The organism is uncultured Sphingomonas sp. (genome assembly GCF_902806265.1).
In the GTDB taxonomy this organism is placed as follows: domain Bacteria; phylum Pseudomonadota; class Alphaproteobacteria; order Sphingomonadales; family Sphingomonadaceae; genus Sphingomicrobium.
Map to the genome: position 1 here is coordinate 1 of NZ_CADCVZ010000016.1, position 52,451 is coordinate 52,451.

Here is a 52,451-nt window from a genome sequence, read left to right on the forward strand (position 1 = left end):
AGGTCCGCGAGATCGGGCTCAGTCAAGGACGATTGAAGACGGGGACGCCGCCACGCCTCGACGGGCGAACCATCGACTGGGCTGCGCTGGACGAGCAGCCCAGTGACCCTGAACCCTGGTCCATGTCTGCGCTGCTGGTCGCCACGAACAATCCCCAGCTCCGGTGCGGGGTGACCCGCACCACCGCCCGCACGCATGACATCATTCGTGCCGGTTTCTCCCGCTCGCCCCTTTTCGCCGGTGCCATCGAGGGTCGCGGACCGCGTTATTGTCCGTCTATCGAGGACAAGGTGAAGCGGTTCGGAGATCGTGACGGGCACCAGATATTTCTTGAGCCCGAAGGCCTGCAGAGGGAACTGATCTATCCGGCGGGCATTTCGACGTCGCTTCCTGAGGACCTACAGCTCCAGTTCGTCCACAGCATCCCGGGACTGGAGCGTGCGGCCATCGCTCGTCCGGGATATGCGGTGGAGTATGAGTTCGTCGATCCGCGCAAGCTTCGGGCGAATTTGGCCACCATCGATGTAGCCAACCTGTTCCTGGCAGGACAGATCAATGGCACCACCGGGTATGAGGAAGCTGCGGCACAGGGGCTGGTGGCGGGTTTAGGAGCGGCAGCTGCCGCACTAGGTTTGGAGCCCGTGATCTTCGACCGCCGCAGCAGCTACATCGGGGTGATGATTGATGACTTAACAATCCAAGGTGTTACCGAGCCCTACCGAATGATGACTGCGCGTGCCGAACATCGGTTATCCTTGCGCGCCGACAATGCGACGTCCCGGCTTGGAGAGGCGGCGTTGGCTGCCGATTGTCTCGGAGTGGAGCGCCGACGCCATATCGAGCGTCACCTTGTCTGTCGCGGCGAGCAGGCGTTTGCTGAAACGGAGGAAGGTCGCGCAGACAAGCTGTATGCGCCCTATGTTGAGCGCCAGCAACGCGAATGGAACGTGGTCGCCAGCGATCGCCACGTCAGCCTTTGCGCTGACTTCGACTACTCCGCCGTAGCGGGGCTAAGCAACGAAATGCGCGAGCGGCTGAGGGCGGTGCGGCCCGAGACGCTTGATCAGGCCGCCCGGATCGCCGGGATCACCCCTGCAGCGTTGTCGGCGCTGTATCTGGCCGCGATGCGCAGAGCGGCATGATCAGCGATCTAGCTGAAGCTGCAGGACGCGATGTTCCACGTGAAACATTCGAGAGAGTAAAAGCATTCGCAGGATTGCTCAGGACGGAGAACGAGCGTCAGAACCTTGTAGGCCACTCAACACTCGCAACCCTCTGGGACAGGCATCTAATCGACAGCGCCCAGCTACTGCGCCACGCTCCTGGAAGGGTTAACCGCTGGGTGGATGTGGGTTCGGGGGCGGGTTTGCCGGGGATTGTTCTCGCGATCCTGTCAGGGGACCCGATCGCTCTGGTTGAGCCTCGGCGGCTTCGAGCAGACTTCCTTTGCAGGTGCGTAGACCAACTGCACCTCAGCAACGCGGAGGTGGTCTGCCGCAAAGTCGAGCAGGTAGCCGGCAGCTTCGAAGTGATCACCGCGCGCGCCGTCGCTCCCGTCGACCGTTTGCTCGCTATGACGTTGCACCTTTCGCACCCCGGTACGCGCTGGGTCCTGCCCAAAGGTCGAAGCGGCGCAAAGGAACTGGCGGATGCACGTCGTGCGTGGCAGGGTCGGTTTCGGGCTGAGGTCAGCATCACCGACCCTGAAGCGGTGGTTCTGGTCGCGGAGGGCGTAAAGCCGAGGGATGGGACCAGTAGATGATCCGCATTGCAGTCGCTAATCAGAAGGGCGGCGTGGGCAAAACCACCACGGCCATCAACCTTGCCACCGCGCTCGCCGCCACGGGCTGGCGCGTGTTGTTGGTCGACCTCGATCCGCAGGGCAACGCATCGACAGGGCTAGGGGTGACCCATGCTGCGCGTGAGCGTTCGAGTTACGACGTGCTGCTTGGCGAGGCGAGCCTGGAGCAAGCGGCGGTAAGCACGCGGGTCCCGCGACTTGAGGTCGTACCAGCCACCCAGGATCTATCCGGTGCCGAAGTGGAGCTCGTCGACTTCGAACGGCGAACCCACCGGCTGGCCGACAGCTTCGACCGGGCGGCGCCCGGGCGTTGGGACATCTGCCTCATCGACTGCCCACCGTCGCTTGGATTGTTGACGGTCAACGCGCTGATCGCGGCCAAGCAGTTGCTGGTGCCGCTGCAATGTGAGTTCTTTGCTCTGGAAGGTCTCAGCCAGCTACTGCAGACGGTCGAGCGCATCCGCACCCGCTTCAATCCCGAGTTGTCGATATTGGGTGTGGCGCTGACAATGTTCGACCGCCGCAACAGCCTGTCCCGGCAGGTCAGCGAGGATGTGCGCGCCTGCCTGGGTGCAGCAGTGTTTGAAACGGTGGTGCCCCGCAACGTGCGGCTGTCCGAAGCGCCGAGCCACGGCCTGCCGGCGCTGATATATGACCTGCGCTGCTCCGGGAGTGAAGCTTATGTTCGGCTTGCCAAGGAGCTGATGGGTCGCTTGCCGAGGCCGGCGCAAGCGGCATGAGCGAGCTTCGCACGAGAGGACTGGGGCGCGGCTTGTCGGCGTTGCTGGGCGACGCACCGACTGAGCCTGACGCGCAATCTGGCGGCGTGCGGGAGATCGACGTTGCCGCGATCAGGCCCAATCCGCACCAGCCGCGCCGGATCTTCGCCGAAGAGGCGATCTCCGAACTAGCCGATTCGATCCGCGCTCGCGGCGTGCTGCAGCCGATCCTGGTTCGCGAGACCGGCGCAGGCGCGTACGAACTCGTCGCCGGAGAGCGTCGCTGGCGGGCAGCACAGAAAGCGCAATTGCACCGCATTCCCGCGATCGTCCGGACTTTCGACGAGGCGGCGGTTGCCGAAGTTGCGCTGATCGAGAACATCCAGCGGGAAAACCTCAACGCGCTGGAAGAAGCCGACGCCTATGCGCAGCTCATCTCCAACTATGGCCACAGCCAGGACGATTTAAGTCGGTTGGTCGGCAAGTCCCGTAGCCACGTCGCCAACCTGTTGAGATTACGTGATCTTCCCGACTCTGTTAGGCTGGCGCTGCTGCGCGGCGACCTTAACATGGGGCATGCGCGAGCGATCGCAGCAGCTTCGGACCCGGAGCTGCTGGCGCGGAAGATCATCGACGGCGGTCTGTCGGTCCGTCAGGCCGAAGCCCTCGCCAGGCGTGAGAAACCCGGTGCCGCGGGCGGCGAGCGGAGCTCCGCACGCGGGGGCAGAAGTTCGGCGAGCGATGCGGACATCGCAGCACTCGAGCGGCAACTGGGAGATCTTCTAGGCTTGAAGGTCAAGGTCGCCTCGAACGGCTCGGCGGGCACGGTTAGCCTGCAATTCTCCAGCCTCGATCAACTCGATCTCATCTGTCAGCGGCTGTCCGGCGAGCCAATCTAGCGTCGCCAGATCGTGGCTAGCGTCCGGCGCGGGCGATCTGCAGCAGTTCGTGGCCGAGTGCCACCCGATCGGGCACCGAGCCCAGCAGCAGCTGTCGTTCCAGCCCGGCAATCCGGCCGACAAGTTGAGCGAGGCGCTGGCTCGACCAGCGGGCGAGCGCTCGTGCGACCAGCGGCCGGTCCTTCCAGAACACGGAAGCGCCAACCGCCTCGACGGACTGCCCCGCCTCGATCCGTGCGCGCAGCGGTGCGAGCATCAGCAATCTGCGCTGGATGGCCCTAAGCGCCGAGACCGTGTCGATGCCGCTGCTTTCGAGCCGCTCGAGTTCGCGGTTCAGGCCGAGCATGTCGCCGCTGAGTGCCAGATCGCCGAGTCGGCTGGCGTCGCCGTCGGCAGCGTTGGCACCCAGCAGGTCCAGCATCTCGCCCGTAAGGTCGCGCGGGCTGTCGATCGTCGCGCCGGCGTAGAGCGCGAACTTGCGCACTTCTTGGGCGATCACCGCCTGATCATTATAGGCCGCCGCTGCGATGCGGGTCGCGAGTTCAGGCGCGATCCGCAGTCCTTCGCCGCGGCCGAGCTCCTGCACGATCCGGTCCACCTGCCGACCCTCCGGCAGATAGGAGATCTGGGCAAGCGCCGCCGGGTCGCTCTCGGCCAGCTTCAACAAAGCCGAGGTCTTGCGCAGCGTTCCGGCGATCGCGACCACCGGGTGCTCGACGACCGGCAGCTCGAGCAAGGCCTGCACGGCAGCGGTGATCTCCTCCCCGGCGGGGTCGATCCATAGCAGCCGCTTGCCGCCGAACATCGCAATGGCGCCCGCTTCATCGGCCAGTTGCGCCGGGTCGCTCTTGAGCGCCCCACCTGCAAGCCTGTGCTTGTCGGCGGCCAGGCCAGCCAGCAGCCTGCCTGCCAGCGCTCGCGAACCGGCCTCGTCGGCACCGTGGAAAAGGTAGAAGCGGACGGACGAGTCCGGACGGTCGAGCGCACCGCCGATCGCTCCGCTGGCCGGCTTCACGGAGTAGTGCCTCCTCTGGCGGCATAGAGACCAAGCCGGGCCACGATCTGGTCTGCGACGATCTGGCTCAGTCGCTCCACCGCGGTCTGCTCTGCCGCTACCGTCGCATACTCCGATCCGACCACGTCGACGCCGGCGTCCGATCCAGCGGTTGCGTCAAGCAGAACACTGCCCGTCGCTGCGTCGACCAGGCGATAACGGGCGCGTAGCGTACGGCGTTCGCGGGTGACCGCGGAGTCGCCGCGGATGCCGAAGCCAGTGAGGTCGTCGTCCAATTCCACCTCTAAACGGTAGCGCGCGCTGCCCTCTGCCTGGCCGAGACGATCTACCAGAGCGGTCCGGACCAGCCAACCGGTCTGGCCGCCGCCGATCGGCTGAACCGCAACCGAGCGCAGTAGCTGCGCAACCGAGCTGCTCTCGCCACCCCCATAAAGCGGACGCAGGCCGCAGCCGCCGAGCACTGCCGCGATCAGCAGAAGAGGCGCAATGCGCGTCACAGGACGATGTTGACCAGCCGATCGGGCACGACGATCAGCTTGCGCGGGCTCGCATCGCCGATCAGGCGCGCGATCTTCTCGGCGCCAAGCGCCTGGCGTTCAAGCTCGTCCTTCGGTGCGCCGCGGGCAACGACCAGCGTGTCCCGGAGCTTGCCGTTGACCTGCACCGCAACGGTGACCTCCTCGTCCACCAGCAAGGTTGGATCGTGCTCGGGCCATGCTTCCTGCGCGACTATGGTTTCGCCACCGAGCTTCGCCCAGGCCTCTTCCGCCAGATGCGGCGCCATGGGCGCGATCAGCTTGACGAGCGTGTGGACGGCCTCGGTGCGGGTGGCGGAAGGTTTCGCCTTCTCGATGGCGCTGGTCAGCTCGTAGAGGGTCGCCACCGCCTTGTTGAACTGCAGCGCGTCGAGCGCCAACCCAACCGCGGCAACGGCCCTGTGCAGCTTGCGCCCGAGTTCCTTGTCCTCACCGGTACCTGGCGAAACCGCAGCGGCCAGCCGCCATACTCGCTGGACGAAACGGGCCGCCCCCTCGATCCCGGCTTCGGACCACTCAAGATCGCGCTCGGGCGGCGAGTCGGACAGCATGAACCAGCGCACCGCATCCGCGCCGTAGCGGTCGACAATCGGCTCGGGGTCGATCGTATTCTTCTTTGACTTGGACATCTTCTCGACCCGGCCGGCAGTAACCGGCTGGCCGCTGTCGATATGCACCCAGTCGTCGCCGTCGCGCCCCACCTCATCGGGGCTGAGCCAGCTGCCGTCGCCTGCCCGGTACGTCTCGTGCGTGACCATGCCCTGGGTAAACAGCCCCCGGAACGGCTCGGCCATGCCCAGGCGGCCCATGTGCTGCAGCGCGCGGGTCCAGAAGCGAGCGTAGAGGAGGTGCAGGATCGCATGCTCGACGCCGCCGATGTACTGCCCGACCGGCAGCCAAGTCTCGGCTTCGGCCCGGTCGAACGGCTTGTCCGAAGGCTGACTGGCAAAGCGGATGAAGTACCAGCTGGAGTCGACAAAGGTGTCGAGTGTGTCGGTCTCGCGGCGCGCGGCCTCGTTGCACTTGGGACAGTGGACGTTGCGCCAGTCCTCGTGCCGGTCGAGCGGGTTGCCGGGCACGTCGAAGGTCACGTCCTCGGGCAGGACCACCGGCAACTGCTCGCGCGGGACCGGCACGGCGCCGCACCCATTGCAGTGGATGATGGGGATCGGCGTGCCCCAATAGCGCTGTCGCGACACGCCCCAGTCACGCAGGCGGTACTGGGTAGTACCCCGGCCCCAGCGTTCGGCCTCTGCGCGGCGGATGATCTCGGCGGTGGCCTGCTCCGACGTCATGCCGTCGAGAAAGCGCGAGTTGACGGTAATGCCGGCGCCGCTCTCCGCTTTGGTCACGGGGAGACTGGCCTGCTCGGGACCAGGGGCGACGACACGGCGGATCGGAAGGTCGTACCGGCAAGCGAACTCGAAATCGCGGGCGTCGTGCGCCGGCACTCCGAACAGCGCTCCGGTGCCGTAGTCCATGAGTACGAAGTTCGCGATCCATACCGGCAACCGCCAGGCAGGATCGAGCGGATGGATGACCTCCGCCCCGGTGTCGAGTCCGAGCTTCTCCGCCGTCTCGATCTCCGCCGCGGTGGTTCCGCCCTGGCGGCAGCGGGCAACGAACTCGGCCACGTCCGGGCGCTCTGCCGCAAGCGCTTCCGCGAGCGGATGGCCGGGCGAGATGGCGACGAAGCTTGCGCCGAAGATGGTGTCGGGCCGAGTGGTGAAGACTTCGATCTCACCCGGGCCGTCCGCGCGTGGGAAGCGGAACTGCAGCCCGCGGCTCTTGCCGATCCAGTTCTCCTGCATCAGCCGGACCTTGTCGGGCCACTGGTCCAAGCCCTCGAGCCCCTTGAGCAGCTCGTCGGCGAAGTCGGTGATCTTGAGGAACCATTGGCTGAGCTTGCGCCGCTCCACCGGAGCGCCCGAACGCCATCCGCGGCCGTCGATGACCTGCTCGTTGGCGAGCACGGTCATGTCGACCGGGTCCCAATTAACCTCAGACTCCTTGCGGTAGACGAGCCCCGCTTCGAACAGGTCGAGGAATAGTGCCTGCTCGTGCCCGTAATAGTCGGGCTCACAGGTCGCGAGCTCCCGGCTCCAATCGAGCGCGAAGCCGAGCCGCTTCAACTGATCCCGCATGGTGACGATGTTGGCCCGGGTCCAGTCACCCGGATGCACCTTCTTCTCCATCGCGGCATTCTCGGCCGGCATGCCGAAGGCGTCCCAGCCCATCGGGTGCAGCACCTCGTGGCCCTGCATCCGGCGATAACGGGCGAGCACGTCGCCCATGGTGTAGTTGCGGACATGCCCCATGTGGATGCGCCCCGACGGATAGGGGAACATCTCGAGCACATACGCCTTGGGCTTGGGGCTGCTGCTGTCCGCGCGGAAGCAGCCCTCTTGGCTCCACCGCTTCTGCCACCGGGAGTCGCTCGCCGCCGGGTCGAAGCGATCAGTCATGTATGGTCCTTGTGGAGCTCAGCCTGCGATGGTGGCGCGGCGGATGTCGCGGGCGCGGGTGAGAATGATGTCCTCCAGCTTCTGCACGGTGGCGGCGCTGACGGGCGCATCGACCCAGCTTCCGGTTTGGCTGACCTGGCGCGAGGCCGCGACTCGCAACGCGTCGGCGCGCAGCTCCTGGTCGAGGATGGAGACGGTCAGCTTGACCCGCTCGCCCGGAGTGTTCGGGTTGGCGTACCAATCGGTGACGATCACCCCGCCGTTGCTGTCCGCCTGGACCAGTGGTGCGAAGCTCAACGTGTCGATGGCGGCGCGCCACAGATAGGTGTTCACGCCAATGGCCGTCATGCGCGAAGGCGCGAGGTTCGTGGGCACGTTGCGGTTGCGCGAACAGCCCGCGGCGAGGAGCGCCAGCGGGATCAGCGCGGCGGCAGTCAGACTGGTGCGGGACATCGGCGATCCTGTAAGTGGAGCGGGGGAATGCACGGCGTTATAGGAGCTCGCCGGAGCGCCGCAAGCGAGGAGTAACCACCCGCGGTTTGTGGATTCGATGTCACATGGCGGAACTTACAGTTTCGCGCCGTGGAACATTCGCTCTCGCGGAGCTATATCGAGTCGACAGGGAGTGCATGAAGCTTGTCGAGCAGGTGGAACATCAGCCGGGGTAAGTCGGCCGTGGCGATTGCTGCGATGAGCCTGCTGCTGCCTGCTTCGATCGTGATCGCTGCGCCGGCTCCCAAAAGCAAGCCGCGCCCGGTGTCGCTTAGCTTCGAGCGGAGCTTTACTCCGGCGCAGGCCGATCCGCGGCTCGCGGCGGCGCTGGCCAGTCGTCCGGCGTTTACCAACGACTTTCATTTCACCCCGCCGGCGAACAAGCGCCGACCTTCGCAGGTGCGGGTTGCAATTCGGGCGCAAGCGGCGAACCCCAAGCAGGCGGCGCTGCGGGCGCGTGAGCTGGCGGTCCAGTCCACCCCGTCAGCAGCCGGTGTCGACCTGACGCCTGCCAGCTACAATCTCGGCGTGGCCGTGGGCTGGAAGCGTTTTGCCGTCGCCGGCGACGTCGCCAAGGCCAAGACGGGCAATCCGGCGCTCGGCGGCCGCGAAGGCGCAGTGGTCGGGGTCAGCTACAACCTCAAGCGGTTTACCGGGCGCGTAGCGGCGAGCGCGGATCGCCCGACGGGCCGTCCCGCGCCGGCGCTGGGGGACAGCCCGAGCTACGCCCTGGACGTTGGCGGGGCCTACAATATCTCGAGCCGGGTCGCCGTGACCGGCGGCGTGCGGTACCGCATCGAGCGGGACAAGCTCGCCACGCTGAACGACCAGCGGCGCGACAGCCAAGCGGTCTACGTAGGGACAGCGATCAAGTTTTAAGCCAAACCGCCGAGCGCAGCGACGCCGACGCAAAAGCGTCGCCGGAGCAGCGCGGAGAGCCGGCGCAGGCCGGCCGACCACCAGCCGTAGGACAAGTGCATCGACGTCGCGGGATTTACTCCCGTGACGGCTTCTTCCAACCGCGGCCAGTCCAAGCGTCGATCCCGCCCCAACCTGCGAAGCCAAGCGAGCGCACCTGTCGGTAGCGGCGTGCACTCATCCCTCCAAGCGCCATTGCCGGGCGCTTAGCCATGCGCACCAGCGCCGCCGCCCGCATGTGCCCCAGCGGCTGCCAGTCCGGATGCGAACGCGTCGCGAACAGCGGTGACAGGAACAACAGCTCAGGTTTACGGAGCAAGGCGCGGCACAGTTCGCGGGCCGAGTGCACCCGAGCCACGCAGCCCCCTTGATCGTCGACGATCTTAACCCCGTGTCCGGTCGCGAGCCGACGCAGGCGGCGCAGAAGCGCCCGCCGTTCGGCAGGAGGAAGGTGATGGTGGCGGACGACCACGCCGGAGCCCCGCGGCAGCCGGCGCACGATCCCGGGCAAGTCGGAGCCGAGCCGGGAGTCGGTCAACAGCCAGCTGATGGGCGCAGGGTGGCGGGGCGGCATCGCGGTGCCTATAGCAGCCGCGCCGTGACCAGCGCTGCTGCCCGTTTGCACCACATTCGCGAGAACATCGCGGCCGCGGCCCGGCTTGCCCGCCGGGACCCGGGCGAGGTGACGTTGGTCGCGGTGTCGAAGACGCGCTCTGCCGACGAAATCGCCGCATTGATCGAGGCAGGGCAGCGCGACTTCGGCGAAAGCCGCGTGCAGGAGGCCGAAGCTAAATGGCCACCGTTGCTTCAGCAGCACTCAGGCATCCGCCTTCACTGCATCGGCCGGCTCCAGTCCAACAAGGCGGAGGCCGCCGCCAAACTGTTCGAGGTCGTCCACTCGCTCGACCGGGTATCCTTGCTCGACGCATTGGTTGGTGCAGCCCAGAAGACGGGGAGGCACCCGCAGGTCTTCGTGCAGGTGAACGTCGGCGAGGAAGAGCAGAAGGGTGGCGTCGCACTGACGGTACTCCCGAATCTCTTGGAGAGCATGCGACGCTCGCCGCTCCCGCTTGCCGGCCTGATGGCCATCCCGCCGCAGGGGCCCGAGCCTGCGCCCTTCTTCGCCCTGCTGGCCAAGCTCGCAAGGCGTCATGGCGTCAGCGGCCTGTCGATGGGGATGTCGGGTGACTACCGCGCAGCCGTAATGCTCGGTGCTACGGTTGTGAGGGTCGGGACGGCGTTGTTCGAGGACTGAGCACATCTTCCGAGTACGGCCGGCTCAGGGAAGATGCCCGCTCTTGACGCGCTTCGTCTCGAGGTAATCTGCGTTGTGCGGGTTGGCCGGCATATGATGCGCCATGCGCTCCACCACCGCGAATCCCGCCTCCTCCAGGCCCTGCACCTTGGCCGGATTGTTGGTGAGCAGGCGGACCTGGTCGTGGCCCAGAGCGCGCAGCATCGCCGCGGCCAGCCCGTAGTCGCGCGAGTCGTCGGCGAAACCAAGCCGGCGGTTGGCTTCCACTGTGTCGAGCCCCCGGTCCTGTAAGGCATAGGCCCGCAGCTTGTTGACCAGACCGATCCCGCGGCCTTCCTGGCGCAGGTAGAGGAGGATGCCGCCACCCGCGGCGCCGATCAGGCCCAACGCGGCCTGCAGCTGCGGCCCGCAATCGCACTTCAATGAGCCGAACACGTCGCCCGTCAGGCACTCGCTATGCAGCCGGACCAGCGGGGGCTTGCCCCCTGGAGCTCCGACCAGCAGCGCGACATGTTCGCCACCGTCGGCCGGGTTGCGGAAGGCGACCATCTGCGCGTCGTCCTGGCCAGCGAGCGGCAGGCGCGCGCGTGCTACGATCTCGGCCCGGCGGTTCCGCGTCGCGGCGAGAACGTCTTCGGGAGTTACCGCGGCGACGGTATCCGCTTGCACCAGCCATAATGCCGGAAGCACTCCGGCCAGCCGGGCCAACTCGATCGCGGCAGCCGCGGCTTCCCCGTCTCCTGGTGCCTGCAGCTGTAGTGGACCAGGAACAATGCGGTCCAAGTCGCGCGCCGGATCCGCCAAGGAGCGCACCAGCCTGCGGTCCAGCCAATCGTTGGGGGCGATCGCCACCGGGCCGCCCGCTGCCTCGCGCCGGTTGGCGAGGTTCAGCGCAGCCGCGCGGTCCCCGCTGATCAGCACCGCCGCACCGAAGCCGGGGTCCAGCAGCCGGAGCATGGCATCGGTGGCCGTCTCCACCGACAGAATCCCGAGCGTACCCACCTGCACTACCCGGCCCGCCCGCAGCGCGGCTAGCGCCATGGCAAGAGCGGCCGGCTCGTTCAAAGCGCCAGCTCGACGACCAACGGCACATGGTCGGACGGACGCTCCCACCCGCGGCAGGGTTCGAGGACGCGGTGGGCAGTGACCTGCGGCGCCAGGCTGGGCGAGGCCCACATATGGTCGAGCCGCCGGCCGCGATCGCTCGCCGCCCAGTCCTTGGCGCGATAGCTCCACCAGGTGAAGCAGCGCTCCGGCGCCGGAACGAAATGGCGGCCAAGGTCGACCCAATCATGGGCCGCCTGCAGCCGCCCAAGCGTTTCGACTTCGATCGGCGTATGGCTGACCACGTCGAGCAGCGCCTTGTGGTTCCACACGTCGGAGGGGAGCGGTGCGACGTTGAAGTCCCCGAGGATCAAGGTGGGCTCTCGCAGCCCTTCGGACCACCGGGTCATCCGTTCGAGGAAGTCCAGCTTCTGCCCGAATTTCGGATTTAGCGTGCGGTCGGGAATGTCTCCGCCGGCGGGCACGTAGACGTTCTCGACTCGGATGCCGCAATCGAGCCGCGCCCCGACGTGCCGCGCTTCGCCATTGTCCTGCCAGTCGTGACGTCCGGGATCGTGCAGCGGCACCCGGCTGAGGATCGCCACGCCATGGTGCATGCGCTGCCCATTGAGTTGGTGGTGCAGGTAGCCGAGCCGCTCAAATAGATCGGCGGGGAAGACGTCGTTGTGGGCCTTGGTCTCCTGCAGGCACAGGATGTCCGGCGATTCGTCGCGCAGGAAGCGTTCGACGATGCCGGCTCGCGCGCGGACGGAGTTGATGTTCCAGGAAGCGATCTTGAGCGTGTTCACAATGGCCGCTTAGCCCCCACTGCCCCCAACGCGCAAAGGCCCCCGCTCCGGGGGCATGGAGCGAGGGCCGACCAAGCGTTCGTCACGCGAGGTGATCGAGCCGGCCCAGGTAACAGGGGGAAACCCTAAGCGGCACCGATCACGCCTTAACTAGCGCATGGAGCCTGTCGGCCCGATTAACAGTTGCAATTTAGATACGCTTTTAAAAGAAGTCAGCCGCGGCGTTTCGGCTCAGCATAGCTGAAGGCGTTCTCCGGAATGGCGACGTTGTAGCGCTGCTTGTCGAGCTTCACCGTGGTGCGCTTGTTCTGCGCATCGAACGCCGTCCAGCCTTCCAGCAGCAGGCCGCCCGGTGCCGATGGAGAACGCACAAAGGCCATCACGATGGTGCCGAACTCCGGCCGGCGCGCGTCGCGGGCGCGAATCAGCACCACTCGTGGGTCCTTGCTCGGGAGCACCCGAGCGATCCGTCCCAGGTTGGGCTGCGGCGACAGCAGAACGCTCAGCGGCGAGTTGCCGATCTGCCAGCTGTTCTTCTGGCCGACATCATAATCGACGAAGGTCAGCGTCTTGCCATTGCCGACCAGCAACATGTTGGCGGCCGAGCCATAGTCGAAGCGAACCCGGCCTGGACGCTTTAGCTGAAGCGTGCCGCGGATCGAGCGATTGCGGCCATCGGTTTGCACGAAGTCGGCAGTGAGCGACTGGGTGGCGGACAGCGACCGCTCGACCTGCTGCAGGGGATTGGCGGTCTGTGCCACCGCCTGCCCGCCGCCGATTGCTGCCACGGCGGCCATGGGCACGAGCAATCGCGCGGAAAGGGAGAGCAGGGACATGGTCACTCCTGAGGACAAGCTTTGAGGCGATGGATGGCGGCCGGCCGTTGAATGCGTTCTGAACTGCCCGGTTCTCCGCCGTTCAGCTTGTCAGCGTCCAGCTCGTCACAGCGGATGGCCGTCCGTGTCCATCAGCACTTCGCGGCGGCCGACGTGGTCGGGCTGCCCGACCTTGCCGTCCTTTTCCATGCGCTCGATCAGCCGCGCCGCGCTGTTGTAGCCGACCCGCATCTGCCGCTGAAGGTAGGAGGTCGATGCCTTCTGGCTTTCCGCAACGATTTGCACCGCCTTGCGGTAGAGTTGCGACTCCGCATCCTCCTCACCGTCGGGCTGGCCGTCGAAGGCGTAGCCGCCGTCCTCGGGCTCCTCCGTCACGGCCTGAATGTATTCGGGCGAGCCCTGGCCGCGCCAATGTTCGGCCACCGCGCGGACCTCGTCGTCGCTGACGAACGGGCCATGGACGCGCAGGATCTGCTTGCCGCCAGGCATGTAGAGCATGTCGCCCTTGCCCAACAGCTGCTCCGCACCCTGCTCGCCCAGAATGGTGCGGCTGTCGATCTTGCTGGTCACCTGGAAGGAGATGCGGGTCGGCAGATTGGCCTTGATCACGCCGGTGATGACGTCGACCGACGGGCGCTGCGTCGCCATGATGAGGTGGATGCCGGCGGCGCGGGCCTTTTGCGCCAGCCGCTGGATCAGGAACTCGACTTCCTTGCCTGCCGTCATCATCAAATCGGCGAGCTCGTCCACCACCACCACGATCTGCGGCAGGACGTCGTAGTCGAGCTCCTCGGTCTCGTAGAGCGGCTGTCCGCTATCGGCATCGTAGCCGGTCTGCACCCTGCGCCCGAGCTTGGTGCCCTTGGCCTTGGCGTCACGGACCTTGGCGTTGTAGCTGGCCAGCGCCCGCACCCCGAGGCTGGCCATCATGCGATAGCGCTCCTCCATCTGCTCCACCGCCCACTTCAGCGCGCGGATCGCCTTGGCGGGCTCGGTCACCACGGGCGAGAGCAGGTGCGGGATGTCGTCGTAGGCGCTGAGCTCCAGCATCTTGGGATCGATCATGATCATCCGGCACTCGTCCGGCCCCATCCGGTAGAGCAGCGACAGGATCATGCAGTTGAGGCCGACCGACTTGCCGGAGCCGGTGGTGCCGGCGACCAACAGGTGCGGCATGGGCGCCAGGTCGGCGATGATCGGATCGCCGGCGATGTCCTTGCCCAGGATCAGCGGCAGGCTCATGCTTTGGTCCTCGAACGCCTGGCTCCCAACCAGTTCGCGCAGCGCCACCGACTCGCGTTTCGGGTTGGGCAGCTCGATGCCGATCACGCTGCGGCCGGGAATGGTGGCGACCCGGGCGGACAGCGCCGACATGTTGCGGGCAATGTCGTCGGCCAGCTGGATCACCCGGCTCGCCTTGATCCCGCTGGCGGGCTCCAGCTCGTACATGGTGACCACCGGCCCGGGGCGGACTTCGACGATGTCGCCGCGGACGTGGAAGTCCTCGAGCACCGACTCCAGCAACCTGGCGTTGCGCTCCAGTCCGGCGCGGTCGATCTGCTGTCGCCCACTATCGGGAGGGGCAGCGAGCAGGTCGATCGGCGGCAGCTGATAGCTGTCGCCCAGCGCCAGGCTCGGTTGCTGCGTTGCGCGGCCGCGGGTTTTTCCGTCCTTCTTCAGCGCGGCGGGCGCGATGGCCCCCGATGGCTCCGCCACTGCGACGTTCGGGCGCGGGCGCGGGGGCGCCGTACCCTGCGGCTCCCGTCCCGCCCTTGGCTCGGCGGTGCGCCGGGGCGCGATCGGGCGGGCGACCGGGTCGCGGCGGAACCGCTCGGCCACCCAGTTGCGCTCCTCGGGCCGCAGCGCCAGTGCGACAAAGCCCAGCGCCACACCGGCGAGCCCGAGCAGGAGGATCAACGCCAGCCGGGTCGGGCCGGCGATGGCGGGATCCCCGATGCGGTCGAGCCCGAAGTTCACGCCGTTCGCGCCGGCCAGCCCGAACACCCCGCCCCAGCCGGCAGGAAGCCCCGACACGGCAGCGCCCGCCGTCAACGCCAGCGACGCACCGAGCAGGATGGCTCCGCTACTGGAGAACAGCAGCGCTCGACCCAGCCGTCCGCTGCCCTGCCCGCGCAGCAGCCGGATGCCAGCGATGCCCAGCACGGGCAGCAGGAGCACGCAGCCAAGCCCCAGCAGCAGCAGCAGGAAGTCGCTTGCGTAGGCGCCCGGAGTCCCGAGCCAATTGGCAGGCGGTCCGCCGGCCGCGGTGCTCCAGCTGGGGTCGGTCGGCCGATGCGTGAGCAGTGCCACGGCAAGCCCCAGGGCGAGGGCCAACAGTAGGGCGCCCACGCCGCGCACGGCGAACTGTCGCGCCGAGTCGGCCAGCCTGCTGCGCCAATCCCCTTCGGCCTCGCGGCTTCGAACCCGCCCCGCTGCGGTTGCCATGTCCCTGTCCCCACCTTTTCAGCTACTCGGCACAATGCCTTGTGCCGGACTCCTCGGTCAAGGATGACGCCGCGGCGGCAAGATTGTAGGGAGGACCGATGGAGCAGACGCACGTCATCATCCTGGGCGGTGGGCTGATCGGCCTGACCCTCGCCGCGGCCCTCGACGGCAGCGGACTGCGCTCGGTGGTGATCGACCCGGCCGACCCCGACGCACGGCTCGGTGCGAGCTTCGACGCCCGCACCAGCGCGGTGTCCTCGTCCAGCATGCGGATGCTGCACACGATAGGCGTGGGCCATCATCTGTCCGGGCCCGGCTGCCCGATCCTGCAGATCCGCGTGGCGGATGGGTTGGCGCCCGGAGGGCTCAGCTTCGATCCCGAGGAGGACGGAGAGCCGCTCGGGTGGATGCACGAGAACCGTCACCTGCGCTCGGCTCTGCGCGCCCGGGTCGAAGCAGGCGAGCACATCCAAGTGTGCTGGCGGACCTCGGCTACGCACATCGAGCGCACCGAACTCGGTGTAACGGTCTTGCTCGAAAGTGGCGAGGAGTTGCGTGCTCCGCTGCTGGTCGCCGCGGAAGGCCGCAACTCTCCCACGCGCGAAGCTGCCGGCATCCGCATGGCACGGTGGCGCTACGATCATGCGGCAATCGTCTCCACGCTCTTCCACGAGCGGCTTCATGACAATGTCGCATACGAGATCTTTTACCCAACCGGTCCGTTTGCTCTGCTGCCGATGACGGACGCCAGTGACGGACAGCACCGCTCCGCCATCGTCTGGTCGGTCCCGAGCGAAGACGCGCATGGCTGGATGTCGCTGGCCGACGACGCCTTTGCGGCGGAAGCACAGGCAGCGATGGGCGGGTTCCTTGGTCGCGTCAGCATGGCGGCCCCGCGGTCCAGTTATCCGCTCGGCTTCCACCATGCCCATCGGATCACCGACCGTCGACTGGCCTTGGTCGGGGACGCGGCCCATGCCATTCACCCGATTGCCGGGCAGGGCCTCAACCTCGGCTTCCGCGACGTCGCGGCGCTGACCGAAGTGCTGGTGGACGGAGCGCGCCTGGGGCTGGACCTCGGCGACGCGCAGCTGCTCGGCCGCTACGGGCGGTGGCGGAGCCTGGACACGCTGATGGTGGCGATGTCGACCGACTCGCTGACCCGCCTCTACGGCATCGGCGGCCGAGCCGCATCGGCGGTTCGGCGGTTCGGCATGGGTCTTGTGGATCGCGTCGGCCCGCTCAAGGCCAGACTCAATGCGGAGGCCCGGGGCACGTCCGGCGACCTCCCGCTGCTGCTGCGGGGCCTGCCGATCTAGCCGGCCGCGTCAGTGCAGGCGCGGACTGGTCTCCCCGCCGCCTTGCGCCATCCGCAGGAACTGCATCAATTGGACGAGCAGGTCCGCACGGTCGGCAAGCGTCCCCTCCTCGAGCAGCGCCTGCTTGGCGCCGACGTCGAAGGGAGCGACTTGCGCGATGGCATTGACCAGCATCTCGTCATCCAGCCGGTTCACCGCTTCCCAGTCTACGGTCAGGCCCATGGCATCGCCCAGCCGGCGCGCCTCCTGCTCGACCTCCGAGCGCTGGGCAAGGCCGAGCGGCTCGGGCTCGACATCGTTGAACGCTTCCAGATCGACATCCGCCTGACGGTAGGGAGTGCCGACGTCGGCCTCCGCGATCAGGCGAAAGCGGGTCGAGCCCTGCAGCACCACGTTGAACCGCCCGTCCGCAAGTTCCTCGAGCCCGACGATCTCACCGATGCAGCCTACCCGGTAAAGCGGCGGATGCTCAACATTGTCGGCTTCGGAGACCTGAGGCTGGATCATCCCGATCCGCGCAGCCCCGGCCGCCGCGTCCTCGATCATCGCCCGGTAGCGCGGCTCGAAGATGTGGAGCGGCAGCTGGCTGCGGGGAAAGAGAATGGCACCCGGCAGTGGGAACAGCGGGATGCGGGCGGATGCGCTCATGTGAACAACAAGGCCGACAGCCGCCGCCGCTGGGCTCCGCTCCACGGATCCTCCAGCCCGGACGCTTCCAGCAGCTGGAGGAAGCGGGTGCGGGCTGCCCCCTCGTTCCAGCCGCGGTCCCGGCGGATGATCTCCAGAAGCGCGTCGGCCGCCCCGTCGCGGTCGCCCGTCGCCATCTTCGCTCCCGCGAGTTCAAAGCGGGCCTCATGGTCGTCCGGGTCCGCCGCGAGCCGCGCCTCCAGGTCGCCCGTCTCCGCCGCCGGCGCCGCTTCGGCCAGGTCGAGCGCTGCCCTAGCCCTGCTCACTGCGGGGCCCTTTTGGGCATCGGCTGGCAGCGCTGCGAGGATCGCTCGCGCTTCCTCGACCCGCCCTTCGGTAAGCAGTGCCCGCGCCAGGCCGCCGGCGACCTCCGGATGGTCAGGCGCCATGTCCAGGATCTGGCGGAAGATGTTCTCGGCCCGGGCCGCGTCGCCGCCGGCGAGCACTTCCTCGGCCATTGCGATCAGCGGCTCGATCTCGGCCCCGCGCGCTTGCGCTTCGCCCCCGACACCAAGCTGGGCGAGCAGCTGGTCGAGCGCCCGTTTGATCTGACCCTCGCTGCGATATGAGGTGAGGTCCGCAACTGGCTGACCGCCGAAAATGGCGTAAACGGTAGGGATCGAGCGGATCTGAAACTGGGCGGCGATCACCTTATCCGCATCGACATCGATCTTGACCAGCTTGACGCCTTTGTCGGCGTAGTCCGCCGCGACCTTTTCGAGCACCGGGCCGAGCTGCTTGCAGGGTCCGCACCACTCCGCCCAGAAGTCCAGAATGACGAGCTGGGTCATCGACGGCTGGAGGACGTTCGCCTGGAAGGTGGCGATCGCGTCGCGTTCTTCGGCGGTCAGTGGGAGAGTCGCCACGCTTACCTGTCTTGCTTGTTGAAACCTGCCGCGATCATATGAGCGGGCGCTTGCCCCGCCGCAAGGCTGGCGGAGCCGCCGCGGCAGAGGACTTGCGCGTGCGCTAAGCCCCATGCTAGGCGCGCCGCCTTACCCGACCGGCCTCCGGTCCAGGCGCCAGAGCGGGCGTAGCTCAGGGGTAGAGCACAACCTTGCCAAGGTTGGGGTCGAGGGTTCGAATCCCTTCGCCCGCTCCAGTCCACGATCGGTACGCACCCGCGCACCTTGAAACGGTTGGCCCCGACCGGCGGCTTAGCTAACCTTGCGCTCACGATCCTGGCGTTAGCGCTTCGCCAGGCGGACCATCTGCTCACCCGGGCTTCGCTCCTAGAAGCGGAAGTTGCTCGCGTAGACTGTCTCGTGCTGCGCGATCACCGCGCGCACCACATTGTTCATCAGGTTCATGCGGACGATCAGCGGCGTTGCGGTGCGCTTGATCATCACGACCACTGCATAGCTGCGGCCGTCCGGGGCAGTGATGATGCCGATGTCGTTGTAGCCGGCCTGAACGCCGCCGAGCACCTGGCCCGTGCCCGTCTTGTGGCACAGCGTCCAGCCGGGCTTCAGCCCGCCGCGCAGCCGGTTCTTGCCGGTCTGCGTATTGCCCATGATCGTCAGCAGCCGCGCGGTCGACGACGGGGACAGCAGTTCGGCCCGCTTCAGCCGGGCGAGCGTGTCGGCGATGGAGGAGGGCGCCGCGCCGTCGTAGGGATCTTCGATGTAGCGCTCGAACAGCGAGCGCCGAAGCGTCAACGGAAGCGCGTTGCGCGCCTTGTAGAAGGCGTCGCCGACCGAGTAGCCCTGGGTCCAGGTGAGGCCCGCGATGCGCGACTGCAGCGCCCGCTCGCCCTCGTAGAAGCGGATGCTGCCGAGCCGCTTTTCGGCAATCATCTGCCGCACGATGGCCGGACCGCCGACGACCCGCATCAGCTTGTCGTTGGCCGTGTTGTCGCTCTTGGTGATGGCCTCCACCAGCAACCGCTCCACCGTTGTTGTGAAGCTGCCGTTCCCGAGCACGCGCTGGGCGATCGGCTGATTGAACAGCGTCAGGTCGCTACGGGTGAGGGTCACCGGGTCGTGAAGCCGGATGCGGCCGCGGTCGACCGCGTCCATCGCTGCCAGCGCCACGAAGAACTTGCTGACGCTCTGCTGGGGATAGAACTCGTCGGCCCGCCAGCCTGTACGCCAACCGCCTTCGACCGACTGCACCGCAATCCCCACCCGGCCATTAAAGCTGCTGCCGAGCGCCTGCAGGCGGCTCGCGAGCGCGGCGGGAGCAGCCGGTCGGACGACGGCCGGCTGCCATGCGGGTGCGGTTTGCGCCGCGGCAAGGCCTGGCGCAGCGAGCACCGCGGCAGCCGCGGCCAAACGGACAAGCAATGCCGTCATGACGTCAGAACCCCCATCGGAAGCCCATGCTAAGGCTCGCCTTCTACCCCGCAGCGCTGAACAGAAGCTGTTCGCCGCCGCTTGGGCCAGATTCGCAAAAGCCGGAGTCGCTGGCAAGCCCATCAGCGTGGCGGCAGCAGCGCGGCGCTTTCAATCTCATCCAAGCCGCGATGCACCGCGACGTAGGTGCGGGCGTTGGCGATCCACGGCTCGGCGCGGCTGACGCCGGGCAGGCGCATGGCTTCAGCGAGCGCCAGGTCGACCTGGCCGCTCGCGAGCCGTGCCTTGGCCCGCTCGTAAGTGGCCGACGGACGCAGGTTCGGCCGGTCGGCACGACGGATGGAGACCAGCGAGCCAAATTCGCGCTGCACGCCCGTCCACAGGCTTTCGGCGGGGCCGCGCCCTTGCAGCGTCCGCTCCAACGCGTCGAACTCGGCGCTAAGCTGCTCCAGGCGAACCGGGGTGCGGGAACCGGTGATCACGGTGGCGACCGCTCGGCGGTGGGTCGTGCCGAAGCGATCAAGGAGCAATGGCTCCAGGTAGCCGAGCGGAACTCCCCGGTCGATCGCCCGCCGGGCGGCGAATGCGACCAGCAGGGCGTCCGCCCGCCCGGCCGATCCGGCAACTTGGGCCGTGGCATTCTCCAGCCGCGCGACACGCTCCTCCAGCTCTCCTGTCGGGGTGCCCGCAGCATGGGGACCAACGGGAGGAGCCTGCCGCAGCGGGATGGCCAATGCCTGTGGTGCGGCCGGTTGGACAACCGTTGGCGCGATGCCGAAGAAGCGGGCGGCGGCGTCATAGCGAGCCATGGCCCAGACCGCCGCTGCCGCACCCACCAGCAGCAACACCAGGCTGAGCAGGAGCCAACTGCTGAGGCTCAGCTTACTGCGGGACGAGGCGCCGGTCATTCCGGGTCGGCACGTTTGCACAAGGAAGCGGCGAGCGAAAGCACCGCATCGTCGGTCGGCTGTTCAGCAACGCCAATCTCCTGCCAGCCGCCGCCGCACGCTTCGCCCGCAACGGCGCTGATTGCCGCCACCGCGATCTGCTCCCGCCTCCGCACAAGCTGGGCCAGCCGGCGTCCGGCCCGGGGTGAGTGGACCAGGGCCACGGCATCCTCCAGCCGGTGGAGGTCCGGCGGGCTGGCGATTGCCGCCGAACGATATACCGGGACCGGCGTCACCCGGCCTCCCCATGCCTCTGCGCTCCGGCGGTGCTCGCCGCACAGGTGAAGCAGGTGCAGCCCTGGCGGCAGTCGCCCCAGCAACTTCTCGATCCCGCCGGTACCGACGGTGGCAACCGTTAGACCCGCTGCTGCCGCGGCTTCAGCCGTGGCCGCTCCAACGGCGTGGACCGGCAGGCCATGCAGCTTCCGCAGCTCAGGCCCGGCATGACGGATGGCATTGCCGCTGGTCAGCAGCAGCCCGTCGAACGCGCTCGGATCGGGCGCGGTCCAGGCCAGCGGCTCCACGGCGAACAGCGGCACCGCGAACGCTTCCAGCGCCAGCGCCCTGGCCCGGGCCAGCGTTGCGCTTGCTCCGGGCTCCGGTCTCAACACGGCGACCGGCCTCACGCGAACAAGCCGCGGATCGACGGTGGCGCCTGGTCGAGGAGCTCGCGGGCCAGCGCTTGCGGCGCTTCGTCGCCCGGAGTGAAGCGGACCTCGCCGGCGACCCGGTCGCTCCCGTCCGTGCTGAGGATCTCCGCGCGCAGCCACAGCCGCTCGTCGCCGCCCTGCACCGCCAGCGCCGCTACCGGCGAGTGGCAGGACCCGCCGACCGCGCGCGCAAACGTCCGTTCGGCCCCGATCGCCGCGCAGGTCGGCAAGTGGTTGATCGCCGCCAGCAGCCCCCGCGTCGCCTCGTCGTCCGCCCGGCACTCGGCCCCGATCGCCGCCTGCGCTGGTGCAGGCAGCATGACGTCAGGGGAGATCGGCACCCCTTCCTCGATGCCGAGACGGTCCAGCCCCGCGGCGGCGAGGAATGTGGCGTCAACCTCGCCTTGCGCCAGCTTGGTCAGCCTGGTCGCAACGTTGCCGCGAATGGGTACGATCTGCAGGTCGGTACGCAGGCGCAGCAATTGGGCGCTCCGGCGCGGAGACGAGGTCCCGACCACCGCACCCTGGCTGAGCTCATCGATCGTAGCGGCGCCAATCAGCCGGTCGCGCACGTCGGCCCGGGGCAGCATGGCCGCAACCACCAGCGTCTCCGGCCGCACGCTTTCCACATCCTTCATCGAATGCACGGATAGGTCGGTTTCGCCCTGCAGCAGCAGCAGGTCCAATTCCTTGGTCCACAGCCCCTTGCCCCCCACCTCCGCCAGCGGCCGGTCCTGGATTCGGTCTCCGCTGGTCTTAACCGGATGGATCCGAACGGTGCCCTGCGCCCAGCCATGCGCGGCTTCCAGCGCGGCGGCAACCATCTGCGCCTGGGCGAGAGCCAGCGGGGAAGCACGCGTTCCGAGGATGGGTGGTCTGTTCACCGGCCGGCCTCTAGCCGAGCAGGGCCGGGTCGGGCAAAGGCGCTCGCACTGATGATCTTGATCCTTGGCCTTGAGTCCTCCTGCGACGACAGCGCGGCTGCGCTGGTGACGGGCGACCGTCAAGTCCTGGCAGAGGCCGTGGTTGGCCAGAACAGCGCGCACCAGCCGTACGGCGGCGTGGTCCCGGAGATCGCCGCCCGGGCCCATGTGGAGGTGCTGCCCGGGCTTATCCGCCAGGTGCTCGACGAGGCAGGTGTCGCCATCGCCGACCTGGACGCAGTGGCGGCCACCGCAGGCCCGGGCCTGATCGGCGGCGTCATGGTTGGCCTGCTGGCGGGCAAGGGCGTGGCGCTTGCAGGCGGCAAGCCGCTGATCGCGGTCAATCACTTGGAGGGACATGCGCTGTCGCCCCGCTTGATCGATGGCGGGCTCGGCTTTCCTTACCTGCTGCTCCTGGCCAGCGGCGGCCATTGCCAATTGCTGGAGGTGCGTGGCATCGGTCGGTACCGGCGGCTGGCGACCACCATCGACGATGCGGCGGGCGAGGCGTTCGACAAGGCGGCCAAATTGCTCGGTCTGCCTTACCCGGGCGGACCCGCGATCGAGGCGATGGCCGCCGAGGGCTGTTCGTCCGCCGTTCCGCTGCCCCGCCCACTGGTGGGCTCGGGCGAACCGCATTTCTCCTTCGCCGGCCTCAAGAGCGCGGTGCAGCGGGCGGTGGCTTCGGGCGCCTACCGACCGGCCGACATCGCTGCCAGCTTCCAGCAGGCGGTGGTGGATTGTCTAATCGATCGAACCCGCCTTGCCTTGGAGCGAAGCGCAGCGCCGACGCTGGTCGTGGCGGGCGGCGTTGCAGCAAATGGGGCAATCCGGCGGGCTTTGCAGCGGCTGGCGGAGCAAGAGGGCCGCCGCTTTGCCGTTCCCCCCGGGTGGCTGTGTACGGACAATGCCGTCATGATCGCCTGGGCCGGGGCCGAGCGGCTGGCGTTGGGCCTGACCGATCCACTTGAGGCGCCAGCCCGTGCGCGCTGGCCGCTGGACGCCGCGGCGGAGACGGTTCGGGGCGCGGGGGTGAAGGCATGACCATCGAGCATATCGGCGTCCTCGGCGGCGGAGCCTGGGGAACGGCGCTCGCCCAGGTCGCGGCGAGCGGCGGGCAACGGACATTATTGTGGGCGCGCGAGCCCGAAGTGACCGAGGCCATCAACGGGGCGCACGAGAATTCAATATTCCTGCCCGGCTACCCGTTGAACCCAGCGGTGGTTGCGACGGCGGACCTCAGCGACATGGAAAGCTGCGATGCTCTGCTGGTGGTGACGCCCGCGCAGCACATGCGCAGCGTGCTGGGTGGACTGGCGAACTGCGGCCGACCGCTGATCCTCTGCTCTAAGGGCATCGAAGCGGACAGCGGGGCATTGCTCCACCGGGTGGCGCGCGAGGTCTGCCCGACGAGCGACGTCATGGTCCTGTCGGGCCCGACCTTCGCCCATGAAGTCGCGGCCGGCTTCCCCACCGCCCTGACGATCGCGGCCGAGAAGCTGGACGCCGCCGAACCGGTCCGTCGGCGGCTCGCGCTGCCGGAATTTCGGCTGTACCTGAGCGAGGATGTCGCCGGGGCCGAGGTCGGTGGCGCGGTCAAGAACGTCCTGGCGATCGCGTGCGGAGTGGTCGAAGGCAAGGGCCTGGGCCAGAACGCCCGTTCGGCGCTGATCGCTCGGGGCTTCGCCGAGATGACCCGCTTCGGCCTGGCGCTCGGCGCCAAACGCGAAACGCTGGCAGGGCTGAGCGGGCTCGGCGATCTGGTGCTGACCTGTTCCTCCACCAGCTCGCGCAACTTCTCGCTGGGCAAGGGCATCGGCGAGGGACGAAGCGCGGCCGAGCTGATGGCCGACCGCAAGACAGTGGCGGAAGGCGCCTTTACCGCGCCGGTGCTCCGCCGGATCGCACGGGAGCGCGGCATCGACATGCCGATCGTCGCGGCGGTGGACGACCTGCTGGCCGCCCGGAGCGGCGTGGACGAGGTGCTCGAAGGCTTGCTCAGCCGCCCGCCGCGGCCGGAAGCGCATTAGGTGACGTCAGAAATCCCAGGCGATGCCCTTTTTCTCCCAATCGCCATAACGCGTCGGATCGGGTTTGCCTTCCTCCCCCGCGGGCTGCTTGCGATCGTCGGCCAGCTCCGGCTCGGGCACCGGCGGCGACTTGCTGAGATAGGGCGGCGGATCCAGATGTTCGGGGCGTTTCATGCCGATGGAGATGGGCGCTCATGGGCGTGACGCCAAGGCCGGAGGGGCTGGGGTCCCGGCGCGCGGCGCTGCAGCTGCTGGATGCGGTGCTGCGGCGCGGACAGACGCTGGACGCCGCCGCCCAGAAGGTCGCCACGCCCGACCGTCCCTTGGCCCTGGCGATCGCCGGCGAAACATTGCGGCGCCTGCCCGACCTCGATGCCGCGATCGATGGGGCGACCAGGCAGCGGCTGCCCGATGACGCCAAGGCGCGCAACGTCCTGCGGCTCGCGCTGGGGCAGAAGGTCGCGCTGAACGTGCCTGACCATGCGCTGGTCGCGACCGCGCTGCCGCTGGTCGAGGGTGGTCCGCGGCGGCTGGTGCATGGCGTGCTTGGCACCCTGCTGCGCGGCAACTTCGACCTGGGCCAGGAAGCGCGCTTGCCGCCAGACGTGGAGGCGCGTTGGACCGAGCAGTGGGGCGAGGGAGTTGTGGCGGCCGGGCGCCGGGCGATCGTGCGCCGTCCGCCGCTCGATCTCAGCTTCGCCGACCCGCAGGAGGCCGCGCAGTTCGCGGCGGAGCAGGGGAGTGAGCAGCTCGCGCCCGCTCACTTGCGCCTGCGGGGCGGCAAGAGCGTTACCGAACTGCCCGGCTTCGGAGCGGGCAACTGGTGGGTTCAGGACCTCGCCGCGTCGCTGCCCGCTCGCCTGATCCCGACCGGAGCCCGCGAGGTGCTCGACCTCTGTGCGGCGCCCGGCGGCAAGACCATGCAGCTTGCTGCGGCTGGCCACCACGTAACGGCGCTCGACCGCTCGGAAAGTCGTCTGGGGCGACTTGCCGACAATCTCGCGCGAACTGGGGTCGCTGCAACGACCATAATTGCGGACGCGCTCGAGTGGACCGGTGGGCCGTTCGATGCCGTGCTGCTCGACGCGCCATGCTCCGCCACCGGCACCTTTCGCCGCCACCCGGAGGTTCTCCACCGCGCGCGGCCGCAGATCATCGCTGAAGCTGCGGCCTTACAGCATCGCCTGCTGGCCCATGCCGCGACGCTGCTCCGGCCCGGCGGCACGCTGATCTACGCCGTCTGCTCGCTCGAGCGGGAAGAAGGGGAAGCGGTGATCGAAGCAAGGAGCGAACTCCGGCTTGACCCGATCGAAGACGCGGAACTGCCCGCCGGGATCAAGCCCGCGCCGCAAGGCTGGGTGCGAATCCTGCCCGGCATGCTGGAAGAACATGGCAGTCTCGACGGCTTCTTCATCGCTCGCCTTGTCCGCCCGGACGCTTAGTGTGTAATCGGGCCCATGCCCCTGATCGCACCCTCCATCCTTTCCGCCGATTTCGCCAAGCTGGGCGAGGAGGTGCGAGCCATCGACGCGGCGGGCGCCGACTGGATCCACGTCGACGTGATGGACGGCCACTTCGTGCCGAACCTGACCATCGGCCCTGGCGTCGTAAAGGCGCTCCGCCAGCATTCGGCGAAGCCCTTCGACGTTCACCTGATGATCTCCCCGGTTGACCCGCTGCTCGACGCCTTTGCGGAGGCGGGCGCCGACATCATCACCGTTCATCCCGAAGCCGGGCCGCACCTCCATCGCACGATCCAGCGGATCAAGGCGCTGGGCAAAAAGGTCGGCGTGTCCTTGAACCCGGCGACGCCGGCCAAGATGCTCGACTATGTGTTGGAAGAGATCGACCTCGTGCTGGTGATGAGCGTCAACCCGGGTTTTGGCGGGCAAAGCTTCATCGGAAGTCAGCTCCGCAAGATCGAGGCGATCGCCAAGCGGATTGCGAAGGAGGGCTTGACCGTCGAGCTGGAGGTGGATGGCGGGGTTGATCCCGCGACCGCCCGGCAGTGCGTGGACGCGGGCGCCGCGGTGCTGGTCGCCGGCACGGCAGCTTTCCGCGGGGGTCCACAACGCTATGCCGAGAACATTGCCGCGTTGCGGGGAGCGCAGTGAACGAGCCGGCAATCGCGGGCAGGTTCGGCCGCCGGCCACTCCTGCCACGCTTGTTCCGCCAGAAACGGGCACCGCTGCGGCTCCTGGCAGTGCCGCGCGACCATGTTCAAGGCGACCGCGCCCGGGGCGAGCAGCTGCTGGCTGGCACCTTCGCTCGGGGCCGAAGCTTGCTTCCGCTGGCCGATCTCGACTTCGCGGTGGTGGGCACGTCCGGGCCGCTGGCCGGGGAGCTGCATGGCTTCTCCTGGCTGCGCGACCTCGCCGCCGCGTCCTCCTCGCGGGACCGCGGCGCCAAGGTCGCGGAAGCCGTCGCAGCCCGCTGGCTCCTGGCGCACGGGACCAAGCCGGATGCGGCGTGGCGTGCCGACCTGTGGGGCGAGCGGCTGCTGTTTTGGATCGCTTATGCGCCCTACCTGCTGTCGACCCATGACTCCGCCTATCGCGCAGCCCTCCTGAACACCGCGGCCCGCGGCGCCCGTCACCTCCTGTCTACCGCCGACCAGGCTCTACCGGGCCTGCCACGCATCACCGCCTGGGCGGGGCTAAACGCCGCCAGCCTGTTGCTGGAGGGTGGCTCGACGGGCATCGCTCGTGCGGAGTCGGGGCTTGCTCGGGCCTTGGCGTCGGCTCAATCCGCAGACGGCGGCCTGCTCAGCCGTTCGCCGTCCGAGCAGCTGCTTTTGGTCGACCGCCTGGCGCTCCTGCGGACCGCCTATCTGGCGGCCAAGCAGCAAGTGCCCGACGTGCTCGAGAATGCCGCGACGGCGGCGTTGAGCGCGCTTGGCGGCGTGGTCATGGGTGATGGCGGGCTTGGCAGTTGGCAATGGGGCAACTCTGGCAACCCTGCGCGGGTCACAGTCCTGGTTGACGGCTGCGGCCTGCGCGCCCGGGCCCTGCGGCAGGCCGGAAGTTGGGGCTACCACCGCTTGTCGGCACTTGGCACGACTGCCGTGATCGACGCCGCGGCTCCTCCCCCGTCCAAGATGGCGCCGCTAGGCTGCGCGTCCACCCTGGCGTTGGAGATGAGCGACGGACCCCAGCGCCTGCTCGTCAATTGCGGGGGACCCGGCATGTCCCCTGCGGACTTTCCGGCAGAACTGGGCGGTGCCTTGCGCACCACCGCCGCGCACAGCACGCTGACCCTGGGTGACACCAATTCCACGGCAGTCCTTGCCGATGGCTCGCTCGGCAAAGGTGTGACGGATGTCACGGTCGCTCGCAGCGATGGCGACGACTTCAGCCGGCTGGAAGCGGAGCATGACGGCTATCTCCGTCGGTTCGGCCTCCTTCACAACCGCGGTCTGGCGTTGGGGAACGACGGCAAGGAGCTGCGCGGGCTCGACCGGCTAGTGCCACGCGGGCGCAAGCGAATCCGCGGAACTGCTCCCTTTTCCGTCCGCTTCCATCTCGGGCCGAACGTCGAAGCCACCCGCACGGCCGACGGCCAGGGCGCGATCCTGCGCTCCCCCGCTGCCCCGCCGTGGAGCTTCCGCTGCCGCGGCGGGCAGCTCGAGGTCGAGGAAAGCCTGTGGGTGGACGGCGGAGCCCGGCTCCGCTCGACGCTTCAGCTTTCCGTGACCGGCGAGGTACCGCCCGAAGGAACTGAAGTCGGCTGGCAATTCCGCCGGTCAAGCTGAGCCGCAACGGGAGTTGTCATCGTGATCGATCTCGCGCCCATCCGCCGGGCCCTGCTTTCCTTGTCGGACAAGGATGGACTGGAACAGCTGGCGGCGGGGCTGAAACGCCACCAGGTGGAGCTGGTCTCGACCGGCGGCACCGCGGCCCGGCTGCGGGAGCTGGGGCATGAGGTCACGGACGTAGCCGACCTGACCGGCTGTCCCGAGATGATGGACGGCCGGGTGAAGACGCTCCACCCCAAGGTCCATGGCGGACTGCTCGCAGTGCGCGACAATCCGGAGCACCAGGCAGCTGCGGAAGCCCATGGGATCGCTCTGATCGACCTGGTGGTCGTCAACCTCTATCCGTTCGAGCAGACGGTGGCCCGGGGCGCGGCGCGCGACGAGATCATCGAGAACATCGACATCGGTGGGCCCTCCATGGTCCGCTCGGCCGCCAAGAACCATGCGCATGTCGCGATCCTCACCGACCCGCAGGATTATCCAGGGCTGCTGGAAGAGCTGGACGCCAAAGGTGGCATGACGTCGCTGGGCCTGCGCCGGAGCCTCGCGGCCAAGGCCTACGCGCTCACCGCGGCTTACGATGCGGCGATCGCCAGCTGGTTCGCGTTCGCCGATCAGCAGCAGCTGTTCCCCGCGGCGCTCCCGCTGGCCCTGCGCAAAGCGACGGAGCTGCGTTACGGCGAGAACCCGCATCAGTCCGCCGCCCTCTACCTGCCGCAGCAGCGGAGCGTCGCTGGCGTGGCGGGTGCCCGGCAGGTGCAAGGCAAGGAGCTCAGCTACAACAATCTGAACGATGCCGACGCGGCGCTGGAGCTGGTCAGTGAGTTCCGCGGCTCGGCGCCGGCCTGCGTGATCGTCAAGCATGCCAACCCGTGCGGGGTGGCGCAGGGTGGCGATTTCCTCCGCGCCTACACTGCTGCTCTCCAGTGCGATTCAGTGTCGGCTTTCGGCGGCATCGTTGCGGTGAACGGACGGCTGGACGGAGTTACCGCCCGCGCGATCACCGAAATCTTCACGGAAGTGGTGATCGCACCCGAGGCCGACGAGGAAGCGCTGGCCGCCTTCGCCGCAAAGAAGAACCTCCGGCTGCTGCTGACCGGCGACTTGCCCGATTCGCGCCGCCCGGGGCTCACGCTTAAGACCATCGCCGGCGGAGTGCTCGTGCAGAGCCGCGACAGCGGGGTAGTGGTCGAGAAGGAATTAAGGGTAGTGACCCGCCGGCAGCCGACGGAGCAGGAGGTGGCCGACTGCCGCTTCGCCTGGACGGTTGCCAAGCATGTGAAGTCGAACGCGATCGTCTACGCCAGGGACGGCGCCACAGCCGGGATCGGCGCTGGGCAGATGAACCGCCGGGACAGCGCGCGGATCGCCGCCGTCAAGGCGCGGGAAGCGGCGGAGACCTATGGCTGGCCGGAGCCGCGCACGGTCGGCTCGGCCGTGGCGAGCGATGCCTTTTTCCCGTTCGCCGATGGGCTGCTGGCGGCTGCCGAGGCTGGTGCCACGGCGGTGATCCAGCCCGGCGGTTCGATCCGGGACGAGGAAGTGGTCGCGGCCGCGGACGAGGCGGGCCTGGCGATGATCTTTACCGGCATGCGCCACTTCCGCCACTAGGTCAGCGGCGCTCCGGGGCTGGCACCCGGAGCGGGTTCCAGTGCTTCCGCGGCCTGGATGTCCGCCTTGCGCATCCGGAACAGTTCGCGGTCTTCGGGGCCGAAGCCTTTGATCCAGATCACCGCGCCGAACGCGGCCATGATCGCCGGGATGCCGAGCGCAAGTTCGAGCCATTCGGGCAGCAGCACCGCGATTTGGCCGACCACGATCGCTGCCGCCGCCGCCCACAGCAGCGGCCAGCGCCAGCCGCTGACCGCTTGCCCGAGCAGGCCGGACAGCAGCCGCGCCTTGGTGATGGCGGCGAAGGCGAGCGCAAGCATCAGCCCAATCGCGGGGGCGGTCGCCTGCCACGCCTCGGGCCAGCCTAGCCGGCGCATGAGCAGGATAAGAACGACGGTAAGGGCAGCCTGAAAGGCGATCATCAGGAGCGAGAGCACCATGTTGCGGTGGCGCGCGAGGTAGATCAGCGCGGCTTCGCTGGTGGTGGCGGTAGCGGCGACCACCTCCGCGGCCAGCAGAAAGGCCAAGGCGGCGGCCCCGGCCACGAACTCGGGCCCGACCAGACCCATGACGGCCTCCCCCGGGATGCCGAGCGCCAGGGCCACTCCGGCCTGCGCGGCGATCACCCAGAAGCCGACTTGGCGGACCTGGCTGGCGACCGCGCTCCGATTACCGGCTTCGACGTTGCGGCTGATGACTGGGCCGAGGATCGGGTCGAAGCTCGTCTTGAGCTTGGACGGCAGCGAGGCGACGTTCTGCGCAACGTAGTAGACGCCGACGATCGCCGGAGACGCGAACAGGCCCAGGATTGCGATGTCGAGCCGGCGGCTGCCCCATTCCACTGCGTCAGCCGCCGCCACAGGAAGATTGCGGCGCGCCATGTGCCACAAGGTGGCGGGGTCAGGCCGCCAGCCTGCCGGCACCCCATAGGCCTTGAGGAACGGAATGGCGGAGGCGATCAGCGCGCCGACCATGGACAGCGCGTAGGCGATGATCAGCCCGTCGCGCTTGGACAGGAAGGCGAGTACAAAGGCCGCGATGCTGATCGTCCATGGCTCGACGACCGCCCGCGCCCTAACGGTAGAGCCGACGTCATGCCGGTAGGCCAACGCCGCCAGCATGACGTCGGACCAGGCGAGCGCCAGCACGGCGATCGGCAGCAGCCGTTCGAGACCATGGATTTCGCTGTTGGGGAACATGGCTTGCGGGAACAGGAACAGCAGGGCCATGCCGACCGCGGCTCCAATTGCCGCTACCAGCAAGGCGTCCCAGGTCACGCTGACGTGCGGCTTGTCCGACGCGGCGAGCTGCTGGGCAAGCCCGCGCTTCAGCCCCAGAGTCGCGATCTGCGCCGCGAACTCGACGATCAGCACGGCGTAGGCGAAGCGGCCGAGCGCCTCCGCACCGTACATGCGCCCGGCAATGAACAGGAACGGCAGCCGAGCCAGCAGCCTCAGCAGGAAGCCGAAGAAGTTGAGGCGGCCGCCCCGCGCCAGCACCGCGAGATCGGCCGACCCGCCATCCGTTCCACGCCCGGCCACGCCAGCTTCCCGCTCGCTCAATGGGCAACGCCCCAGTGCTCGCCCCAGCCCACTTCAACGGCGAGCGGCACGCTCAGCTTCACGATCGGCTCGGCCGCTTCGGCCATGACCTGCCGGATAACGGCTGCGGCGCGCTCTTCCTGCCCGTGCGGCACTTCGAAGACGAGTTCGTCGTGCACCTGCAGCAAGGGTCGCACAGCGGAGAAGCCCGCGGCAGCGAGCGCGGGTTCGACCTGCGCCATCGCGCGTTTGATGATGTCCGCGCTGGTGCCCTGGATGGGCGCGTTGACCGCCGCGCGCTCGGCGGCTTGGCGGAGGTTCATCACGCGCGACCGGATGTTGGGGAAGTGCGTCTTGCGGCCGAACAGCGTTTCACTGAACCCGCACTCGCGCACCTGCTGGAGCGCCGTCGAAATATAGTTCTTGATGCCGGGGAAACGCTCGAAATAGCGGGTGATCATCGCCTGGCCTTCTTCCCGGCTGATGCCGAGGCGCGAGGCGAGCCCGAATGCGGAGATGCCGTAGAGGATGGCGAAGTTGATCGTCTTGGCCTTGTTGCGGCTGTCCTTGCCGGTGTCCCCGAATAGCTCGAGCGCGGTGATGTTGTGGACGTCCTCCCCCGCGGCGAACGCTTCCTTGAGCTGCGGCACGTCGGCCATGTGCGCCGCCAGGCGAAGCTCGATTTGACCGTAGTCGGCGCTGAGCAAGCTATGGCCTTCCTCGGCGATGAAGGCGTTGCGGATGCGGGCGCCGATTTCGGTGCGGATAGGGATATTCTGGAGGTTCGGGTCGGTGGACGACAATCGCCCGGTCTGTGCGGCGGCAAGGCTGTAGCGTGTGTGGACGCGGCCGCTGGAGGGGTCGATCTGGGCCTGGAGGGCGTCCGTGTAGGTGATCTTGAGCTTGGTCAGCTGCCGCCAGTCGAGCACCAGCCGCGCGACCTCCACGCCCTCGCCTTCGAGCCGTTCGAGTTCGGCTTGATCGGTCGAATAGGCGCCGCTCTTGCCCTTGCGCCCGCCTTTCAGGCCCAGACGCTCGAACAGCACGGAGCCGAGCTGCTGCGGCGAGCCGATGGTGAACGGTCCGCCTGCGGCCGCGAACACTTGCTCCTGGCGCGCGGCGATCTCGGCCGCAAAGGTCTCGCTGAGTTCGGCCAGATAGCTGCGGTCGACCTTGATGCCGTGCCGCTCCATCCGCCCTACGACGCCGATCAGGGGCATGTCCACCAGCCGGTAGACGCGGTTGCCGCCTTCCGCCGCAAGCCGGTGCTGCAGCCGCTGCCATAGCCGCAGCACCAGGTCGGCCCGCTCGGCTGCATACTCGGCGGCAGCCGCGACGGGCGCGTCGGCGAAGCGGATCGTCTTCTGGCCCGTCCCGCACACCGCCTTGAGGCTCATCGGCTGATGGTCGAAGTGCGCCTTGGCGAGGTCCTCGAGGTTCTGGCCGAAGCGCCCTGCGTCAAGCGCGAAACTCACCAGCTGCACGTCCTCGTGCGGCGCCACAGCGACGCCGCGGTCGCACAAGAGGCGCAGCTGGTCCTTCAGGTTGAAGCCGATCTTGAGGACGCTGTCGTCTTCCAGCAGCGGCTCGAGCAGAGCCAGCGCTTCGTCGCGCCCGAGCTGTTGCGGTCCGCCGCCGAGCAGGTCGCCGCCGCGGTGGCCGAACGGCAGGTAGGCCGAACGGCCAGGAGCGAGCGCCAGCGCAACGCCCGCCAGCCCGGCCGCGAGTCCGGCAGTGCCATCCCACTGCAAGTCGAGTGCTAGCCAGCCTTGTGCGCGTGCTTCGTCCAACCAGCTGCGCACGGCGTCGGCTTCGGTGAGCAATTGGTAAGCCGAGCGGTCGAGCTCGGTCGGCTCCGCTTCACCCGGTCCATGCACTCGCGGTGGTGCTGGCGTCACGCCGTCGGCCGGACCGGTCGGCTTGGACGAGCCCGCGCCGACCATGCGGTTCATCAGCGTCTTGAAGCCCTGGTCCTCCAGAAAGGCGCGCAGCGGGTCCTTGGGGATGCCGGTTAGCGTCAGCGCGTCGAGGGGCTCGGGCAGCTTGCTGTCGCACACCAGCCGGACGAGCTCGCGGCTGAGCCGAGCGCTGTCGGCATGGTCAATCAGCGACTGGCGGAGCTTGGGCTTGGCGATCTGGTCGGCCGAAGCGAGCACGGTCTGAAGGTCGCCGAACTGCTGGATCAGCTGGGTCGCGGTCTTCGGGCCGATGCCCGGGACGCCCGGCACGTTATCGACGCTGTCGCCCATCAGCGCCAGCACGTCGCCGACCTTTTCCGGACCCACGCCGAACTTCTCGACTACCTGCTCCGGCCCGATCCGTCGGTCGTTCATGGTGTCGAGCATGTCGACGTCCCCGTCGACCAGCTGCATCAAGTCCTTGTCCGAGCTGACGATGGTGACCTTCCACCCGGCCTGCTTGGCGGCAGTGACGTAGCAGGCGATGATGTCATCCGCTTCCAGCCCCTGTTCTTCGATGCACGGAATCGAAAAGGCGCGGGTCGCCACGCGGATTAGCGGAAATTGCGAGACCAGGTCGTCGGGTGGCGCCGGCCGGTTGGCCTTGTACTCGCCGTACATCTCGTTGCGGTGCGTGGACTCCGACTTGTCGAGGATGACCGCCATGTGGGTCGGCCCGTCCGCCCGGTTGAGCCCGTCCGCCAGCTTCCACAGCATGGCTGTATAGCCGTAGACCGCGCCAGCCGGTGCACCATGCCGATTAGTTAAGGGCGGCAGCCGATGGTAGGCGCGGAAGATGTAGCTCGACCCATCGACAAGATAGAGGTGGTTCTGCTCGGACATGCGCCGGCGGGTTTAGCAGAGAGGGCGCGGCGCGCTAGCGGGCTTCGGCAGGTCAGCCGCGTTCGTAGTCGAAGCGGCCGCGAATATGCTCGTGGAAGTAGCGGCCGTGAGACTCAGCGGCGATCAAGGCCTCATGAACTTGCGCCGGCACATCAAAGTAGCGCCACCAGCGGCCGTCGGCGAAGCGGATGCGGAGGATGCGTGAACCCGGGGCGTACTCGACCTCCCGGATGGCTTCGGAGTCCACCAGCATGGCGGAGCAACGAACAGTGGGCGGCTAGGGCACCAGCACCGTGTCGCGAGCTTCGGCGAGCTGCCCGGGGTAGTCCAGCGTGTAGTGCAGCCCGCGACTCTCCTGCCGGGCCAAGGCCGAGCGGATGATCAGGTCGGCGACCTCCACCAAGTTACGCAATTCGATGAGGTCCGGCGTCACCCGGAAGTGCTGATAATATTCGGCGACCTCCTGCCGCAGCGTGTCAACGCGGCGCTTGGCCCGCTCCAGCCGCTTGGTCGTGCGGACGATCCCGACGTAGTTCCACATAAAGCGGCGAATCTCGCCCCAGGTCTGGGCAATCACCACCTCTTCGTCGGAGTTGGTCACTCGGCTCTCGTCCCATTCCCGGACCGCCGGGACGGCCGGCAGTTCGTCCGACCGTGCCAGGATGTCCTTTGCGGCCGCTTCGCCGAAAACCAGACATTCCAGCAGCGAGTTGGAGGCGAGGCGGTTGGCGCCATGGAGGCCGCTCTCCGTGACCTCGCCCGCGGCGTAAAGGCCGGGCGCGTCGGTGCGCCCCTGAAGGTCCACGCACACGCCGCCGCAGGTATAATGCTGCGCCGGTACCACCGGAATCGGCTCGCGGGTGATGTCGATGCCGAGCCCGAGCAGCTTGTCGTAGATGTTCGGGAAATGCGTCCGGACGAAGTCGGGATCGCGGTGGCTGATGTCGAGGTGGACATAGTCGAGGCCGAGCCGCTTGATTTCATGGTCGATCGCCCGGGCGACGATGTCCCGCGAGGCCAGTTCTCCCCGCTCGTCGAAGCGGGCCATGAACCGTTCGCCCCCGTCTCGCACGCCACCCGGCAGCTTGAGCTGCCCGCCCTCGCCGCGCACCGCTTCGGTAATCAGGAAGTTCTTGACCTGGAGGTTGTGGAGGCAGGTCGGGTGGAACTGCATCATCTCCATGTTAGAGACGCGGCAGCCGGCCCGCCAAGCCATGGCAATGCCGTCCCCGGTCGCGCCTCGTGGGGCAGTGGAGTAAAGGTAGGTGCGGCCTGCCCCGCCCGTTGCCAGCACGGTCGCGCGGGCCGTCAGCGTCTCCACGCGCCTGGACCGGCGGTTGTAGGCGTACAGCCCATGCACCGCGCCGCCGGTGGAGAAGCGTTCGGCGTGGCGCCCGGTCACGAGGTCGATCGCGACCATGTCCGGCACCAGCTCGATGTTCGGGTGGGCTGCTGCGGCCCCCTCCAGGGCCTGCTGCACCGCCCAGCCGGTAGCGTCGGCGACATGGACGATCCGCCGGTGGCTGTGCCCACCCTCGCGTGTCAGGTGCAGTGCTCCGCCCTCTTCGGCGAAGGGTACGCCGAGCTCCTTCAAGCGGGCGATCGCGGCGGGCGCGGCGCCGACCACATGCTCGACCACCGCCCGGTCGTTGAGTCCGGCGCCGGCGGTCATCGTGTCTTCGACATGGCTTTCGAAGCTGTCGCCTTCCTCCAGCACCGCCGCGATCCCGCCCTGCGCCCAGCCGGTCGCGCCCTCGCCAAGTGCGCCCTTGGCGATCACCGCTACCTGACGCTGACCGGCAAGGTTCAGCGCGGCGGTGAGCCCAGCGGCGCCCGAGCCGACCACCAGCACGTCGAACCTGCGGCTCATGCGGTCGCTTCGGTCCGCCGGGTGAGCTGCAGGAACACGTCCTCAAGGTCGGGATCACGCGTCGTGACGTCGACGATACCGAGCCCCGCCCGGCCGAGTGCCGCCAGCACCTCGCCCGCGTTCACCCGGTCCTTGCGGTAGGTGATGGTGAGCTGCCGCTCGCCGCTGACCTCGATCTTGTCGAAGCAGGCGTTCTCCGGCGCAACGGGGACCACGCGGTCCACCGTCACGACGACCTTTTTCTCCTGCGCCCGGCCGACCAGCTGCCGGGTCGGCTCGTTGGCGATGACGGTGCCGCGGTCGATGATGGCGATGCGGTCGCACAGCTGTTCGGCTTCTTCGAGGTAGTGGGTGGTCAGCACCACCGTGACCCCCCGACGATTGAGGTCGCGAACGTAGGACCACAGCTGCTGGCGAAGCTCGATGTCCACCCCCGCGGTGGGCTCGTCCAGCACCAGGATCGGTGGTGAATGCACCATTGCCTTGGCGACCAGCAGCCGCCGCTTCATGCCGCCGGACAGGGTGCGCGAATAAGCGTTGGCCTTGTCCGTAAGGTGCATGGCGGCGAGCAGGGCGTCGCTGCGCCGCTCCGCCTTGGGCACGCCGTACAGCCCGGCGGTGATCTCCAGCGTTTCGCGCGGGGTGAAAAAGGGGTCGAAGATGATTTCCTGCGGCACCACCCCGATCGACAGGCGGGCGTTGCGTGGGTGCTGGTCGACGTCGAAGCCCCAGATGACGGCCCGGCCCTCGCTCTTGGTGACCAGGCCAGCGAGGATATTGATCAGGGTCGACTTGCCCGCGCCGTTTGGACCGAGCAGGCCGAAGATCTGACCGCGCGGGACGTCGAAAGTCACGTCCTCGAGCGCCCGCTTGCCCCCGGCGTAGGTCTTGCCCAGCCCCTCGATCCGGATCGCCGCCTCGTCCATCCCGAAGCGAATAGCGGCTTATTGAAGGGAGACAAGCAAGGGGCTACCTCGCAAACCATGGCATCCATTCCTCCGCCCGAAGTCTTCCGCGTCCGCACCAACTCCGTGTCATGCGACGGGGGCGGCCAGATCGACCCTTCGCTTGGCCATCCGCGAGTTTACCTCCGGATCGACGAAAAGGGCTTCGTCGAATGCGGCTATTGCGACCGCCGTTTCGTGCTGGAGGGCGGGCCGGCGGACACGCCGGGGCAGGTGCCGTCATGACGCTGCACGATCCCCGCCGTTTTCTCTACCGCGAAGCGCTCGACCCTGACGAAGCGAAGCGGCTTGCGGCGCGGCACCTGAGCGGCTGCGACGACGGCGAGCTCTACCTGCAGTATCGCTCGTCCGAAGCATTTGGGTTCGACGATGGGCGGTTGAAGACGGCCGACTACAACACCGCCACCGGATTCGGGCTGCGTGGCGTCGTGGGCGAGACCACCGCTTTCGCCCATGCCAACGAGATCAGCCCGGCCGCGATCGAGCGGGCGGCGCAAACGCTGCAGCTGCTCGATCCCGCCACGGGCCCACGCGCCGCGCCGCCATCGCGGACCAATCAGGCGATGTACGGCGCGGCGGATCCGCTCAGCCTGCTGCCGTTCGCGGAAAAGGTGGCGCTATGCCAGCAGATCGACGCTGCCGCCCGCGCCCGCGACTCGCGGGTGGCGCAGGTCAGCGTCGGCCTGCAGGGCAGCTGGAGCGTGGTGGAGATCGTCCGCGCCGATGGCTTCGTGGCGACCGACGTGCGCCCGCTGGTCCGGCTCAACGTCAGCATCGTCGCCAAGTCGGGCGAGCGGCGGGAAAGCGGCTTTCATGGCATTGGCGGCCGCTACCTGTACGACCGGTTGTTCGATCCCGCGGCCTGGAACCGCGCGATCGACATCTCGCTGGCGCAAGCGCTGGTGAACCTGGAGGCGGTGGACGCACCAGCGGGCGAGATGACGGTGGTCTGCGGACCCGGCTGGCCGGGCGTGCTGCTGCACGAAGCCGTCGGCCACACGCTGGAAGGCGATTTTAATCGCAAGGGCACCAGCACCTTCTCCGGCCGGATCGGCGAGCGCATCGCCGCGCCCGGTGTAACGGTGGTGGACGATGGCGCCATGGCCGAGCGCCGCGGCTCGCTCACCATTGACGACGAGGGCACGCCGACCGGCCGCACCACGCTGATCGAGGATGGCATTCTGACGGGCTACCTCCAGGACCGGCTGAACGCCCGGCTGATGGGCGTCGAGCCGACCGGCAGCGGCCGCCGCGAAAGCTTCGCCCATGCGCCCATGCCGCGCATGACCAACACGTTCATGCTGGGCGGGCAGGACGACCCGGCCGAACTGCTGAGCCGCGTCAAGAACGGCATCTACGCCAAGAGCTTCGGCGGCGGGCAGGTGGACATCACCAGTGGCAAGTTCGTCTTCTCCTGCACGGAAGCCTACAAGATCGAGGGCGGGAAGCTCGGTGCGCCGATCAAGGGCGCGACGCTGATCGGCGATGGGCCGACGGTGCTGACCCGGGTCAAGGGTATCGGCAACGACCTGGCGCTCGATGAGGGCGTCGGCATCTGCGGCAAAGGCGGTCAATCGGTGCCGGCCGGCGTGGGGCAACCGACGCTGCTGATCGATGGGCTGACGGTCGGCGGAACGGCTGCTTGAGCCTTGTCGAGCTGGCGCGCTTCGGCAGTCGCGTCGAGGCCGATCTCGCCAGACTCGCGTTGGAAGCCAACGGCATCGACGCCGTCATGCTCGACACGGAGGTGAACAGCTTCTTCGGCGGCGGCGGGCTCGTGCCCGTACGCTTAATGGTTCTGGACCAAGATCACGCCGAGGCGCTGACGATCCTCAGAGAAGATGGCCGATCGGCGTCAGGCTGAAGCCGGCACCTTCGGCGCAGCGCTCCACTTGTTCGCGCGGCACGCCTCCTTCGCGGCAGGCGACGGCCCAGCATAGAGTCGAGCGGTAGCCCGAGCGGCAAAAGGCGAGCAGCTTGCCGTCTCCGACCGAAGCCAAAGCCTCGCCCATCGCTTCGACATCGGCTGGTCCGATGCCGCGGACGATCGGGATGTGGCGGTACTCGAGGCCAGCCTCGGCCGCGGCCCGTTCGAGTTCGGCACTGAGCGGCTGGCCCGGCTCCTCGCCGTCCGGCCGGTTGTTGACCAGCAGCGTCACCCCTTGCCGTTTCAGCTCGGGCAAATCGGCGGCTGCGATCTGACCCGCCACCAGCGTCTTGGCGTCAAGCTGCCGAAGCATGATCGGTCTCCTCGTGCCGGCGGATTGCCTCCAGCATCTGCTCCCCATAGCGCTTGAGCTTGGCCTCGCCCACGCCTTGTATGCGGCTGAGTTCGTGTAGCGAGCGCGGGCGGGCGGCAGCGATCTCACGCAGGGTGCTGTCGTGGAACACGACATAGGGCGGCACGCCGGTCTCGGCCGCGATCTCGCGGCGGGCCGCACGCAGCGCCGCGAACAACGGGTCTGCCGTCTCCTCTCCAGCGACGCGCTCCTTGCGAGTCCTGCGGCGCGGCGGCGGAACTGCGATCACCACCGGCTCGCCGCCGTTCAGGATCGGGCGCGCACCCGGGCCGAAGCTCAAGCCGCCGTAGGCATCGGCCCGCAAGGCATCGCGCGCGATCAGGGCCCGAGCAACCGGGCGGAGCAGGGCGGCCTCCTCCGCCGAGCAGATCCCGAACACCGACAGCCGGTCGTGCCCGAACGAGCGCACTTTCTCGTTGTCGTTGCCGGCAAGCACCGCGGCGAGATGGGCGACGCCGAACCGCATCTCGGTCCGGAACGCCGCCGACAACAGCTTGCGCGCCACTTCCGTCGCATCGATCGTCGCCGCCGGCTCCAGGCAGTTGTCGCAATTGCCGCAACTTGCCGAGGGCTCCTCGCCGAAGTGGCGCAGCAGGATGGCCCGGCGGCAGGTCGCGGTCTCGACAAAGGCAGCCAGTGCGTTGAGCCGTTCCCGCTCGCCTGCCTGCCGTTCGGGCTCCACCTCCGACTCGATCCGGCGGCGGGCGCGGGCAAAGTCTTCCTGGCCCCAGAACAGCCAGGCCTCGGCCGGCTCCCCGTCGCGGCCGGCGCGGCCGGTTTCCTGGTAATAGGCCTCGATGCTCTTGGGGATGCCGGCATGGGCGACGAAGCGCACGTCCGGCTTGTCGATACCCATGCCGAAGGCGACGGTGGCGGCCATCACCATCTCTTCGGAGGCCACAAACGCGCTCTGGTTGCGCGCGCGGATTTGCGGTTCCAGGCCGGCGTGATAGGCCAAGGCGCTGCGGCCGGTTGCCGCCATCTGCTCGGCCAGCCGTTCGGTTCCGTCGCGGCTTGGCGCGTAGACGATCCCCGGTCCGGGCTGCGCGTCGAGCAGGGTCTTGAGCTGCTTGCCGAGGGTGTCGCGGGGACGGACGTGGTAGCGGATGTTCGGCCGGTCGAAGCCGGACACGATCAGCCCGTCCTTAGGGATGCCGAGCTGCTGGAGGATGTCTTCGCGCGTGCGCCGGTCCGCGGTGGCGGTCAGGGCGAGCCGGGGAACCTCCGCATGTTCATCCAGCAGCGACCGCAGCTGGCGATAGTCGGGGCGGAAATCATGGCCCCAGTCGCTGACGCAATGCGCTTCGTCGATGGCGATCAGCGCGAGGTTCACGCGGTCGACCAGTTGGCGGAAGCTGTCGGTGGTGGCCCGCTCGGGCGCGACGTAGAGCAGGTCTAGCTCGCCGGCGAGCGCCCGCTGCGCCACCGCTTGCCGGTCGTCCGCCGACGTCATGGCGGCAGCCCGAATGCCGAGTGCATCAGCGGAGCGGATCTGGTCGTGCATCAGCGCAATGAGCGGCGATACCACCAGCGCAGTGCCGCTCCGGGCCAGCGCCGGCAGCTGGTAGCAGAGCGACTTGCCCGCGCCTGTGGGCATCACCGCCAACGTGTGCTGCCCCCCAAGCACGCGCCCGACCACCTCTTCCTGGACGCCGCGAAAGGATTGGAAGCCCCAGACGGAATGCAGCAGCTGATGCGGGTCGGTCATCGCTCGCCTCATGCGGGTTGAGCCTGCCACGCGCAACTACTCCGCCGCTTCCGCCAGCTCCCGTTCCGCCGCCTGGCGGTTCCACAGTTCCGCGTAGAGGCCACCCCGCCGCAGCAGCTCGGCATGCGTGCCGCGCTCCGCCACCCGGCCGTCCTCCAGCACCACGATCTGGTCCGCGCCCACGACCGTCGATAGCCGGTGCGCGATGGTGATGGTGGTGCGGTTGCGGGCAACCTCGTTGAGCGTCGCCTGGATCGCCTCCTCCGTCCGGCTGTCGAGCGCGCTGGTGGCCTCGTCCAGGATCAGGATCGGCGGGTTCTTGAGCAGGGTGCGGGCAATCGCCACCCGCTGCTTCTCGCCGCCCGACAGCTTGAGCCCGCGCTCGCCGACCATCGCTTCGTAGCCGTCGGGCAGCGCCTCGATGAAGCCGTCGATCGCAGCTCCCCGCGCCGCCGCCTGGACGTCGAGCTCGGTCGCCCCATCGCGGCCGTAGGCGATGTTATAGCCGACAGTGTCGTTGAACAGCACCGTGTCCTGCGGAACGATGCCGATTTGCGCGCGCAGGCTGTCCTGGGTCACCGCCGCGACCTCCTGCCCGTCGATCAGGATGCGGCCGCCTTGCGGGTCGTAGAAGCGGTAGAGCAGCCGCGCGAGCGTCGACTTGCCCGCGCCCGATGGGCCGACCACGGCGCAGGTGGTGCCCGGGGGCACGTCCAGGCTGACGCCCTTGAGGATCACGCGCTCGGGATCATAGCCGAAGTGCACGTCCTCCAGCCGCACATGCCCGTCGGTCACGCGAAGCGGCTGCGCACCGGGGCGATCGACCACCTCCGCGGGGGTGTCGAGCAGCCCGAACATGGCTTCCATGTCGACCAGCCCCTGGCGGATCGAGCGATACACCCAGCCCAGCATGTCCAGTGGCCGGAACAGCTGCATCAGCAGGCTGTTGACCAGCACCACGTCACCCGGCGTGAACCGGCCTTGTGCCCACCCCCAGACGGTAAAGCCCATCGCGCCGGCCATCATCAGGTTGGTGATCAGGCTCTGGCCGATGTTGAGCCAGGCAAGCGAGGTTTCATTGCGGACCGCGGCCCTGGTGTAGGCGCCGATCGCATCGTCGTAACGCTTGGCCTCACGCTCCTCCGCGCCGAAATATTTGACGGTCTCGTAATTGAGGAGGCTGTCGACCGCGCGGCCGATGGCCTTGTTGTCGACATCGTTCATCTCGCGCTGCAGCTTGGCGCGCCAGTCGGTCACCCAGCGGGTGAAGCCGATGTACACGGCGACCATCACCAGCGTTGCGACGACCAGGCCGGTGCCGAACTTAATCTTGAAGATCACGCAGATGGCGATGAGTTCGAGAGTGGTCGGCGCGATGTTGAACAGGAGGAAATAGAGCATCATGTCGATGCTCTTGGTCCCGCGCTCAACGATCTTGGTGAGGCTGCCGGTCCGCCGTTCGAGGTGGAAGCGCAGCGACAGGTTGTGGATGTGGCGGAACACCCGGGCGGACAAGCGCCGTGCCGCGCCCTGCCCAACCTTTTCGAATAGAGCGTTGCGTAGGTTGTCGGCCAGCACGCCGCCGAAACGCGCGGTGGCGTAGGCCGCGACCAGCGCCAGCACGGCGCCCATCGCCTGGGCGCTGCCGCTCATTCCGTCGATCACCGCCTTGTAGGCGAACGGCATGGCGAGAGTCGCCGCCCGCGCGAGCAGCACCAGGACGACCGCGCCGACCACCCGCGCCTTGAGCTCGGTCTCGCCCCGCGGCCACAGCATCGGCAGGAAGCGCAGGAGAGTCTGAAAGGACTTGCCGCTTTCCTCCTTCTGCTCCGCTGCTGCTGCCATCGGCTTGAGGTAGGATGGGCGACCCGAACCGGCAACTCAGCGATGAAATGATTGGAACGCGAGACGAACTGCTCGGTTGTACCGGCAAGTTCTGATCGGGGATTTCCTCATGGGTCCAGTTGCTTACGTGATCGCCATCCTGGGTTGCGCCGATGGTTCGGCGACCTGCCAGCCGGTGGCGACCATCCCAACCCAATATGAGAACAAGGCCGCCTGCTCGGCTGCAACCGGCGCCACCCTCGCTGCCAACAGCGACTTCGACTTCCCGACGTTGGTCGCGGAATGCCGGACGACCCGTGCCCGTCCTGCGGCTGAGGGCAAGGAGCCGCGCCCATCGGCGAACGTTATGACGCTAGAAGGCTGAGCTTTTTCTCTGCTCGGTCGAGGAGTGCACCATCGTGAAGCAAAGCGGACATAACCCTAACTCGCAGCAGCAAACGCAGAACCAGAAGAACGAAATGTCGGACGATCCGGGCGACGGCGCGCGCAAGGCGTTTAAGCCCGGCCCGGTCGGCTCGACGCCGGTTGAAAAAGCGCCGGAGAACGATAGCCAGAACCAGTCGACCATTGAGGCATTCGGCGAAGCTGGCGCGGGCGTAGCCGCCAAGGAGTAGCGTCCAGTGGCCGAGACGATCGATCCGCCGACGGTGGAAGAGCCCGCACTGCCGGGACACGAAAGCCAGCTTGAGCCCAAGCCCGAGTGGCAGCCGCGATATCCGGGCTCCGGCCGTCTGCAGGACAAGGTGGCTATCGTCACCGGCGGCGACAGCGGCATCGGCCGCGCGGTCGCCGCGTTGTTCGCCCGCGAAGGCGCGGACGTCGCGATCTTCTACCTCGACGAGCATGACGACGCCGCGGAAACCAAGCGGATCGTCGAGTCCGAAGGACGCCGGGCGATCGCGGTGCCCGGTGACCTTGGCTCCAAGGAGTTCTGTTGGCGGGCCGTGCAACAGGTGGTCGAGACGTTCGGCAGGCTCGACCTCCTGATCAACAATGCCGGCGAGCAGCATCCCGACGAGAACATCGAAGATATTACCGAGGAGCAGCTGCGCCGCACCTTCCAGACCAACATCTACTCGATGTTCTTCCTGACCCAGGCGGCCATGCCCCACCTCAAGCAAGGCGCTGCGATCGTGAATTGCACATCAGAGACGATGTACAAAGGCGCGCCGATGCTGCTCGACTACAGCGCAACAAAGGGGGCGATCACTGCCTTCACGCGCTCCCTTGCCAAGAACCTGGTCGAGAAAGGCATCCGAGTGAACGCTGTTGCGCCCGGCCCGATTTGGACTCCGCTGAACCCGTTCGGCGGCCAGCCCACCGACAAGGTCTCGAAGTTCGGCAAGAGCACGCCGATGAAGCGACCCGGTCAGCCCAACGAGGTTGCACCGTCCTTCCTGTTCCTGGCGTGCGAGGACGCGAGCTACATGACCGGTCAGGTGCTGCACCCGGATGGCGGGGATACCACCGCAAGCTAAGGTGGGACAATCTCCCAACCGCTGGCGTGAAATTCGCTAAGTATGTCGCTTCACCTGCGCGGCACACTGATAACAAACACATTTTTCGGTTGGCACGCTCTCTGCATTAGGTTTGGTGTGGGTTCGACAGGCGGACCCACCCAGACAAGACAGGGAGTTCCACCATGTTCGTTTCCACCGTCTCCGCCCGCCAGCTCGCCGTCAGCTTCGCCGGCGCGTTCGTATCGGCCCTGCTGTTCGTCAGCGCCGCCGTTGGCCCGCTGCCGCTCGCTTGAAAGGGACAAGCACAATGGACAAGCCGTTCGTCCTCAATCGCCGCCGGGCCAAGATCATGGGCGTCGGTGCCGGCCTGGCCGATTACACCGGCGTTGATGCCCTAATCGTCCGGCTTGGGCTGGTCCTTGCCGTCCTGGCTACCGGTCCGATCGCCATTCTCCTCTACCTGGTTGCTGGCTGGCTCGCTTCAGATCGTTGAAGCGGGCCACCGGCCCGCCGCTGCCTCGCGCGCTTGCCTTCACCCCGAACCTATCGCAGCCTGCCGGCTTGAGGCGGGAGATATGTCGCGTGTGGCTGCTATCAGTTTTGGCGTTGGCGCTTGCGCCGGGTGCCGCATCGGTGGGGATCACATCTTCGTTGCCATCAGAAACAACAACACCGAGTGAACCCGCTCCCGGCCAAGCGCTGCTACCCGAGATCGAGAGCCTGCCCCCAGCTCAGCGTGCCCAGTTGCAACAATTGATGCTGGACCTGGCCAACGCGCCGACGCCTGCAGCCGCCATGGCCGCAGCCGACAAAATGCTGGCACGATTGTCGGAGCCGAGCCGCCTGCGCGGCATGGTTCAGTTCTTCCGCGCCGCCGCCTTGGCAGCTGCGGAGCGCGAACCCGCGGCCCTTACTGCCATCGAGGAAAGCATTCGGCTTCTCCCGGAGCACAGCGCGCCGCTGATCGCCGCGGCCGGCATTTACGCTTACAGCCATACACCCGGCCGCGGCGCAGACCATCTGCTGCGGGCGGCGGAGATCGACCCGGCTGCAATCCGGTCGCTCGACGAATGGACCGTCATGTCGCTGCTTCATCGGCTCAAGGCCGAGAACGACAAGCGCCGCGTCCAGGCCGTCAGCGAGCGGCTGCTCGCAATCGACTGGCGGGGCCAGCGGCTTCGTGCCCAGTCCGAACTCGCGCTGGCCACTATCAGAGCGAGGCTCGCCCGCAAGGACATCCCCGGTGCCCGGGCCCTGGTTCCGCGGCTGCTCGATCCGGCTGACAGCTACAACCTGCTGGCACTCAGGGAGGCCGAGCCGATCTGGCCCGATATCGAGCGCTGGGCCGGACCGAAGCTAGAGCGGCAATGGGCGATTTACTTGAGGGAAGCGCGGTCGAGATGGGAGGCTAGCAAGAGCCCGGAAACGCTGGCCGACTACTCGACCGCGCTGGTCCAGGCTAATCACGACCGAACGCTGATCAGCACGGTGCTGCCGCTGTTTGACGCACCGGACCCGAACTCGGACGTTGAGCTGATCTTCGAGGCGGCGCGAGTGGCGGGAGCGCTTGCGCGGCAGGGCCGGTGGGCTGACGTAGACGCGCTGTTCCTCAAGGCATTGAAGGTTTGGCCGATCGACGCACAAGCCAACTCGCTCAACCTTGCCGGAAACCGTGCCGTTTATCTCTTTCGAGCCGGGCGCACGCGGGATGGCCTGAAGCAAATGGACGAGGCCCTCGCGGTCGCGCCCAAGTGGGGCGAGCAAGTCAACGTGGACGCGGTCCGTGCGATGCACTGGCACAAGGCTTGCGGGTTGACCATGGCAGGAAGGAAGGAGGAGGCTGCGTTCTCGATCGCGGCCGTGCTTGCGCATGAACGGGCAACTTCCCGAGCTCAGCTGAGGCTATGCATGGATGATAGGGAAGGCGCCAGGCGCGAACTGCTGGAAGCTCTCCAGGATGTAGATCGCCGTGACCAGGTCATCGGCTTCTTGCAGCTGCCTGATCAGCCGAGCTTCAAAAGCCCGCATAGCGAGCTTCTCCATGCGCGCACCGAAGCGTTGCGGGTTGAGCCCGAGCTGGTGAAAGCCGCCGCGGCTCACGGCAGGGTTCTGACCTTCCGCGTCTCCGATGGCGCCCCGGCGGAAGCGCCTTGACGGCTGCGCCCGCCGTCTCGAAGATCCTAGTCGAATAGTTCCTCAAGGAACGATTTGCGGCGCTTGTGGGGCTTGCCGCCGTAGCCATGACCATAGGGCTGGTGCTGCGGGTAGGGCGGCGAGGCGCTCCACGGCGATCCGCCTTGCGGCGGCGGTGGCGCCTGCTGCGCTCCAGCTGCGGGCCCGAGATCGGCCTGGCTGCGCTCGATGATCTTGTCGAGCTCGCCGCGGTCGAGCCAGACGCCGCGGCAGGTCGGGCAATAGTCGATCTCGATCCCCGACCGCTCGCTCATCACCAACGTAGCGCCGTCGTTGGGACAGCTCATCGGGCCCGGATGGTTCGGCATGAAAGCACTCCTATTTCGATCAATCGGAGATCGGGGGGCAGGCCCCGCTCCGCAAGAGTTCCGGTTAGCCTGAACGGCCTTGCGGCTTTCAGTGGCAAGCGGCGGCGTTTGGGGTTAAGATGACGAGCCTTGTGAGGAGTTGGCCATGGACCCTCCCGAACCGCACTATACGGACGAACAAGTCACTGGCGCGCGCCAGGAGCATGTGGTCCGCTGGGTGCTCGCGATTTCGCTGCTGCTGATCGTTGTGGCCATGTCGGCGGTGTGGATCATCCCCTCCCTCTTCGACTAGGGACCGACTGCGCCTAAGCGGAAGCAAGGGGTCGTGTGGCGCCTTGGAGTCGTTGGCGCAGGAGAACGACAATGCCCGGCGAACTGGCGGTGGTGTTGAGCGGGGGTGGCGCAAAAGGCGCATTCCAAGTCGGCGTGCTGGACGAGCTAATCGTAAATCGCGGGGTCAAGATCGACATCGCCGTCGGCACCTCTACCGGTGCGATCCAGGCGCTGGCGGTGGCGCAGGACGATGTTCCCAAGCTGGTTGAGTTCTGGTCCGCGCTGCGCCGCAACAGCGACATCTTCGTGCGCAAGCCGCTCGGCCCGGCCGGAGCGATCTTCGGCGCGGACTCGCTCTATGAGGCGAAGGGGCTGCGGCGGCTGCTCAAGCGGGCGGCGGACGAGCCGCGGCTGCGTGCCACCGGCAAGAAGCTGCGGCTGGGCGTCGTTAATCTCGGTACCGGTGCCTTCCGGACGATCGATGAGAGCGTGCCGGGGATCCATAATTGGGTCTATGCCAGCTGCGCGATGCCGGTCTTCTTCGAACCGCTCCTGACCCGCGCCGCGGACGGCACTGAGGAGCAGTGGGTCGATGGCGGTGTGCGCGACGTGACGCCGCTCGACGCCGCGCTCGAGTTCAACCCGCGCGGCGTGATCGTCATCCGCACGGGACCGCCGCCGCGGCCGGGACAGGCTCGGACCTACCCGGACCTCGTGCAGATCGGCCTGCGGGCGGTAGAAATCCTGCAGTCGGAAGTATCGGCCAACGACCTGGCCAACGCCACGCTGATCAACGACCTGATCGCGGCGCGGGAGGCGCAGTTCCGGGAGCTGCAGCGGATCGGGGTGGCCGGACCTGGCGCGCTGGCCGTGCTCCGTCCGCTTGACCTGCAGATCGCCCGCTATCGCTTCGCGCCCATCCGGGTGATTGAACCGGAGACGGAGGTCTCGGGCACGCTGGAGTTCGATCCCGCCAAGATCCAGGCCGGGATCGCTGCGGGCCGGCGCGCGGTCGAGCAGCATTGGGAGAGCATCGAGCCGCTATTGAGCTAGGTCCCGCTGCGGCGGAACAGGCGGGCGAACAGGCTCCGCCGAGGCTGAGCGGTCGGGGGTGGGGCTTCGGGCGAGGAAGTGGCCTGGAGCCGCTGACGCAGGCTTGTGGCCACGGCGGGGCTGACCTCAGCGGGCTCTGCGCGCGGCGCCCATGGCTTCACCGTCAACGGTGCGAAGCTCGGCTCGGCCTTGACTGGCGGACGGCGGCGAGCGGATCGCCCGGCCGATCCAAGCACGGTGACCAGGTCGGCGTTCACCTCCACTGCGCCGACGATCAGGCGGCAGCCCGGCGGAAGGCCGTGGGTCGCCACCGCCGCTTCGGCCGCCTGGAGGAAGCGGGTGGTGCGCAGCCAGCAGCCGAGCAGATATTCGACGTAGCCGCCCGGCGCGCGGCCCTCAACCCCGTCGCGGCCGTCGCGGAGGAAGTAGCGGTGCTTGCACCCGATCAGCGCGGTGTTGAGCTCCGCAAGGCCGGTGACCTCGCAGTAGAATTCCACATCCTCCTCATGCCCGATCCACGCCGGCGCCGCTGCCGCGCACTCGGTCAGCAGCGCGTCGGTATCCGCCGTGCTGAACGGGTGGGCATCGTCCGAGTAGAGCCCCAGCAGCAGCTCGGGCGGATGCGGGCGTCCTGCCTCGAACACCAGGTCGGGCGGATTGGTGAGGCCCAAGGTGATCGCGGTGATCGGTGGCCCTTCCCACTCGGCCAGCACGGGCAGGAGGTCCTCCCAGCCGGACAGCGCCACCGCATCGGCCGGCGTGCTGCGGCAGATCTCGGCAAGGCTGCCGCCCAGCCCGTCGAGCTCGGCCGACAACCGAGCGTCGGCTTGGGCCGTGCGCCCGGCGGCAAGCAGTTCGCGCAGCTCCTCCACCCACGCCCGCTCGCCGTCCGCCTCTAGAAGCTGCAGCTGCAGCGGATGCGGCTGCTCCGGCTCGCGGTAGGCGCGCACGCCCGCTACCCGAGCGGGGTCGGGGATATCGACGAAATGCGGGTGAGCGCCTCCGCCGCCGCCGCCATATGAGTCCATCGCCGCGCCTCCCCCCGAGCGGCGTCGTGCCGCAAAGCGGGGCGGAAGGTAGCGCCGGTCGGTTAAGAGATGGTGGAGGCTAGTCATGGCCAACGGTCGCAGCCGCTGCCGAGGTCCGGAACGCCCCCGCTTAGTTGACTCGGTTGCCAGTGGATCGCGGTTCCGCAGCGGCGTGACCATTGTGACCTTTCCCAGAGTGAAAGGCCGGCGCAGCGCCCGCGGCGGTGTGACCTTCGTGACCGCGGCCGTGACCTTCGTGACCTGGGCGGAGGGCTGCGGGCGGCGCCGCGAGGATGCGGTCCCAGGCGGCGGCAAAGGCCTTGGCGGTTGGCCGGCGCTTCAGCCGGTAGGCGCCCTCCCGGCTCATCCCGGCCGCCTCGGCCGCTCGGGTGACCGAACGCGTGTAGTGCAGCTCGCCCAGGAAGCGGACTTGCCGGTCGGTCGTCCAGCTATCATGGCGCGGTGGTGTTCGTTGGTCCATGGAACAAAGGAAGCACAAGCACCCGCATGTAGGACAGGGTTTTTTGAAACCGCAGGCAGCGGAGGGGACGATGGTCGAGGACGAAGGACAGGGCGGCCGCACGCCGCAGGGCGAGCCGTTCGACCTGGAACGCTTCGCCCGGGCGCAGGGCGGCGGGGTGTACGAGGGCGCGCTGGCCGAGCTGCGCGCCGGAGCCAAGCGCGGGCATTGGATGTGGTTCGTGTTTCCGCAGCTGCGCGGGCTCGGGCGGAGCGCGACGGCGGTGCACTACGGGATCAGCGGAATCGAGGAGGCGCGCGCGTACCTGGCGCATCCGCTGCTTGGGGACAGGCTGCGGGAGTGCGTGGCGGCGGTGATGCGTCATGCGGGCGAGCGTTCGGCGGAGCAGATGCTGGGCGCGGTGGACACGGCCAAGCTGCGCTCCTGCCTGACATTGTTCGAGGCGGCGGGTGGTGGCGAGTCCTTCGCCCAAGCGCTGGCGGCCTTGTTCCGCGGGGAACGGGACTCCGCTACGCTCGTAATGGTGCGATAACCAGCCAAGGAGGGTGTCATGGCCAAGGGACAGCAGAAGTCGAACAAGGAAGCGCGCAAGCCCAAGAAGGAGAAGCCGAAGACCATCGCCGCCAACCCGTCGAGCAAGGGCAGCACGAAACGGGACGATTGACGCGTGACTGAGGCGAGACCGGGAAGGGCACGCGCGCACCTGTTGGTGCTCGGCGTGCTGGAACTGGTCATGGGCGTGTCGCTGGTCCTGCTGGCTGTGCGCGGCGACTGGGCGCAGGCGGCGTTCGTGGGCGGCATCATGGCGGTGTGCCTGGTGCCCACCCTGTCGCGGCGGCTGTCCGTCGAGATCCCGACGGAGGTCGAACTGGTGGCGGTGCTGTTCGTCTTCGCCACCCTATTCCTGGGCGAGGTTCACCATTGGTACGAGCGTTACTGGTGGTGGGACGCCGGGCTGCACACTACGTCCGGGCTGCTGCTGGGCATGCTGGGCTTCATGATCGTCTATGTGCTGAACGCGGACAGGGCGGTGGACCTCCACATGCGGCCGGCGTTCGTGGCGTTGTTCGCCTTCTTCTTCGCAGTCGCATTGGGCGCGATCTGGGAAGTGTTCGAGTTCGCCATGGACGCATGGTTCGGTACCAACATGCAGCCGGCGACCTTGACCGATCCCTCCGGGCTGACCGACACGATGCAGGACCTGATCGTCGACACGGTCGGCGCGGCGGTAGTGAGCCTGTGGGGATGGCGATACCTCAGGCGCCCGCACGATCAACGGATCGACGGCTGGGTGGCGCGGTTCATCGCCAAACACCCACGGGTGTTCGGGAACTGAGCGCCGGTGAGGTGGAGCTTTCCGGTCTTAGCCGCGGCAGGCACGGTCCGCGGATGAGCGAGGAGCGCGAGCGGGGCGGGCTGCCCATCCTGCACTTCGAGGACGGGCAAGCGCTGGAAGGGTGGTTGGAGCAGCAGCCGGAAGCTCATGGGGGCATCTGGCTGAAGATCGCCAAGCAGGGGCAGGGCGTGACTTCGGTCAGCGTGAAGGAGGCGATCGACGCGGGGCTCTGCTTCGGCTGGATCGACGGGCTGATCAACCGCTTCGACGAGCGTTTCTACCTCGTCCGCTACACGCCGCGGCGGCCGAAATCCAAATGGTCGGAGATCAATGCGCGGCGGGCCGAGGCGCTGATGACGGAGGGCAGGGTAAGCCGCGGCGGGCTCCGGCAGATCGAGGCGGCCAGAGCCGATGGGCGGTGGGAAGCGACCTATCCTCCCGCGAGCCGGATGGAAGTGCCGGAGGATTTGGCGGCTGCGCTGGAGGCGAGCCCGAAGGCGGCGGCATTCTTTGCGGGGCTAAGCGGAGCGAACCGTTATGCCTTGCTGTACCGGCTGCACGATGTGCGAGACCAAGCCAGACGGGCGGCGGCGGTGGCGAAGTGGGTGGCCAAGCTGGAACGCGGCGAAAAGGTGCACGGGTGAGCGCGCCGCGTATCCTGGTCGACGCCGACGCCTGCCCGGTCAAGGATGAGGTCTACCGAGTGGCGTTCCGGCGCGAGGTGCCGGTCGTCGTGGTCAGCAACATGCGGCTACGCGTGCCGGAGCATCCGCTGGTCGAGCGGGTGGTGGTCAGCGACGCGTTCGACGCCGCCGACGACTGGATCGCGGGCGAGGCCGACGCGCGGACGGTGGTGATCACCGGCGACATCCTGCTGGCCGACCGCTGCCTCAAGGCGGGCGCGACGGTGATCGGCCACAACGGCAAGCCGTTCACGGCGGCGAGCATCGGCGGCGCGCTGGCCACCCGGGCGATCATGGCCGACCTGCGGGCGGGCGGGGATGTGGTGGGCGGGCCGGCACCGTTCGGGAAGGCGGACCGGTCGCGGTTTCTGCAGGCGTTGGATGAGGCGTTGGTGCGGGTGGGGAACTGAGCGAACGGGGGAAGAGATGCTGAGCGCGTCGGAGGCAACCACGCTGCCGGCGTGCCTTGAAGTGATCGCTCAGACGGGCGCAGATCAGGCTCCTGAAGGGGCGAGTAGAGGCTACCCCCTTACCTCTTAAGAATACCCTTTCGTCTTCAGCCTTGCGCAAGCGGCTCCTTAGCGCCATTCGAAACTTGGGGAAGACAAAGCGCCAAGCTTCTTGAGCTGGCGTCCGCCTGATTACCGGATTAGCAGCTGAGGCAAATCCCGAAAGAATCTGTGACACATTGAGCATCGCATCTTTCACGGTAAAATTCCCGCGCACTAGAGACTAAATATCGCTTGTCCGATAGTCTTCTTGCTCACACTGACCAAGCGCGTAGAGAACTTGGTTCTTTCTGCCGATCTTGGTATCTCGTGCGTTCATGAGCCTTTCGATTACCCCGGCGTCGGTCGATAAGGAGTCATCTGACCAGCTTCTGATCGCATCGTCGACGATATCTCTGCTTATAGAACCTGCTGCATCAACCGATCCGTTCGCGATGGCAAGACAGAGTTCGTGCACATGTTGAGCTATCCTGTCCGTAAGCCAGCCAATCTCATCATAGAGCTCGCTTTCTACAACGTCAGAACCAAACGAAAAACCAAGTTCGTCGATAAAGCCGCGTTGCATGAGGCTGCGGGCCTCATCACGGCTCATCCGAGCTACATCGGGGATCTCAGTCAATCTGTTCGCGATTGGTGCCGCACCGGAGA

At 67.7% G+C, this 52,451-nt stretch carries 55 protein-coding genes and 1 tRNA gene; 28 read left to right on the plus strand and 28 right to left on the minus strand.

Translation table 11 applies throughout. From position 1 onward, the window contains the following. The 4 genes from QZX62_RS04295 to QZX62_RS04310 all read left to right on the plus strand — a co-directional run. A partial coding sequence (locus tag QZX62_RS04295) for an FAD-dependent oxidoreductase (protein ID WP_294172413.1) occupies positions 1 to 1,142 on the plus strand: 1,142 nt, incomplete at its 5' end. After that, positions 1,139 to 1,762 carry a 16S rRNA (guanine(527)-N(7))-methyltransferase RsmG gene (rsmG, locus tag QZX62_RS04300; protein WP_294172414.1) on the plus strand — a complete coding sequence of 208 codons (624 nt, stop codon included), beginning with the start codon at positions 1,139 to 1,141 and terminating at the stop codon, positions 1,760 to 1,762. The genes QZX62_RS04295 and rsmG, both read left to right, overlap by 4 nt. Then, entirely contained in the window at positions 1,759 to 2,541 is a 783-nt protein-coding gene (locus tag QZX62_RS04305; protein ID WP_294172415.1) for a ParA family protein, read from the plus strand. Before rsmG ends, QZX62_RS04305 begins: the two co-directional genes overlap by 4 nt. Further along, positions 2,538 to 3,419 carry a ParB/RepB/Spo0J family partition protein gene (locus QZX62_RS04310; protein WP_294172417.1) on the plus strand — a complete coding sequence of 294 codons (882 nt, stop codon included), beginning with the start codon at positions 2,538 to 2,540 and terminating at the stop codon, positions 3,417 to 3,419. The genes QZX62_RS04305 and QZX62_RS04310 overlap by 4 nt, the downstream gene beginning before the upstream one ends. Before the next feature lie 16 nt (positions 3,420 to 3,435). Here the strand turns inward: QZX62_RS04310 and holA are convergent, their stop codons facing one another. The 4 genes from holA to QZX62_RS04330 are packed head-to-tail and all read right to left on the minus strand — an operon-like array spanning position 3,436 to position 7,888. After that, positions 3,436 to 4,434 (minus strand): DNA polymerase III subunit delta, encoded by a 999-nt coding sequence (gene holA / locus QZX62_RS04315; protein ID WP_294172418.1) that lies wholly within the window; start codon positions 4,432 to 4,434, stop codon positions 3,436 to 3,438. Continuing rightward, entirely contained in the window at positions 4,431 to 4,931 is a 501-nt protein-coding gene (gene lptE / locus QZX62_RS04320) for an LPS assembly lipoprotein LptE (protein WP_294172420.1), read from the minus strand. Before lptE ends, holA begins: the two co-directional genes overlap by 4 nt. Then, entirely contained in the window at positions 4,928 to 7,435 is a 2,508-nt protein-coding gene (leuS, locus tag QZX62_RS04325) for a leucine--tRNA ligase (RefSeq protein WP_294172422.1), read from the minus strand. Before leuS ends, lptE begins: the two co-directional genes overlap by 4 nt. Before the next feature lie 18 nt (positions 7,436 to 7,453). Beyond that, positions 7,454 to 7,888 (minus strand): DUF3576 domain-containing protein, encoded by a 435-nt coding sequence (locus tag QZX62_RS04330; protein ID WP_294172423.1) that lies wholly within the window; start codon positions 7,886 to 7,888, stop codon positions 7,454 to 7,456. A 183-nt stretch (positions 7,889 to 8,071) separates the two neighbouring features. On the opposite strand from QZX62_RS04330, the gene QZX62_RS04335 reads away from it, so the two are divergent. Next, positions 8,072 to 8,806: a porin gene (locus QZX62_RS04335; protein ID WP_294172424.1), complete on the plus strand. Its 735-nt coding sequence runs from the start codon at positions 8,072 to 8,074 to the stop codon at positions 8,804 to 8,806. A gap of 115 nt (positions 8,807 to 8,921) precedes the next feature. Here QZX62_RS04335 and QZX62_RS04340 read toward each other — a convergent pair whose 3' ends face one another. Then, entirely contained in the window at positions 8,922 to 9,383 is a 462-nt protein-coding gene (locus QZX62_RS04340) for a thiamine phosphate synthase (RefSeq protein ID WP_294172425.1), read from the minus strand. A gap of 60 nt (positions 9,384 to 9,443) precedes the next feature. Here QZX62_RS04340 and QZX62_RS04345 point away from each other — a divergent pair, with 60 nt between their 5' ends. Further along, entirely contained in the window at positions 9,444 to 10,100 is a 657-nt protein-coding gene (locus tag QZX62_RS04345) for a YggS family pyridoxal phosphate-dependent enzyme (RefSeq protein WP_294172426.1), read from the plus strand. Between the two features lie 24 nt (positions 10,101 to 10,124). Here QZX62_RS04345 and ribA read toward each other — a convergent pair whose 3' ends face one another. The 4 genes from ribA to QZX62_RS04365 form a co-directional block, all read right to left on the minus strand. Further along, positions 10,125 to 11,141 carry a GTP cyclohydrolase II gene (gene ribA / locus QZX62_RS04350; RefSeq protein WP_294172427.1) on the minus strand — a complete coding sequence of 339 codons (1,017 nt, stop codon included), beginning with the start codon at positions 11,139 to 11,141 and terminating at the stop codon, positions 10,125 to 10,127. 20 nt (positions 11,142 to 11,161) lie between these two features. Then, the gene (locus QZX62_RS04355; RefSeq protein ID WP_294172494.1) at positions 11,162 to 11,956 is read right to left on the minus strand and encodes an exodeoxyribonuclease III; all 795 of its coding nucleotides are present in this window, start codon (positions 11,954 to 11,956) and stop codon (positions 11,162 to 11,164) included. Between the two features lie 209 nt (positions 11,957 to 12,165). Continuing rightward, positions 12,166 to 12,789, minus strand: coding sequence for an outer membrane lipoprotein carrier protein LolA (locus QZX62_RS04360; protein WP_294172428.1), 624 nt, complete (start codon positions 12,787 to 12,789; stop codon positions 12,166 to 12,168). A 105-nt stretch (positions 12,790 to 12,894) separates the two neighbouring features. Further along, positions 12,895 to 15,234 carry a DNA translocase FtsK 4TM domain-containing protein gene (locus QZX62_RS04365; RefSeq protein ID WP_294172430.1) on the minus strand — a complete coding sequence of 780 codons (2,340 nt, stop codon included), beginning with the start codon at positions 15,232 to 15,234 and terminating at the stop codon, positions 12,895 to 12,897. A 98-nt stretch (positions 15,235 to 15,332) separates the two neighbouring features. On the opposite strand from QZX62_RS04365, the gene QZX62_RS04370 reads away from it, so the two are divergent. Continuing rightward, a complete protein-coding gene (locus tag QZX62_RS04370; RefSeq protein ID WP_294172431.1) occupies positions 15,333 to 16,553 on the plus strand; it encodes an FAD-dependent monooxygenase in 1,221 nt (406 codons plus the stop codon). Between the two features lie 9 nt (positions 16,554 to 16,562). Here QZX62_RS04370 and QZX62_RS04375 read toward each other — a convergent pair whose 3' ends face one another. Both QZX62_RS04375 and QZX62_RS04380 read right to left on the minus strand, forming a co-directional pair. Further along, positions 16,563 to 17,201 (minus strand): LON peptidase substrate-binding domain-containing protein, encoded by a 639-nt coding sequence (locus tag QZX62_RS04375; protein WP_294172433.1) that lies wholly within the window; start codon positions 17,199 to 17,201, stop codon positions 16,563 to 16,565. After that, on the minus strand, positions 17,198 to 18,106 hold the full coding sequence (locus QZX62_RS04380; protein WP_294172435.1) for a tetratricopeptide repeat protein: 909 nt from the start codon (positions 18,104 to 18,106) through the stop codon (positions 17,198 to 17,200). Before QZX62_RS04380 ends, QZX62_RS04375 begins: the two co-directional genes overlap by 4 nt. A gap of 161 nt (positions 18,107 to 18,267) precedes the next feature. On the opposite strand from QZX62_RS04380, the gene QZX62_RS04385 reads away from it, so the two are divergent. Further along, positions 18,268 to 18,342 (plus strand) — tRNA-Gly (locus QZX62_RS04385). A 130-nt stretch (positions 18,343 to 18,472) separates the two neighbouring features. Here QZX62_RS04385 and QZX62_RS04390 read toward each other — a convergent pair. The 4 genes from QZX62_RS04390 to hemC all read right to left on the minus strand — a co-directional run bounded on the left by QZX62_RS04390 (position 18,473) and on the right by hemC (position 22,015). Next, positions 18,473 to 19,534, minus strand: a complete 1,062-nt coding sequence (locus tag QZX62_RS04390) for a serine hydrolase (RefSeq protein WP_294172437.1) — start codon at positions 19,532 to 19,534, stop codon at positions 18,473 to 18,475. A gap of 122 nt (positions 19,535 to 19,656) precedes the next feature. Beyond that, positions 19,657 to 20,442 (minus strand): hypothetical protein, encoded by a 786-nt coding sequence (locus QZX62_RS04395; protein WP_294172439.1) that lies wholly within the window; start codon positions 20,440 to 20,442, stop codon positions 19,657 to 19,659. Continuing rightward, positions 20,439 to 21,107: a uroporphyrinogen-III synthase gene (locus tag QZX62_RS04400; RefSeq protein ID WP_294172441.1), complete on the minus strand. Its 669-nt coding sequence runs from the start codon at positions 21,105 to 21,107 to the stop codon at positions 20,439 to 20,441. Before QZX62_RS04400 ends, QZX62_RS04395 begins: the two co-directional genes overlap by 4 nt. Next, complete coding sequence (gene hemC / locus QZX62_RS04405) at positions 21,104 to 22,015, minus strand: hydroxymethylbilane synthase (protein WP_294172443.1); 912 nt, start codon at positions 22,013 to 22,015, stop codon at positions 21,104 to 21,106. Before hemC ends, QZX62_RS04400 begins: the two co-directional genes overlap by 4 nt. A 51-nt stretch (positions 22,016 to 22,066) precedes the next feature. On the opposite strand from hemC, the gene tsaD reads away from it, so the two are divergent. Then, a complete protein-coding gene (gene tsaD, locus QZX62_RS04410) occupies positions 22,067 to 23,098 on the plus strand; it encodes a tRNA (adenosine(37)-N6)-threonylcarbamoyltransferase complex transferase subunit TsaD (RefSeq protein ID WP_294172445.1) in 1,032 nt (343 codons plus the stop codon). Beyond that, positions 23,095 to 24,084: an NAD(P)H-dependent glycerol-3-phosphate dehydrogenase gene (locus QZX62_RS04415; protein WP_294172446.1), complete on the plus strand. Its 990-nt coding sequence runs from the start codon at positions 23,095 to 23,097 to the stop codon at positions 24,082 to 24,084. The genes tsaD and QZX62_RS04415 overlap by 4 nt, the downstream gene beginning before the upstream one ends. A 6-nt stretch (positions 24,085 to 24,090) precedes the next feature. On the opposite strand, the gene QZX62_RS04420 is transcribed toward QZX62_RS04415, so the two are convergent. Beyond that, positions 24,091 to 24,258: a DUF1674 domain-containing protein gene (locus QZX62_RS04420; RefSeq protein WP_294172448.1), complete on the minus strand. Its 168-nt coding sequence runs from the start codon at positions 24,256 to 24,258 to the stop codon at positions 24,091 to 24,093. Between the two features lie 20 nt (positions 24,259 to 24,278). On the opposite strand from QZX62_RS04420, the gene QZX62_RS04425 reads away from it, so the two are divergent. Genes QZX62_RS04425 through purH form a run of 4 tightly spaced genes read left to right on the plus strand, consistent with a single transcriptional unit; the run spans position 24,279 to position 29,449 of the window. Beyond that, positions 24,279 to 25,526, plus strand: coding sequence for an RsmB/NOP family class I SAM-dependent RNA methyltransferase (locus QZX62_RS04425; RefSeq protein WP_294172450.1), 1,248 nt, complete (start codon positions 24,279 to 24,281; stop codon positions 25,524 to 25,526). Positions 25,527 to 25,541: 15 nt separating this feature from the next. After that, positions 25,542 to 26,198, plus strand: a complete 657-nt coding sequence (rpe, locus tag QZX62_RS04430; protein ID WP_294172451.1) for a ribulose-phosphate 3-epimerase — start codon at positions 25,542 to 25,544, stop codon at positions 26,196 to 26,198. Beyond that, positions 26,195 to 27,835 carry a heparinase II/III family protein gene (locus QZX62_RS04435; RefSeq protein ID WP_294172452.1) on the plus strand — a complete coding sequence of 547 codons (1,641 nt, stop codon included), beginning with the start codon at positions 26,195 to 26,197 and terminating at the stop codon, positions 27,833 to 27,835. The genes rpe and QZX62_RS04435 overlap by 4 nt, the downstream gene beginning before the upstream one ends. 18 nt (positions 27,836 to 27,853) lie before the next feature. Further along, positions 27,854 to 29,449: a bifunctional phosphoribosylaminoimidazolecarboxamide formyltransferase/IMP cyclohydrolase gene (gene purH / locus QZX62_RS04440; protein ID WP_294172495.1), complete on the plus strand. Its 1,596-nt coding sequence runs from the start codon at positions 27,854 to 27,856 to the stop codon at positions 29,447 to 29,449. On the opposite strand, the gene QZX62_RS04445 is transcribed toward purH, so the two are convergent. Genes QZX62_RS04445 through QZX62_RS04465 form a run of 5 tightly spaced genes read right to left on the minus strand, consistent with a single transcriptional unit; the run spans position 29,446 to position 36,587 of the window. After that, complete coding sequence (locus tag QZX62_RS04445) at positions 29,446 to 30,990, minus strand: oligosaccharide flippase family protein (protein ID WP_294172497.1); 1,545 nt, start codon at positions 30,988 to 30,990, stop codon at positions 29,446 to 29,448. The two genes, purH and QZX62_RS04445, sit on opposite strands and share 4 nt — an antisense overlap. A gap of 17 nt (positions 30,991 to 31,007) precedes the next feature. Then, on the minus strand, positions 31,008 to 33,791 hold the full coding sequence (gene polA, locus QZX62_RS04450; RefSeq protein ID WP_294172454.1) for a DNA polymerase I: 2,784 nt from the start codon (positions 33,789 to 33,791) through the stop codon (positions 31,008 to 31,010). A 52-nt stretch (positions 33,792 to 33,843) separates the two neighbouring features. Continuing rightward, on the minus strand, positions 33,844 to 34,044 hold the full coding sequence (locus QZX62_RS04455; protein ID WP_294172456.1) for a KTSC domain-containing protein: 201 nt from the start codon (positions 34,042 to 34,044) through the stop codon (positions 33,844 to 33,846). Between the two features lie 24 nt (positions 34,045 to 34,068). Next, complete coding sequence (gene nadB / locus QZX62_RS04460; RefSeq protein ID WP_294172458.1) at positions 34,069 to 35,661, minus strand: L-aspartate oxidase; 1,593 nt, start codon at positions 35,659 to 35,661, stop codon at positions 34,069 to 34,071. Next, complete coding sequence (locus QZX62_RS04465; RefSeq protein ID WP_294172460.1) at positions 35,658 to 36,587, minus strand: ABC transporter ATP-binding protein; 930 nt, start codon at positions 36,585 to 36,587, stop codon at positions 35,658 to 35,660. Before QZX62_RS04465 ends, nadB begins: the two co-directional genes overlap by 4 nt. Positions 36,588 to 36,644: 57 nt before the next feature. On the opposite strand from QZX62_RS04465, the gene QZX62_RS04470 reads away from it, so the two are divergent. From QZX62_RS04470 to QZX62_RS04480, 3 genes are read left to right on the plus strand one after another with little or no spacing between them, the layout of a single operon-like run. Continuing rightward, the gene (locus tag QZX62_RS04470; RefSeq protein WP_294172462.1) at positions 36,645 to 36,851 is read left to right on the plus strand and encodes a zinc-finger domain-containing protein; all 207 of its coding nucleotides are present in this window, start codon (positions 36,645 to 36,647) and stop codon (positions 36,849 to 36,851) included. Next, positions 36,848 to 38,272, plus strand: coding sequence for a metalloprotease TldD (gene tldD / locus QZX62_RS04475; RefSeq protein WP_294172464.1), 1,425 nt, complete (start codon positions 36,848 to 36,850; stop codon positions 38,270 to 38,272). The genes QZX62_RS04470 and tldD overlap by 4 nt, the downstream gene beginning before the upstream one ends. Then, on the plus strand, positions 38,269 to 38,490 hold the full coding sequence (locus tag QZX62_RS04480) for a DUF2007 domain-containing protein (protein WP_294172465.1): 222 nt from the start codon (positions 38,269 to 38,271) through the stop codon (positions 38,488 to 38,490). The genes tldD and QZX62_RS04480 overlap by 4 nt, the downstream gene beginning before the upstream one ends. On the opposite strand, the gene QZX62_RS04485 is transcribed toward QZX62_RS04480, so the two are convergent. From QZX62_RS04485 to QZX62_RS04495, 3 genes are read right to left on the minus strand one after another with little or no spacing between them, the layout of a single operon-like run. Continuing rightward, positions 38,459 to 38,866 (minus strand): TIGR01244 family sulfur transferase, encoded by a 408-nt coding sequence (locus QZX62_RS04485; RefSeq protein ID WP_294172466.1) that lies wholly within the window; start codon positions 38,864 to 38,866, stop codon positions 38,459 to 38,461. The genes QZX62_RS04480 and QZX62_RS04485 overlap by 32 nt on opposite strands. Further along, positions 38,850 to 40,634, minus strand: coding sequence for a DNA helicase RecQ (gene recQ / locus QZX62_RS04490; protein WP_294172468.1), 1,785 nt, complete (start codon positions 40,632 to 40,634; stop codon positions 38,850 to 38,852). Before recQ ends, QZX62_RS04485 begins: the two co-directional genes overlap by 17 nt. Positions 40,635 to 40,670: 36 nt before the next feature. Next, entirely contained in the window at positions 40,671 to 42,479 is a 1,809-nt protein-coding gene (locus QZX62_RS04495) for an ABC transporter ATP-binding protein/permease (RefSeq protein ID WP_294172470.1), read from the minus strand. 109 nt (positions 42,480 to 42,588) lie between these two features. On the opposite strand from QZX62_RS04495, the gene QZX62_RS04500 reads away from it, so the two are divergent. The 5 genes from QZX62_RS04500 (at position 42,589) to QZX62_RS04520 (ending at position 46,093) form a co-directional block, all read left to right on the plus strand. Next, entirely contained in the window at positions 42,589 to 42,843 is a 255-nt protein-coding gene (locus tag QZX62_RS04500) for a hypothetical protein (protein WP_294172471.1), read from the plus strand. Between the two features lie 34 nt (positions 42,844 to 42,877). Further along, positions 42,878 to 43,093 (plus strand): hypothetical protein, encoded by a 216-nt coding sequence (locus tag QZX62_RS04505; RefSeq protein ID WP_294172473.1) that lies wholly within the window; start codon positions 42,878 to 42,880, stop codon positions 43,091 to 43,093. Positions 43,094 to 43,099: 6 nt separating this feature from the next. Beyond that, a complete protein-coding gene (locus QZX62_RS04510) occupies positions 43,100 to 43,957 on the plus strand; it encodes a glucose 1-dehydrogenase (protein ID WP_294172474.1) in 858 nt (285 codons plus the stop codon). Between the two features lie 289 nt (positions 43,958 to 44,246). Next, on the plus strand, positions 44,247 to 44,432 hold the full coding sequence (locus QZX62_RS04515) for a PspC domain-containing protein (protein ID WP_294172475.1): 186 nt from the start codon (positions 44,247 to 44,249) through the stop codon (positions 44,430 to 44,432). Between the two features lie 302 nt (positions 44,433 to 44,734). Further along, a complete protein-coding gene (locus tag QZX62_RS04520) occupies positions 44,735 to 46,093 on the plus strand; it encodes a hypothetical protein (RefSeq protein WP_294172476.1) in 1,359 nt (452 codons plus the stop codon). 26 nt (positions 46,094 to 46,119) lie between these two features. Here the strand turns inward: QZX62_RS04520 and QZX62_RS04525 are convergent, their stop codons facing one another. After that, positions 46,120 to 46,440 carry a zf-TFIIB domain-containing protein gene (locus QZX62_RS04525; RefSeq protein WP_294172478.1) on the minus strand — a complete coding sequence of 107 codons (321 nt, stop codon included), beginning with the start codon at positions 46,438 to 46,440 and terminating at the stop codon, positions 46,120 to 46,122. Between the two features lie 145 nt (positions 46,441 to 46,585). Here QZX62_RS04525 and QZX62_RS04530 point away from each other — a divergent pair, with 145 nt between their 5' ends. Continuing rightward, entirely contained in the window at positions 46,586 to 46,732 is a 147-nt protein-coding gene (locus QZX62_RS04530) for a hypothetical protein (RefSeq protein ID WP_294172479.1), read from the plus strand. A 71-nt stretch (positions 46,733 to 46,803) separates the two neighbouring features. After that, on the plus strand, positions 46,804 to 47,766 hold the full coding sequence (locus QZX62_RS04535) for a patatin-like phospholipase family protein (RefSeq protein WP_294172481.1): 963 nt from the start codon (positions 46,804 to 46,806) through the stop codon (positions 47,764 to 47,766). Here QZX62_RS04535 and QZX62_RS04540 read toward each other — a convergent pair. Further along, complete coding sequence (locus QZX62_RS04540; protein WP_294172483.1) at positions 47,763 to 48,794, minus strand: hypothetical protein; 1,032 nt, start codon at positions 48,792 to 48,794, stop codon at positions 47,763 to 47,765. The genes QZX62_RS04535 and QZX62_RS04540 overlap by 4 nt on opposite strands. Before the next feature lie 130 nt (positions 48,795 to 48,924). Next, positions 48,925 to 49,275 carry a hypothetical protein gene (locus QZX62_RS04545; RefSeq protein WP_294172484.1) on the minus strand — a complete coding sequence of 117 codons (351 nt, stop codon included), beginning with the start codon at positions 49,273 to 49,275 and terminating at the stop codon, positions 48,925 to 48,927. A gap of 70 nt (positions 49,276 to 49,345) precedes the next feature. Here QZX62_RS04545 and QZX62_RS04550 point away from each other — a divergent pair, with 70 nt between their 5' ends. From QZX62_RS04550 to QZX62_RS04565, 4 genes are all read left to right on the plus strand, one after another. Next, the gene (locus tag QZX62_RS04550; protein WP_294172498.1) at positions 49,346 to 49,807 is read left to right on the plus strand and encodes a DUF1810 domain-containing protein; all 462 of its coding nucleotides are present in this window, start codon (positions 49,346 to 49,348) and stop codon (positions 49,805 to 49,807) included. Positions 49,808 to 49,942: 135 nt separating this feature from the next. Then, on the plus strand, positions 49,943 to 50,611 hold the full coding sequence (locus tag QZX62_RS04555; RefSeq protein ID WP_294172486.1) for a hypothetical protein: 669 nt from the start codon (positions 49,943 to 49,945) through the stop codon (positions 50,609 to 50,611). A gap of 53 nt (positions 50,612 to 50,664) precedes the next feature. Further along, complete coding sequence (locus QZX62_RS04560; protein ID WP_294172487.1) at positions 50,665 to 51,255, plus strand: YdeI family protein; 591 nt, start codon at positions 50,665 to 50,667, stop codon at positions 51,253 to 51,255. After that, on the plus strand, positions 51,252 to 51,704 hold the full coding sequence (locus QZX62_RS04565; RefSeq protein WP_294172489.1) for a YaiI/YqxD family protein: 453 nt from the start codon (positions 51,252 to 51,254) through the stop codon (positions 51,702 to 51,704). The genes QZX62_RS04560 and QZX62_RS04565 overlap by 4 nt, the downstream gene beginning before the upstream one ends. Positions 51,705 to 52,026: 322 nt before the next feature. Here QZX62_RS04565 and QZX62_RS04570 read toward each other — a convergent pair. Continuing rightward, a partial coding sequence (locus tag QZX62_RS04570) for a hypothetical protein (RefSeq protein WP_294172492.1) occupies positions 52,027 to 52,451 on the minus strand: 425 nt, incomplete at its 5' end.

What these genes read in the sequence shown, in the direction of transcription:
- rsmG (WP_294172414.1), top strand. Translation starts at nt 1,139, where the DNA reads ATGATCAGCGATCTAGCTGAAGCTGCAGGACGCGATGTTCCACGTGAA.
- QZX62_RS04305 (WP_294172415.1), top strand. Translation starts at nt 1,759, where the DNA reads ATGATCCGCATTGCAGTCGCTAATCAGAAGGGCGGCGTGGGCAAAACC.
- QZX62_RS04310 (WP_294172417.1), top strand. Translation starts at nt 2,538, where the DNA reads ATGAGCGAGCTTCGCACGAGAGGACTGGGGCGCGGCTTGTCGGCGTTG.
- leuS (WP_294172422.1), bottom strand. Translation starts at nt 7,435, where the DNA reads ATGACTGATCGCTTCGACCCGGCGGCGAGCGACTCCCGGTGGCAGAAG.
- QZX62_RS04330 (WP_294172423.1), bottom strand. Translation starts at nt 7,888, where the DNA reads ATGTCCCGCACCAGTCTGACTGCCGCCGCGCTGATCCCGCTGGCGCTC.
- ribA (WP_294172427.1), bottom strand. Translation starts at nt 11,141, where the DNA reads ATGGCGCTAGCCGCGCTGCGGGCGGGCCGGGTAGTGCAGGTGGGTACG.
- QZX62_RS04360 (WP_294172428.1), bottom strand. Translation starts at nt 12,789, where the DNA reads ATGTCCCTGCTCTCCCTTTCCGCGCGATTGCTCGTGCCCATGGCCGCC.
- QZX62_RS04365 (WP_294172430.1), bottom strand. Translation starts at nt 15,234, where the DNA reads ATGGCAACCGCAGCGGGGCGGGTTCGAAGCCGCGAGGCCGAAGGGGAT.
- QZX62_RS04370 (WP_294172431.1), top strand. Translation starts at nt 15,333, where the DNA reads ATGGAGCAGACGCACGTCATCATCCTGGGCGGTGGGCTGATCGGCCTG.
- QZX62_RS04375 (WP_294172433.1), bottom strand. Translation starts at nt 17,201, where the DNA reads ATGAGCGCATCCGCCCGCATCCCGCTGTTCCCACTGCCGGGTGCCATT.
- QZX62_RS04390 (WP_294172437.1), bottom strand. Translation starts at nt 19,534, where the DNA reads ATGACGGCATTGCTTGTCCGTTTGGCCGCGGCTGCCGCGGTGCTCGCT.
- QZX62_RS04395 (WP_294172439.1), bottom strand. Translation starts at nt 20,442, where the DNA reads ATGACCGGCGCCTCGTCCCGCAGTAAGCTGAGCCTCAGCAGTTGGCTC.
- tsaD (WP_294172445.1), top strand. Translation starts at nt 22,067, where the DNA reads ATGATCTTGATCCTTGGCCTTGAGTCCTCCTGCGACGACAGCGCGGCT.
- QZX62_RS04415 (WP_294172446.1), top strand. Translation starts at nt 23,095, where the DNA reads ATGACCATCGAGCATATCGGCGTCCTCGGCGGCGGAGCCTGGGGAACG.
- QZX62_RS04420 (WP_294172448.1), bottom strand. Translation starts at nt 24,258, where the DNA reads ATGAAACGCCCCGAACATCTGGATCCGCCGCCCTATCTCAGCAAGTCG.
- QZX62_RS04425 (WP_294172450.1), top strand. Translation starts at nt 24,279, where the DNA reads ATGGGCGTGACGCCAAGGCCGGAGGGGCTGGGGTCCCGGCGCGCGGCG.
- rpe (WP_294172451.1), top strand. Translation starts at nt 25,542, where the DNA reads ATGCCCCTGATCGCACCCTCCATCCTTTCCGCCGATTTCGCCAAGCTG.
- polA (WP_294172454.1), bottom strand. Translation starts at nt 33,791, where the DNA reads ATGTCCGAGCAGAACCACCTCTATCTTGTCGATGGGTCGAGCTACATC.
- QZX62_RS04455 (WP_294172456.1), bottom strand. Translation starts at nt 34,044, where the DNA reads ATGCTGGTGGACTCCGAAGCCATCCGGGAGGTCGAGTACGCCCCGGGT.
- nadB (WP_294172458.1), bottom strand. Translation starts at nt 35,661, where the DNA reads ATGAGCCGCAGGTTCGACGTGCTGGTGGTCGGCTCGGGCGCCGCTGGG.
- QZX62_RS04465 (WP_294172460.1), bottom strand. Translation starts at nt 36,587, where the DNA reads ATGGACGAGGCGGCGATCCGGATCGAGGGGCTGGGCAAGACCTACGCC.
- QZX62_RS04470 (WP_294172462.1), top strand. Translation starts at nt 36,645, where the DNA reads ATGGCATCCATTCCTCCGCCCGAAGTCTTCCGCGTCCGCACCAACTCC.
- tldD (WP_294172464.1), top strand. Translation starts at nt 36,848, where the DNA reads ATGACGCTGCACGATCCCCGCCGTTTTCTCTACCGCGAAGCGCTCGAC.
- QZX62_RS04485 (WP_294172466.1), bottom strand. Translation starts at nt 38,866, where the DNA reads ATGCTTCGGCAGCTTGACGCCAAGACGCTGGTGGCGGGTCAGATCGCA.
- recQ (WP_294172468.1), bottom strand. Translation starts at nt 40,634, where the DNA reads ATGACCGACCCGCATCAGCTGCTGCATTCCGTCTGGGGCTTCCAATCC.
- QZX62_RS04495 (WP_294172470.1), bottom strand. Translation starts at nt 42,479, where the DNA reads ATGGCAGCAGCAGCGGAGCAGAAGGAGGAAAGCGGCAAGTCCTTTCAG.
- QZX62_RS04500 (WP_294172471.1), top strand. Translation starts at nt 42,589, where the DNA reads ATGGGTCCAGTTGCTTACGTGATCGCCATCCTGGGTTGCGCCGATGGT.
- QZX62_RS04515 (WP_294172475.1), top strand. Translation starts at nt 44,247, where the DNA reads ATGGACAAGCCGTTCGTCCTCAATCGCCGCCGGGCCAAGATCATGGGC.
- QZX62_RS04520 (WP_294172476.1), top strand. Translation starts at nt 44,735, where the DNA reads ATGGCCGCAGCCGACAAAATGCTGGCACGATTGTCGGAGCCGAGCCGC.
- QZX62_RS04525 (WP_294172478.1), bottom strand. Translation starts at nt 46,440, where the DNA reads ATGCCGAACCATCCGGGCCCGATGAGCTGTCCCAACGACGGCGCTACG.
- QZX62_RS04530 (WP_294172479.1), top strand. Translation starts at nt 46,586, where the DNA reads ATGGACCCTCCCGAACCGCACTATACGGACGAACAAGTCACTGGCGCG.
- QZX62_RS04535 (WP_294172481.1), top strand. Translation starts at nt 46,804, where the DNA reads ATGCCCGGCGAACTGGCGGTGGTGTTGAGCGGGGGTGGCGCAAAAGGC.
- QZX62_RS04540 (WP_294172483.1), bottom strand. Translation starts at nt 48,794, where the DNA reads ATGGACTCATATGGCGGCGGCGGCGGAGGCGCTCACCCGCATTTCGTC.
- QZX62_RS04545 (WP_294172484.1), bottom strand. Translation starts at nt 49,275, where the DNA reads ATGGACCAACGAACACCACCGCGCCATGATAGCTGGACGACCGACCGG.
- QZX62_RS04550 (WP_294172498.1), top strand. Translation starts at nt 49,346, where the DNA reads ATGGTCGAGGACGAAGGACAGGGCGGCCGCACGCCGCAGGGCGAGCCG.
- QZX62_RS04560 (WP_294172487.1), top strand. Translation starts at nt 50,665, where the DNA reads ATGAGCGAGGAGCGCGAGCGGGGCGGGCTGCCCATCCTGCACTTCGAG.